Below are 57,671 nucleotides of genomic sequence, written 5' to 3' on the forward strand. Positions count from 1 at the left end.
CCTTTGTTGGCCACATTGCTAACATCGGTTAGCTGGTCCACGTTCACCGCATCCGTGCCGTTAACACCTGGGGCAACATTAGTAATAGTGTTACCAGCCATATCCAAGCCGCCCGTGAGGGTGGTTTGGCCAGTCACGTTTAGTGTGCCGCCGATGGTGGCGTTGTTGGTTACGCCTAGTGAGTTGGTGGTGACGCTGTTGACGTCCAGGTCATCGCTCATCGCAATAACAAGCGTCTCGTCGTCAGTCACTTCGGTGCTGAGATTGGCATTGCTGGTCACGATATTCAGCTCGTCACCTAGCTTACGATCCGTTGTGCCAGCATCACCAGCGAAAGTAATCGGGGTGTTAGCCAGGTCACCAATGCCACCGTCCACATACTCTTTGTTGACGATGTGGGTGTTTTCAGTGATCGCACCGTCGTAGAAGGCTTCGTTGTTGACGACCGAGAAGTTGTCTCCCAGGAAGGTATCGCCCTTCACTGTGGTGTCGCCGTTAATCGTCGTATTGCCGCCGATATTGGTATCGCCTGCCACATCCAGCTGGTTGGTCACGTTCACATTCGAGAAGTCGACATCATCTGCCGTGGCTACTTCAATGCTGTTATCCGTGCGAGTGATAGCGATGTTCTTGCCTTCACTGAAGTCGGCGGTTTCACCAGGCGCAATGTTCTCACCCGTGGCTTCACCGTTCGCCGTCAGATCCCAACCTTTGTTGGCCACATTGCTAACATCGGTTAGCTGGTCCACGTTCACCGCATCCGTGCCGTTAACACCTGGGGCAACATTAGTAATAGTGTTACCAGCCATATCCAAGCCGCCCGTGAGGGTGGTTTGGCCAGTCACGTTTAGTGTGCCGCCGATGGTGGCGTTGTTGGTTACGCCTAGTGAGTTGGTGGTGACGCTGTTGACGTCCAGGTCATCGCTCATCGCAATAACAAGCGTCTTGTCGTCAGTCACTTCGGTGCTGAGATTGGCATTGCTGGTCACGATATTCAGCTCGTCACCTAGCTTACGATCCGTTGTGCCAGTATCACCAGCGAAAGTAATCGGGGTGTTAGCCAGGTCACCAATGCCACCGTCCACATACTCTTTGTTAACGATGTGAGTGTTTTCAGTGATCGCGCCGTCGTAAAAGGCTTCGTTATTGACGACCTTGAAGTTATCACCCAGATAGGTGTCGCCCTTCACTGTGGTGTCGCCGTTAATCGTCGTGTTGCCGCCGATATTAGTATCACCCGCGACATCCAGCTGGTTGGTGACATTGACATTAGAGAACTCAACATCCTCAGCAGTCGCCACGGCAATGCTGTTACCCGTACGGGTAATGGCGATATTCTTGCCTGCGCTAAAGTCTGCGGCTTCGCCAGGCGCGATGTTCTCGCCAGTGGCTTCACCATTGGCGGTGAGCTGCCAGCCCTGGCTGGCCACTTGCTCGACAGCCTTGAGCTGACTGACATTGACGGCATCGGTGTCAGTGGCACCGGCCGCCACATTGGTGATGCGCCGTTCAGCACCGGCACTGCCGACGGATACTTCACTGTCCGCGGTGGGCGCTGCCACGGCAATCGGATTACCGTTAACATCCAGCGGCTGATAAGCCGCCGTGCTCAGCGTGCTACCATCAGCGATAGAGCCTTGTCCCAGCGCTACGCTGTCTTCATGAGTCACCGTAGCATCTGTACCCAGAGCAGTGGCGCCCGACACATCCGCATTGGAATTCTCGCCAAGCGCCGCACCAGCGACGATAGCCGGATCGTTGATACCGCCGTTATAAGTGGCGATAGCGCCGTCACCAAAAGCAGAACCGCCATTGCCTGCACGCGAAGATGCGCCCATCGCAACCGAGCCCGTCGCAATCGCGTCATAGCCGATCGCAATGCTGCGCTCGCCCGATGCTTGCGCAATGGTGCCCATGGCGATAGCATCTTTGGCTGAAACAACGGCTTCGTTACCAATCGCCATGCCCGATACGGCGCCTTCAAGTACCTTGGCGGTACTACCGATGGCCGTTCCATGAATGGCGTTAATCGCTACATTCGCTTCCTCCCCGATAGCCACTGAGCCCGTCGCATTAACCGTGGCACTAGTACCAATTGCCGTGGAAAAAATGGCCTTATTCGCCACTATCGCGTTGGAGCCGATGGCGATTGAGCCGCTTGCATTGTCGCCGACCTTCGCATTGGGGCCGATAGCTGCGGCATAGCTTGACCCCATCCCCGTGCTTGCATGGGAGCCTAAGGCAAGGGCAGCTACCTCGCTAGCCTTTGCCTGACGACCAATAGCGATGACCGAGTTTACACTTGTTGTACTGGTACCTGTCGCCATTGCATCTTCACCAATAGCAATGGAGGTGCCACCAAACGCCTGAGCTCCCGTACCGATGGCCACGTTGTCAGCTTGAGCTGTTGCGCCAGCAATGACCCCCGTCTCGGCCGAGCTACCAATGGCAATGTCCCGCGTTGTCCCTGCAGTGGCCGTATTGCCAACGGCCACGGCGGACTGTCCGGTAGCGCTAGCCTTTACGCCTGCCGCCAGAGAATTATCTGAGTCTGCGGTTGTCTGTGCGCCCAGCGCGATACTATTAACTCCGAAAGCCTGCGCTCCACGCACGTTATTCGAGCCTATGGCAATTGAGTGCTGACCGGAAGCGGTGGTGGAATTCGCTATCGACAGTGGCGTCGTACCATTTCCGCCAGCGCTACCAATCGCAATAGCGTTAAGTGCGGTAGCTTGACCACCAAACCCCAGCGCAATGGCTGAGTTGCCTGTTGCGCGCGACTCAACCCCAAGGGCCGTTGCCCATTTAGCCGCACTCGCGTTATGGCCGAAGGCACTACCACCCGCTCCCGTTACCTGACTAAAGGCTCCATAGACAGTCGCCCCGAGTTGGTTATTGCCGCTAGCCTCACAGCCAGCCACTAAAGAGTAGGTACCAGAACCATCCTGCGCCTGGGCACTCGTAGTTCCTGGGTTGATTCGGCCTACGGTGCTCGCCACACCCGTCGTACAAATTCCGGCGGTATTGATGATATTGGCCTGTACTGGCTGAACTATCAGCGACCCTGTAGCGATAGCAACAGCCAAAGCCACTGGTCGCAGCAACCTAGAAACTCCTGCACCTCCGGCCACTTCAAAAGCAGGCAGTTGGCTTACCATCCCTTGCTGCGCGGCCGCTTTATTACGACTACGTGCCGCTTCAGAGGCCACCACTAACCGACCAAGGGTTCGGTTCCAAATTAATCGAAACACGTTATTCATTGTAGAGAGCTCCACTTATCATTCGGTGAGGAAGCGCTATTGCCTCCCTCAGTTACCTTTACCCTGGTCATCTAGGCGCAATGTTGATGCTCAGAAACAGCCCCCGCCCCGGCACAACACTTTCCCATCTAAGCAACTGCTGAACGCCACTAAACAACCGGTGCACTCACAACGCAGCTACAAACAAACGACCAATTCAAATAACCGCTAGCCGCTGCCCTAAAGCGCAGAAGTAAGCGATTTGATTCAAGGTGGTTTTTTTAGTGGATACATTCTCTTACTTAGGCAAGTACTACCTCAATACAAGTTCAATATTGTTAACACTCAGAAAAGCATATAAATTATTTTAGGTGAGGCGCTGATTCACAAAGTTTAATAGTTTTCTTTTTTTAGCAATTAACATCACTATGAAGATCACTCATCAACGCTATTTAACCCCATTCACCACTAGCCAAGCAATATTCACAAGCCATTGAAAAAAAACAAAAAACCATACCGACACTTAACCAGCCACATTGTTAAATATAAAACAAAACAACAATCCATTCGAATTAATCATGATAGAAAAAATAGCTATAATCAGTTTAACATTAATAAATTGTTAACTAATCTTACCTAGACAACACCGCCAATCTTACAATTGTTCACACTCCCTCCTGTCGAAAGACACTTAATTCAATTGAGTTCAGGCGAGGCACACAGACCTATAGCGCTAAGAAGCAACTTTATACATTCCCTTTGCTCCAATAAAAAAACCACAATGCTCATGCTTTAATAAGCCTGAGTATCGTGGTTTTTGGGGCGAGCTATTATTGACTGACTAGCGTGCCTATTGAAGCGTTATTTCCACTCTACGATTAGGTTTCAAGCACGCCTTCACGCTTGGCGTGGCTACTTGGCCTGGGCAGTTAACGATAGGATCAACCTCTCCTCTTCCTAGCAGCGTTAAGTTACGTCTCTCTATTCCCTGTGAGACTAGATAACTGCCAACGGCCTCCGCACGTGCCTGAGATAAGTTAAGATTATACTGCTCCTTACCAAATCGATCCGTGTAGCCAACAACGAGTACACTTGGTGATGAGTAGGCATCAAGCACCATATCTGACACCCGTTCCAAAGCGCGCCGCCCCTCTAACGAGAGTTGGTCGCTATCAAAATCGAATAACACATCGCCTGATAAAGTTAATTTCTCTTCGCGCGGCTCTACGGTAACCTCTTCTACTTCGATGGGTACCAGTAACGCCGGACACTGTGCATTTTGCCAACGAGTGCTTTCTAATGTCATGTCATCGCCATAGTGCACTTGGTATTGGCAAGTGATGTAGTCATTGCCATTCCCCGTGTATAGGTTAAACACGTAGTTCCACTCCCGCACACCAAAGAACCCTTCCGCGTAATGGGGGTTACCAATGAGCTGGCGGACTTGCTCTTTGTTTTGCCCTTCTGCAATGCGCAGCACACTATCCGGATCGACAAACTGCCCACCGTCGTACCAGTTGTCCGTTAGCGCCGGAAAGCCATCATCCGTTTCACCCAGCTCTGCCCGGTCGCTGTTAGGCGGGCTAGCACAGCCCGTCAACACGAGAACGGCGGCGATACTGGCGGCCCCAAGGGCCGCCTTGTTCATCACATAGTCGCTAAAATAGTGACTAAGAGAGTTACTAGAGTTGTTCACGTCGTTCTCCTTCACCAGTGCCAGCCAGCGCCAATACCTGCGCCGAAGTTGCTTTGCGAGTCGCCCGTCACCTTGCCTTGAATCACCCAGCGACCATTGTCAGAAAGGCGCGAGATACCGACCGATACCGCTGACTCACCGCCATAAGTACCTGCCCCTACACCAATCATGCTCTTACCGGGCATCCAGGCTTGCGGCACCGTGGAAGCGGCAATCGCACTGGCAGAGCCCGCATTCGCGTTGCGTTCGACGCTGTCGATACGACCATGCACGTTGACGAGTTCGTTCTGGAAGCGACGGCCAAGCTCGTTCATCTGCCCTACGTTAACCGCATCGCTCTCATTAACACCCGGCGCTACGTTGGTGATGGTGGTGCCACCCGCATCAATGCCGTTAACCGTCATACTGGGGCCATCTTTAATGCTGACACCGTCGTTGTTAACCGTGGTGTTGCCGGTGGTGACACTATCAACATCCAAATCACGGTTCATCGTTATCTGTACACCGTCATCGGTTGTCTTGGTCGTGATATTGTCATCACCGGTGATCGCAACGGTATCACCCATCTGGCGGTTAACCGTATCACCTTCATCAGCGCCAAAGTTCAACCCTAGCCCTAGCGTTTCGTTGATATCCGTGATGCTGTTTTCATTCGTGGTAATACGCTGACTGTTGTCGGCAATATTCCCTTCGTTGTTGGTAATACGCTGGCTGTTGCCAGCAATATTGGTGGTATTGTTAGCCACATTCTGGTTGGTATCGTGCAACTGGCTGCCGTTAATCGCATCGGAGCTATCATTGCTGATATCGCCATCCGCAACGTTCGTCAGCTTGGTGCCATCTTCACCTGCCAGCGTAACGCTGTCGTAGTTGATATCACCGTTGTCATCGCGGTCATACATGACAGCGCCGTCTGCGCCACCGCCACCCGTGTCACCTTCAACAATCGTCAGACGATCATCCAGGCTGCCCATAAAGTCCATCGCGGCATAGAGCTGGCTACCATTAATGGCATCGGTGCTATCCGCGGTGATACGCCCTGCCGCCACGTTGGTGATGGTGCGCTCGCTGCCCACACTGCCAACGCTGACGGTGGCGACGGGAGAAGCACCTGCAAACTGGTACGTTTGGCCTGCAATGTCAACCGATGCGGTGCCAATCGCTTCTGCAGTGCGAGCACCTTCCCCTAGCGCTACGCTACCTTGATGCGAAGCAATCGCGTCGTAGCCCATCGCCAGTGCGCGATCTGCTAAGGCCACAGCCTCATAGCCCACAGCGGTGGAGCCTTCTCCTTGGGCAAAGGCATCGCTTACTGCCAAGCCACTGTCGTTGGTGCGTACGTAGCGAATACCAAGGCCGTTGTTGGTTATGTACTCATCGCTTCCGTCACCCACCACATTCGTAACGCTATTCTCTAGCGCTTCAATCCACTGATTAGTCGCATAGAGCTGAGAGCCGTTGATCGCATCTTTACTCTCTACTGATATATCGCCTTCGGGCAGGTTAGTGATGCCCTCATCACTAATGACAGGCCCGTCTTGACCAACGGTGAGGCTTTTGCCAATCGCCACATCATCACCCAGGTCAAAGGCCACTTCCTCGCGGCCATTATTACTAGTCTGGCTTATTATGATGTTGCCATCTGTATTGCGCAGATTGACTTCATCATTCGGTGCCACATTACTTGCTGCGCCATTTTCGGTGCTTAGGTTCCAACCAGCGTTAGCCGTAGTTTTCACTTCTTCAATCGCTTGGTTAGAAGCAAACAGTTGGCTGCCATTGATAGCATCCGTGCTGGTCTCACTCACGCGGCCTGCAGCCACATTGGTCAACGTGCGCTCGTTGCCTGCACTGCCAATGCTGACCGTGCTATCGGGTGTGGTGCCAGCGAAGGTGTAGCTATCACCTGCAATTGTAACGCCGCTGGTGCCCACTGCATCCGCTGTGCTGCTGTTACTGCCCAGCGCGACACTTTGATCGTGGCTCACCGTTGCGCCCGCGCCTAGGGCAATGCCCTGCTGGGCTTCAGAGAGGGCATTGGTACCGAACGCAATGCCATCAGAGAGCATGACTTCGGCATTGTTGCCAATCGCAGTGCCGCCAGGGGCCATTTGGCCGACAATCGCGCCATTCCCCATGCCGATGCCGTTATCACCGTTAGTCACGGTGGTCGGGCCAACCGCAATGCTGTCGTTACCTACCGCAGCCGCATCTGGTGCAGTGGAGTTCGCGCGGAAGTATTTGGTGCCGCTATCAATCACAGAGCCAACCGCTCCTTGTAACTGGCGCACCGTCACCGCGTCTTGTGCTTGCGTGCCGTCGGCAACGTTGGTGATCTGACGGTAGGAGTCGCCGTCACCCACCGAGATCGCACCAAGCAGTTCTTTGTCGGTGGTGTTGAACTCAATCGTTGCTGATCCCGCCGGGATAAAACCGGAGTCTGGCGCCAGCGCGCGATCAACCACCGAACCACTGCCCAACGCTAGGCTATCGCTAATCGGCGCATTCGCCCCAAAGCCCAGGGCCACGGCGCCTTCGCCGCTAGCAGTGGCATTAACACCACTCGCAATCGCGTTTAGCCCCGTCGCGCCATCGTTGTTGTAGTTACCACCGATGGTGCCGCCGTCGTTGATGCTGTAGTAGCGGGAGCGGTTGGCATCGAAGTAATCTAGATTGACCGCATCACCTGCATTCACCGGATCGCCAAGGTTGGTGATGGTATCGCCACCCATATCAATGCCGTTGTCATTGAGCGTTGGGCCGTTGTTAATCGTCAGGCTATCCGCCGTCAGATCGGGGCTGGTGGCAATTTCAATCGCGCCATTGTCGTCGCTCAGCTCGATATTATCGCCGCTGATAAAGTTGGCGACGTTATCGTTCTGGTCGAGGGTTTTAACCTCGTTGCCGTCGATCTGGGTGACCACGGTTTGTAGTGCAGAGTCGGCCAACGTCAGGCTGTCTTTGCTGGCTTGGCTGAGATCCACCGCGTAGTCGGTGACGTTGTTGGCGTCGGGAGCAGCGGCAGTCACATCCACCGCGCCGGAACCGGCGCTAACCGATGCGCCGTCGGCATTAACGATGTAGATGTCTTGCCCATCAGCGCCAGAGGTTTGGTCAACACTGGCCACGTTGGTACCTGCAAACACTTCAGTGCGCGACGCGGCGGCGCTGCTTTGCAACTGGCTGAGATTCACTGCGTCTTGAGCATTCACCCCATCGGCGAGATTGCTGATAGAGGTGCTATTCATATCAATGCCGCCGCCGCTCAACGTCGGGCCACCAGTGATGGCCAGGTTATCAAAAGCTACGCTATCGGCTGTGGCGACCGTAATATCTGTGCCGTTGCGGGTGATGGCGATGTTTTTACCATCAATCATCTGAACGGTGTCGCCGGGAGCTACGTTGGTAGCGGCATCATTGTTGGTCTGGATATTCCAGCCCGTATTGGCAATCGCATTGACCTCTTCAATCGCTTGGTTAGAGGCAAACAGTTGGCTGCCATTGATGGCATCGGTGCTGGTCTCACTCACGCGGCCTGCAGCCACATTGGTCAGCGTACGCTCGTTGCCTGCACTGCCAATACTGACCGTGCTATCGGGTGTGGTGCCAGCGAAGGTGTAGCTATCACCGGCAATCGTGACGCCACTGGTGGCGACCGCATCCTCCGTGCTGCTGTTGCTGCCCAGCGCGACACTTTGATCGTGGCTAACCGTTGCGCCTGCGCCCAGGGCTATGCCCTGCTGAGCTTCAGAGAGGGCATTGGTACCGAACGCAATGCCATCAGAGAGCATGACTTCGGCATTGTTACCAATCGCTGTGCCTCCCGGAGCCATTTGACCGACAATCGCGCCGTTACCCATGCCGATGCCGTTATCGCCATTCGTCACGGTGGTCGGGCCAACGGCAATGCTGTCAGTGCCTACGGCTAACGAATCAGGTTCGGTGGAGTTGGCGCGGAAATACTTAGTACCGCTATCAATCACAGAGCCAACCGCCCCTTGCAACTGGCGCACCGTCACCGCGTCTTGTGCTTGCGTGCCGTCGGCAACGTTGGTGATCTGGCGGTAAGAATCATCATCACCCACCGAGATTGCACCGAGCAGTTCTTTGTCGGTGGTGTTGAACTCAATCGTTGCTGACCCTGCCGGGATAAAGCCGGAGTCTGGCGCTAGCGCGCGATCAACCACCGAACCACTGCCCAATGCTAGGCTACCGCTAATCGGCGCAGTCGCCCCAAAGCCCAGTGCCACGGCTCCTTCGCCGCTAGCGGTGGCATTAACACCACTCGCAATCGCGTTTAGCCCCGTTGCACCATCGTTGTTGTAGTTGCCACCGATGATGCCGCCGTCGTTGACGCTGTAGTAGTGCGCGCGGTTGGCATCGAAGTAATCTAGATTGACCGCATCGCCTGCATTCACCGGATCGCCCAGGTTGGTAATCGTGTCACCGCCCATATCAATGCCGTTGTCATTGAGCGTTGGGCCGTTGTTAATCGTCAGGCTATCCGCCGTCAGATCGGGGCTGGTGGCAATTTCAATCGCGCCATTGTCGTCGCTCAGTTCGATATTATCGCCGCTGATAAAGTTGGCGACGTTGTCGTTCTGGTCGAGGGTTTTAACATTGGTGCCGTCGATCTGGGTGACCACGGTTTGTAGTGCAGAGTCGGCCAGCGTCAGACTGTCTTTACTGGCTTGGCTGAGATCCACCGCGTAGTCGGTGACATTGTTGGCGTCGGGGGCAGCGGCAGTTACATCCACTGCGCCAGAGCCAGCACTCACCGATGCACCATTAGCATTAACGGTGTAGATATCTTGGCCGGCAGCGCCGGTGGTTTGGCCAACACTGGCCACGTTGGTACCTGCGGCCACTTCAGTGCGGCTGGCGGCTGCGGAGATGGCCAGTTGCTCTTCGGTGGCAGCACGGCCTAGCGTGGCGAAGCTGGGGTCGGCCAGGTCGATGTTGGATAACCCGACAATATCGTTGGTGGCGGCGTTGGTAACCACACTACCTACGCTGACGCTGTTATTAACGACCACATCGTCACTGAGGTTGAAGGTCACTTCTTCGCGGCCATTGTCAGTGGCCTGGGTAATCACCAGGTTACCGTCACTGCTGCGTAGGTTGACCTCATCGTTCGGGGCAATATTCTGAGCTGCGGCGTCTTGAGCACTGAGATTCCAGCCGGTATTGGCCACATCGCTCACTGCTTTGAGCTGATCTTCACTGGCAGCTTGGCCCGAGGTGAAGTTATCGGGATCAAAGGTGAGGTTGCTTAGCCCATTGATGGTGTCACCTCCAGCAGTGTTAACAGTGACATTGCCGAACTGTGGTGAATCGATAGTGGCGACCGTAATGTCCGTACCGTTGCGAGTGATAGCGATGTTTTGACCATCAATCATCTGAACGGTGTCGCCGGGAGCTACGTTGGTCGCGGCATCATTATTGGTCTGGATATCCCAACCCGTATTGGCAATCGTGCTGACCTCTTCAATCGCTTGGTTTGAGGCAAACAGTTGGCTGCCATTGATGGCATCGGTGCTGGTCTCACTCACGCGGCCTGCAGCCACATTGGTCAATGTACGTTCGTTGCCTACACTGCCAATACTCACCGTGCTATCGGGTGTGGTGCCAGCGAAGGTGTAGCTATCACCGGCAATCGTGACGCCACTGGTGGCGACCGCGTCATCCGTGCTGCTGTTGCTGCCCAGCGCGACACTTTGATCGTGGCTCACCGTTGCGCCTGCGCCCAGGGCTATGCCCTGCTGGGCTTCAGAGAGGGCATTGGTACCAAATGCAATGCCATCAGAGAGCATGACTTCGGCATTGTTACCAATCGCAGTGCCTCCCGGAGCCATTTGACCGACAATCGCGCCGTTACCCATACCGATGCCGTTATCGCCATTCGTCACGGTGGTCGGGCCAACGGCAATGCTGTCAGTGCCGACGGCTAGCGAATCAGGCGCAGTGGAGTTGGCACGGAAGTATTTGGTGCCGCTATCAATCACAGAGCCGACCGCCCCTTGTAACTGGCGCACCGTCACCGCGTCTTGTGCTTGCGTGCCGTCGGCAACGTTGGTGATCTGGCGGTAGGAGTCATCATCACCCACCGAGATCGCACCAAGCAGTTCTTTATCGGTGGTATTGAACTCAATCGTTGCTGACCCTGCGGGGATAAAACCGGAATCTGGCGCCAGTGCGCGATCAACGACCGAACCACTGCCCAGAGCGAGGCTGTCGCTAATCGGCGCATCCGCGCCAAAACCTAAGGCCACTGCACCATCACCGCTGGCGGAGGCATCAACGCCAGAGGCAATAGCATTTAAGCCCGTCGCGCCATCGTTGTTGTAGTTGCCGCCAATGATGCCGCCGTCGTTGACGCTGTAGTAGTGGGTTTGGCCCGCTTTCAGTTGTGCGACGTTAACTGCATCAGTATCTTCTGCACCAGCAGCTACATTGGTGATTTGGCGGGTTTCACCATTTCCACCTACGCTAACCGCGCCCGATGTGCTAAGCCAGGCGCTGTTGGTCTCCGTGGAGGCCGCGTCAGTAGTTGGGTCATAGCCCGCAACGCCTGCAGTTATGTTGGCGACCGAGCCGCTGCCCAGAGCCACTCCATTTGCAACCGTAACGGTAGATCCAGCACCGAATGCCGCGCCGTTTGCCCCAGAAACAGTTGCCAGCGGCCCAACAGCCACGCCACCAAGAAAGCCCGAAACATTGGCCTCTGTGCCTAAGGCAACACCACCGACACTCAACGCGCTGACTTCCGAGCCATCACCAATGGCTGTTGAGAAGTTCGCTAATGCATTCGCATCATCGCCAATGGCAGTCGCGCCATCGGCATTTGCTAACGTCTCTGAACCAATCGCAGTTGCTCCATCGCCATTGGCCGTCGCAATACGGCCAATAGCAATAGCACCACCATCGCTATTGCCGCCAGCGGCTAGAGCATCAGTTCCTATAGCCACGCTGTCATCATCTTGCGCCAAAGCTCCCACACCAGCCGCTAGGGCTCGTGTGCCTATCGCACCATCGTTGTTGTAGTTATCTTGCTGAACACCACCGTCGTTGACACTATAGTAGTGGGTGCGGTTTTCATCGAAATAGTCGAGATTCACCGCATCGCCACCATTTACCGGGTCCCCCAGGTTAGTGATAGTATCGCCGCCCATATCAATGCCATTGTCGTTTAGCGTCGGGCCATTGTTAATCGTCAGGCTATCCGCCGTCAGATCGGGACTGGTGGCAATCTCAATCGCGCCATTGTCGTCGCTCAGTTCGATATTATCGCCGCTGATAAAGTTGGCGACGTTATCGTTCTGGTCGAGGGTTTTAACATTGGTACCGTCGATCTGGGTGACGATGGTTTGTAACGCGGAGTCGGCCAACGTTAGGCTGTCTTTGCTGGCTTGACTGAGATCCACCGCGTAGTCGGTGACGTTGTTGGCGTCAGGGGCAGCGGCAGTTACATCCACCGCGCCAGAGCCAGCGCTAACGCTCGCGCCGCTTGCATTGACGGTGTAGATGTCTTGGCCATCAGCGCCGGTGGCTTGACCAACACTGTCCACGTTAGTACCTGCAACCACTTCAGTCCGCGACGCGGCAGCACTGGTCTGTAGCTGGCTGAGATTCACCGCGTCTTGGGCATTCACCCCATCGGCGAGATTACTAATAGAGGTGTTATTCATATCAATGCCGCCACCCGTCAGCGTCGGCCCCCCGGTAATGGCCAGGCTGTCGCTGTTGACAGTAGTAAAGGTGACATCTTGGGCAGTGGCGATTTCAATCGCTCCGTTATCGTCACTGAGCACGATGTTGTCACCCGTCACAAAGTTGGCGACGTTATCGTTCTGGTCGAGGGTTTTAACATTGGTACCGTCAATCTGGGTGACCACGGTTTGCAGGGCAGAATCAGCCAGCGTCAGGCTGTCTTTGCTGGCTTGACTGAGATCCACCGCGTAGTCGGTGACGTTGTTGGCGTCGGGAGCAGCGGCAGTCACATCCACCGCGCCAGAGCCAGCGCTAACGCTCGCGCCGTTAGCATTGACGGTGTAGGTAGTACCACCGTCGGCATTCTCTGTGACGGCGACATCCGTCACATTGGTGCCTGCCTCGACTTTTGACTGAGCAGCAATTAGCTGACTGACGTTGACCGCATCATCTAGCTGAGTTCCAGCTGCAACACTGGTAATCTGACGACTACCAATATCAACTGCCGCACGAGTCGCTACCGTACCATTGATATTGGCTGCATCTGCTGCCGTTGCACCAAAGGGAATATAACCCGCTACGCCTGCGGCGGTATTCGCCACCGAATCGCTACCTAGCGCAACACCGCCCTCCGTGGTAGCGCTCGAGTCAGCCCCGATAGCCACTACCTCATTAGCAGAAGCGCTAGCACGCGACCCTATCGCCAAGGCATCCACCCCACCCGTAACACCAGCCTGAACCCCTATCGCTGTACCTGCATAAGACCCGTCAACAACATTTGATTTTGCGCCAATCGCTATGCCAGCGCCGTCAATGTCGTTGGTCGACTGATCTACAGTGGCCTGCACGCCCAAAGCGACACCCTGCCCCCAGGCAGTTGAGGAGTCACCAATCGCTATACTATGTGTATCAGATGTATTGGGGTTGGCTCGGGCATTAGCCCCCACCGCAATAGCGTTGCTACCTTGAGCGCTTGCGTTGGTGCCTAAGGCACTGGAATTGTCACCTGAGGCTGTTGCACTTTGGCCATAAGCAGATGCATTGTTACCACTGGCAGTACTGAACTCACCAAAAGCTTGACCACCATTGCTAGCATTAGCATCTGTACCTACCGCCCAGGAACCAGTGGCAATCGCGCCACGGCCGATAGCGCCGGTGTCGACGCCCGATGCTGTACTGTCTTTACCAATTGCAATAGCATTAGTAGCTGATGCTTCGGCACCAGTCCCCATCGCAATGGCATCGACTTCACTAGCCGTTGCTGCTACACCCAGTGCCAGTGTATTGTCTCCCTGCGCTAGGCTTTGATTACCCAATGCCACCGATAGCAAGCCGTTCGCCTGGGCCGCTCCCGTGCCATTGAAACCTTCTGTAGAACCGCCAATCGCGACGGCACCATCGGCATTGGCCTGGGCACTCTGCCCCATGGCAATTGCGCCACTGCCCGAGGCGATCGATTCACGACCATAGGCCATGGACGCCACACCTGAGGCATTCGTCAGATTGCCGATGGCCTGAGCACCATCTTGGGAAGCCACTGACGGAGTACCGCTGTTAGCGCCAATCGAGATGGAATTTTCTCCTTGAGCCTGGGCACCGGCCCCCAATGCAGTACTGGTGGACGTTGACGACACAGCCAGGGCGCCCACAGCCACCCCCCCGACTCCTCCACCACTAACATTCGCCCCTTGACCAATAGCCACACTGGACGCAGTATTGGCCGAGGCTTCGCCACCAATCGCAATCGCGTTCACTGCACTCGCCTGCGCGCCACGTACATTATTACTACCAATGGCAATAGAGTGCTGACCGGAAGCGGTAGTGGAGTTCGCTAGCGACAGCGGCGTCGTGCCGTTCCCGCCAGCGCTACCAATCGCAATAGCGTTAAGTTGAGTGGCTTGACCACCAAACCCCAGCGCAATGGCTGAGTTGCCGGTTGCAAGGCTTTCTACCCCGATCGCTGTCGCCCATTGCGCGGCACTCGTATTAAAGCCTAGGGTGGCCCCACCTTTTCCTGTAACTTGACTAAAAGCACCATAGACAGTAGCTGCCAACTGGTTATTACCACTGGCATCGCAACCAGCAACAAGCGAGTAAGTACCACTTCCATCTATGGGATCTGCGCTGGTATTTGGGGTCGCTATCCTGCCAACAGATGAGCCAGCCGCTCCAGACGTACAGCTACCACCATCTGAAGCAAATTTTCTTGCTTCAGCATCGGGGCTTCCCAATGGAGAAAGCATTGCCGCAAATGCAAAAACGATGCTTAATGTAACTGGCCGAAGAGAATATTTGATAGGTGATTGAATTGTTACGGGTTCGGCCACCTGCCCAACTTGATGACCAGCCCCTGCCTTACGATGACTAAGAGCTGCTTCCGATGCCACCACTAAACGCCCTAGAGACCGATTCCAAACTAAGCGAAATACGTTATTCATTCCCATGCTCCCACAAGTTGTCAGGGGTTATAGCAACTATTTTTTATAGTTTCTTGGGCCACAGGCAATGAGCCCATAAGCGGGCTCACTCTTCCGGCGAGGCTTCTACAGCGTGCCTTAGTTCACATATCCACAAGACTTTTTTGACTATTTTTTATATGTCTTGCTATGAAGCTACACCTGCGGGTGAAACATTGCTTAATAATCAAGCTAGCACAGGAAACCACCCACCTCCACAATATGAATTAATATTAACAGTCTAGTTAGTGAACTTTTTAAGTCCCTTTTAGTGAGCCCTAAGGTAGAGAAAACACATCTTTCACTAGGAGTCTTTGGACACCTTAGCCAAGCAGGAGAGTAAGCACTTACTAATTAATTACAGATAATGGATCAAGCATAGAAAACCCAATACTAATTAAAATTTATCTTACAAATTAACTCATTAATTTACGTTTCAGCGCACATGCGTATTCTGGGAGGCGACTGGCCTGCAACGTAGTTCGAGCACGCTTAGTGCTGATCAAACCGCTGCGACTGCATCTGTAGAGAAGGAGTGGGAGTACTAAGCACTACTTGGAAAGCACTTAACGAGCTTTTCTGCTTGCAAAGCTCATCGTTCAGAGCAAGTATCTAACGATGGCACTTCGACACTATGCTTAGGCCTGGAAACATATTTTCAACCCATACTACTTACTTTCACTGACGAGACCTGACCTGGATATAGCCCATGCGCATTGCAGTAGTAGAAGATGAGAAGGTGGTGTCAGAGCGCATTGAAAAAGCGCTTATGGATGGCTTCGCCGAGCGAGGTATAGAGGCAAACATCTACTCATTCGAGACCAGTAAGGCTTTTATTCATACTGCTAGCCGCAATACGTTCGATCTAGTCGTACTTGATTGGCACTTGCCTGACGGTACCGGTATTGCGCTACTGAATTGGATGAAAACCTATCTACAGATTATTCCTGCTGTCCTTATGGTGACCCTGAGACAGGAAGAAAGCGATATCATTCAGGCCTTGAACGCAGGAGCCGATGACTTTATTAGTAAGCCTTTTAGGCCACGCGAACTGGCCGCAAGAGCCTATGCGTCAACTCGTCGCCACTCGTTGCGCACGCCAAGTGTTGCTCAACAGCAAACATTAGAGTTTGGCCGCATTAAGCTCAATACCAATCGTGAAACAGCCTACGTAGACGGAGAAGAAGTATCGTTAACGAGGCAGGAGTTTCGCTTAGCCTTTCTTCTACTAAACCAGCTTGGCAGTCCGCTTTCACGCTCCTACCTATATGAATATGTATGGGGAAAAAGTGATCCGCCTGGCACCCGTACGCTAGACGTTCATATTCACCGGGTGCGAAAAAAGCTTAGTCTAACGTCGGAATTTGGCTGGAACCTTGTTTCAGTTTATGGCTATGGCTATCGGTTACAGGCGCTTGATGAACTAACTGCCGACTCTTCAGACGACTAAAGCACGCAATCAGAGTTCAAAAGAAAAACCCGCTTCGGAAGCAGTATCCTAAGCGGGTTTTTACTATGCAAACGTATCAGCGCAAACGTTTTATGATAGATAGGCTACGGCGTTAATCAATATGAATACCAATCCGTCGTGCTACTTCTTCATACGCTTCAATAACACCACCCAACCCCTGGCGGAAGCGATCTTTATCGAGTTTTTCTCGCGTATTGGCATCCCACAAACGGCATCCATCCGGGGAGAACTCATCGCCAAGGACTACGTCGCCTTTGAAGACTCCAAACTCAAGTTTGTAATCGACTAGCAACATGTCGCCTTCGGCAAACAGCTGCTTAAGCACATGGTTCACTTTAAAAGTAAGTGACTTCATTTTCACCAATTGCTCAGGGGTTGCCCAGCCAAAGGTTTCTGCTAACGACTCGTTAATCATGGGGTCTCCCTTCTCATCGTTCTTTAAGAACAATTCAAAGGTGGGCGGATTCAAACTGATGCCCTCTTCCACACCCAGGCGCTTAACTAGGCCACCTGCTGCAATGTTGCGTACGACGCACTCAACAGGAATCATCTCCATTTTTTTGACGAGGCTTTCAGTATCAGAAAGCTGCTTCTCAAAATGGGTAGGAATCCCCGCCTCTTCCAGGCGCTGCATAATGAAAGCATTGAAGATGTTGTTCACTTTGCCTTTGCGGGCCAGTGACTCTTTCTTTTTGCCATCAAAAGCACTGGTATCGTCACGAAAGTGCAGTACCAACAAGTCAGGATCGTCGGTGGTATAAACGGATTTCGCTTTACCAGCGTAGAGTTCTTGGCGCTTTTCCATAGGGGCTCCGAAGGGTTTCAAAATTAAAAATTAACGTAGGTAGCCGGAGACTCGCTCAAGCAGCTCGCGCTGATCGTCAGCAGTTAAACTACGCTCACTGGCATTAATCGCACGCAGAATGGTCTTATCACCATCAGGCTGAAGAGCTAGACGAATTTGCTGCGACATACGACGCACATCGGGACTGAAGACAATTTGTAGCGGGTTGCGACCTCGCTCAGTCTCGGTCATGTACTCAACCAGGAATTCATAGTTTTCAGCAGAAGTGGCTAATAGGTCGCGCTGCCCTTCGACACTAAAGTCGAGCTCAAGATAGTGGTCCAGCTCTGCCCAAACACGATCAATGGATTGAGGGATCACAACTTCCCACGCGTCGCCCTGCTGACGCATTTGCAGCGTCTGATCTTGTGCGAGTCGTTGTGCAGTCCAAGAAGATGCGCTAGCAGTGGCACTGCGTGCGCCTAAGTACTGCTCTAGGGCATCAAGACACACAGTCACACTTTGCCCTGCTTGCTCACAGCGCACCTCACTACTGCCCGCCCTGAGCGCGCTTTGTAGCTTCAACGTGGCTTGAGAGGTCACAATGACACCTTGATTCGCATCGCTTTGCTGAACACCTAGCTGGCGACTATTCACGAATGCTTCTAACTGAGGCCAAACGGCTCCCGTATCTGCGGCGACCACCAACCAGGTCTGATCACCTACCTGACGACGCTCTACGAATTCAGGTTCTAGACCGCTACCAATCGTTAACGTCTGGGGGGGGGCAATCTCGGCTGCCTCATCAATACGACTACCCTGCACCGCTACCTGGGGCACCGGCATGGCATCACGGTAACGCTGAGGATTGCGGGTTTCTGGCAGTACTAAGGGGGGCGCTGGGGTAGCTTCAGTATAATCCAAATTGCGGTCGTGATAGTAACCGTCATCGCGCGCGCATCCAGCAAGCGTGACAGCCGTTGCGAGAGCCAGCGGTATCCATTTAAGCGCACGTTTTTCAAGCAAACGTTTTTCAAGAACAGGGCTCATCAAGCCACCTTTACAGTCAACAGGTCGAGTACTCGGCGCATCAACGTACGCCGAGTAGCAAAGGGGTTACGTCGAATTACTCCTCTACGACGCCCGCCAGCTGCAGCGCTTCACTGACAGTGGCGTGGTACTTTTCCGACAGCCAGGTCAACGGCAAACGAATCCCTGCGTCCATATATCCCATGCGATGCAGTGCCCATTTAACCGGAATCGGATTCGCTTCAATGCCTAAATTGGTGTGTAACGGCATCAAACGCGTATTAATTTGGTGAGCCTTATCCGAATCACCAGCTACGGCTGCAGCGCAGAGTTCATGCATCGCTTTAGGCGCTACGTTCGCAGTCACCGAGATATCGCCGTGGCCACCCATCAGCATAAAGTCACAGGCGGTGGCATCGTCGCCGGAGTAGAGCATAAAGTCGCTGCCCTTCAAGCGGGTAATTAGATCCTCTGCGCGCTCAAGGTTCCCGGTAGCATCTTTCAAACCGATAATATTCTTCACCTCGGCTAGGCGTACTACCGTTTCATTATACAGATCAGAGCAGGTACGGCCGGGAACGTTATAAAGAATTACCGGCAGTTTGCTTCCTTCAGCCACCGCTTTGAAATGTTGGTAAAGGCCTTCCTGAGTCGGTTTGTTATAGTAGGGGCAAACCGATAGACAGTAATCTGCGCCAACTTCGCTAGCGTAGCGAGCCAACTCAACCGCCTCTGATGTGGCGTTCGCTCCCGTGCCGGCGATCACCGGAATACGACCATTCACCTCTTCTACCACGCTGCGGATCACATCAAAGTGCTCAGCAAATGTCATGGTGGTAGGTTCGCCCGTGGTGCCCGCTGCGACAATGGCATCAGTGCCATTATCGAGGTGGAAGTTCACCAGGCGACGAAGCGCCTCCCAGTCGATGTCGCCATTGACTTTCATCGGCGTCGCCAGGGCGACAATGCTGCCTGTGATCATCCGTTTTTTCCTCACCTGCCAAATTATAAAATTAAGCTACTGACGATGTTCATTGAAAATCGAGAAGCTTCGACCATAAGGGCTCTATTTATAAGAGCCTGTCCACAAGAGACTGCCCACAAGAGACTGTCCACAAGAGCTTTGACCACTAGAACGAGCACTATCGGGGCGATTTAACCTACTGCCATTTTATGCTTTGAACACTTTGCTGTCGTCCCAAGGGGGGCTACAGACAGCAAATGGTACTCAGGCGGCTCGAACCTGTACAGCGCAAAGCGCTGAGAGTTTTCTCACCTGCTCATTACTGGGCACTTATTCGCTTTGACATAATAGCGTTACTTTCGTGTAATCAACTAAGTAAACCCTCTCATAAAAGGAGCTATTCATGTCTGTAAAACTCAACCACCCGGTACCTGACTTTTCTGCTCCAGCCACCAGTGATACGACGGTGACGCTGTCTGAGCTGCGTGGCAAGCAGGTGGTTATCTATTTTTATCCAAAGGCCAGCACCCCAGGGTGCACTACCGAAGGCGGAGACTTTAGAGACCGCAAGCCACGATTCGATGCTGCCAATACGGTTATTATCGGCGTTTCTAGAGATGGTATCCGTGCTCAAGAGAACTTCAAAGCCAAGCAAGATTTTAACTTCGAGCTTATCTCCGATAAGGACGAAACCGTATGCCAGATTTTTGACGTTATCAAACTTAAAAAGATGTACGGCAAAGAGCATCTTGGCATTGAGCGCAGTACCTTCCTAATCGACAGCGAGGGTAAGCTTGCTCAAGAGTGGCGCGGCGTTAAGGTACCAGGGCATGTTGATGACGTACTAACAGCAGCAGAAGCGCTTCACGCCAACTAACAAAACCAGGAGCGCCGCATCCTGGGCGGGTACAGCGCGAAGCGGTGCCGCGACTGATTCGCAGGCAATTTTTCCGTTCGCGCCTCGTGTACTGCGGTTAGATGGTGCCTTTTAATGTTCAGCCAATGGGAGCTGCTTTTCACCTTCTCTCTCGGCTATTCCTCTTGGCCATGCATAAACCAGTGCTTTTAGCAGGGTGGCCAGGGGAATCGCAAAGAAAACGCCCCAGAACCCCCAGATACCACCAAAAAACAGCACCGCGACAATAATGGAAACCGGGTGAATATTATTCGTTTCTGAAAACAACACCGGTGCAAGCACATTCCCATCAAGCGCTTGAATAACGCCGTAAGCGACAACCACATAAGCAAACTGCTCACTGATCCCAAAATGAAACCCGGCAACGGCTGCCACTGGAATGGTGACCACCGCCGCGCCAATGTATGGCACCAGAACAGAAAAACCCACCAGCACTGCTAACAAGGCGGTGTAAGGTAAGCCAAAGAAAGCGAAGGTAAAAAAAGCGACTGTACCTACGATAATAATCTCTATCGATTTGCCGCGTATGTAATTAGCAATCTGACGATCCATCTCATGCCAAATACGCGTTAACAGCGTACGCTTTTGCGGTAGCAACGATAGCGTAAAGCCTACCAAAGACTGGCGATCCTTCAGCATGAAGAACACCAGTATCGGCACTAACACTAAGTAAATAATCAACGACATAATATTGCCGAGCGATGCCAGTGAAAGTGTTAATGCACGCTGCCCTAGCTGGCTAATTTCCCGGCTGGCAACGCCTATCCAACTCTGCATTTGATCGGGTGTGATTAAATTAGGATAACGGGCCTGAAGTTCATCTAACCAACCCTGGCCGCTAGCAAACATACGCGGCGTTTCCTGAACTAGGCTGACAAGCTGGTTCCATATCAGTGGCATCAAAATAAAGGCCATTGTTAGCAACACGCTAACAAACGCCACAAACACAACAATGACCGCTAATAAATGAGGTACACCGCGCCGCGTCAAGGCACTCACTACGCCCTGCAGTAAAAAAGCGATCACCAGCGCGGTGAAGAACGGCGCCAGCATCCTGCCAAACCAAATAATGGCCGCAAAACCAGCTACCAATACCAAGAGAAGAATTAACGCCTCTTCGTCTGAAAAGTAGCGATCAATCCAACTTTTCAGAATAGTGCGCATTGTCATGAGTGAGACATCCCTGCTTTACGTATCCAAAAATAGTACATATCGCCATGCTGTTCGCGTGCTTCTAACACATGATCACTAAGCTCAGTGAAAGATGCCATATCACGCCACGAACCAGCATCCGTTGCTCTTACTTCAAGCAATTGACCAGGGGCCAGCCCTGCCAATGCCTGTTTAGCTTTTAATAATGGCAGCGGGCAGTGCAACCCGGTAGCATCCAACACCGTATCGGGCTTAATGCTAGCGTTTGACCTGGACTCTGTGTGCTCGGACATACCCTCTCCCCCAAAATACCTACTTGATCAAAATACTTACTTGAATACGGCATTGTTACATAAACTATTTCTTTAAAACGGTCGCTGAGAATTTGATTTAACGGCACTTACCTGCCTGAATCAATGTCACACCGCTGTTTGCTGCGTATATTACTTGAATATCAGGAACACCATGAGGATGCCATGCTGCACCTTCGATTCACACTTTCTCGCCGAGCCTACGCGCTAGCGTTCATTCTGAGCATCGCCAGTGTTAGCCCGCCTAGCCTCGGCTTCGATGATTATCAGCTCCCAAGCCTAGGCGGCGCTTCAACCTCGGTCAGTAACGAGGAGTATCGCCTGGGGCGCGCTTGGCTTCGTCAATTTCGTGCCCAAGCACCACAGTGGCAAGACCCTATTGTAAATGACTACCTAGATAGTCTAGTTGCACGCCTTGCTCCCCACAGCCAGCTTGGCAACCTTCGCACAACGACCGTGATGGTTGATAACGGCTCTCTCAATGCTTTCGCAGTCCCTGGCGGGGTCATAGGTATCAATTCAGGGCTATTCGCCTTTGCTGAAGATGAGGGAGCCTTTGTGTCGGTTATCGCCCACGAGCTGGGCCACCTATCCCAACGACACTACGCCAGGGGCAGTGCACGTGCGGAGCAAACACAGCTGCCTGCAATGGCCGCCATGCTGGCAGGCATGCTCATTGCCGCTAGCGGTGGCGGCGATGCGGGCATGGCCGCTGCTATGGGTTCCCAAGCGGCGCTCATTCAAGACCAATTGTCCTATTCACGACGCTTTGAGCAAGAAGCCGACCGGGTTGGCCTGCAGGCAATGGCAAGTGCTGGATACAACCCAGATGCGATGGTACGTATGTTCAGTGCCATGCAGCGGATGGCACGGCTCCAGGGCGGCACACCACCAGAGTTTTTACTTACCCACCCGGTGAGCGATAGCCGACTAAGTGATGCTCAAGCACGCGCATCACAGCTAAATATTGCCGACGCCTATACCAGCGACACGTTATACGACATGATGCGCGCCCGCGCACTTTTGAGCATTTACCACAACACACCGCAACAAGCTGCGTCACGATTTGCTCAAGAGGATAGCGAAGAACAAGCGCAACGCTACCTATCAGCGCTAATGGCAGCCCGCAATGGCCAAACAGACAACGCACTGCAAACCATTGACCAATTGGCCCGCGAGCTACCTGACTACGGCATGCTACCTGCTTCTGCCGCCAGCGTTGCGCTAGAAGCACACCGCTATGAGGAGGCTATTACGCGTAGCCAGCGCCTGCTGCGCATCATGCCCAACTACTTACCTGCTCAATTGGTGTTAGCCGAAGCCCAGCTCCAGCGCGATCCTCAAGCAGCTTATGAGTTATTACGCGATATTACTGCTCAACACCCCGAAACCCCTCAGGGGTTCAATCTTCTTGCCGAAGCGGCCGGACGAAGCGGTTATGACGGCTGGGGACACTTAGCGCGAGCAGAACACTTACAGCTAACGGGCAGAATTGACCGCGGCATTCGTCAGTTGAGCATCGCCAAAGATGCCGCACAGCAAGAGAATGATCAACAGGCACTGGCGCGTATCGAACAACGTAGGGAAGCGTTCATTGAATATCGCGAGGCACTAGAGAAGTTTTGACGTTTCAAAAAAACAGCCCGAATGCTTATCGCATTCGGGCTGTCGCCTTGCTGCTATGGAGAGTTTATACGCTAGGCATTAAAGTTCAGCATTCGCTCTAATGGTTTTAACGCCTGCAGTCGCAGCGTGTCATCAACAAAAATCTCACCGCTACCGTCACGCAACGCACCAGCCAAGTTATCCAGAGCATTCATCGCCATCCAGGGGCAATGTGCGCAGCTACGACAGGTCGCACCGTTACCTGCAGTGGGCGCCTCAAATAGTGTTTTATCGGGCACCGCCTGCTGCATTTTAAAGAAAATGCCGCGATCAGTAGCAACGATCAGTTTGTCATTGGGCAACGTTTGCGCGGCTTTGATCAACTGAGAGGTTGAACCTGCCACATCGGCCAATTTGACCACGGCATCGGGCGATTCAGGGTGCACCAGTACAGCGGCTTCAGGATAAAGACGCTTAAGATCTTCAATCCCCTTTGCCTTGAACTCTTCGTGAACGATACAGGCACCGTCCCACATCAGCATATCTGCACCGGTTTTTTTCTGGATATAGCCACCTAAGTGCTTATCCGGCGCCCACAGTATTTTTTCACCTTTGGCTTGAAGGTGCTCAATAACGTCGACGGCAATCGAAGAGGTGACGACCCAGTCAGCGCGCGCTTTTACAGCAGCAGAGGTATTGGCGTATACCACAACGGTACGATCCGGATGCGCATCACAAAAAGCGCTAAACTCGTCAGCGGGGCAACCAATATCCAGCGAACAGGTCGCTTCCAGGGTGGGCATTAAAACGCGTTTTTCTGGGGATAGAATTTTCGCTGTTTCCCCCATGAAGCGTACACCTGCAACCACCAGCGTTGTTGCATCGTGCCGCGAACCAAAGCGCGCCATTTCAAGGGAGTCAGCAACACAGCCACCGGTCTCTTCAGCCAGCTGTTGAATGGCATCATCGGTGTAGTAATGGGCGACGAGCACCGCATTGTGTGCTTTTAGCAACTGCTTGATTTCGGCTACCCGCGCCTCATCTTCCGCAGGAATGCGGGTGGGGCAGTACGGGCTGGGGAGCGGAGCGTCAAGCTCAGCTTGAGTAGTCATAATAGTCATCGTGTCTACCACTGTGACGAACAGGGAATCCCCCTGTTAAACACCGGTCACGGCGTGTGCACTCCGCAAACGCCGCACTCGATGCGACGAGTCGCTGCGTCTCTCGCGGTGACTCATCGCTCTGCCCGCCATTAGTGCGGGCAGCGCTACCGAGACATCATTGGTAGCTATAACTAAGACTATTGTGGTGTTAAATCGTTGCCCGCTGCAAGCATAAAGTGTGCGTTAGGACGCTTCATCACCGAATAGCAAAACGCCCCTGGCAGCAAGCTACCAGGGGCGTTAAATTTGGTGGGTCGTGTAGGATTCGAACCTACGACCAATTGATTAAAAGTCAACTGCTCTACCAACTGAGCTAACGACCCAAATTTTGCTACGCACCTAGTTGACCACTTGGCGCTATAAACTGGTTCGAATGGTGGGTCGTGTAGGATTCGAACCTACGACCAATTGATTAAAAGTCAACTGCTCTACCAACTGAGCTAACGACCCCCTCGAACGGATGCATATAATACAGACCACCCCTACGCTTGGCAAGTTCTTTTAAAGCTGATTAGCAAAACTTCTAATTAACCCAGAAAAAGCATGGGTTGCTACTCTCCGGCTCTCCGGCGCTAATGACACGCACTAATTAAAATGTGATATTTAAGCCAAACATAAAGCGTTAACGCACCATACCCATGTGTTTTCGCGACGTTAACAAAGAGAAGCACAGCATGCGCCAGCAACCAACAGTGAAAAAGCCTACCGCCGCACGTAGTGCCCAACCAAAGGCCAAACAGCCTCAGGTACGCAGCCTGATCAAGCAGCACCCCACAAAAAAACTCTCAGCGCTAATTTTGCAGGCAAAAGCGCCACTGGAAGCAGAGCTGTCGAAAGCCCATTTATCAGTAAACAAATCACTTACCCTATTTTTATCATTCACGGATGGCTTGCAACGAGCAACCGTGGTGCAGTTTTCAGGTAAGCATCTAGCCGAGGTGTGGAAAAAGCTCGCCGACTGGCAACAACGAAAATTTAAAGAGTCGCCTAAGGTACGCTGGCTACGTATTGACTGGGTAACCGGAACGCGGGTCATGCCATGGGCCGACTGCCTAAAAGAGATGCAAAGCGTAAAGCGCAACTATTTCCGCTATGGCGTCTCTCTAGATACCAACTTCCGCTACGCCTTTCTTGAGCAAGAGCTCAACGCAAACGCTATGCTGTACCTGGGTGGCAATCAGCCCAAAGCCGCACTGAACAAGAAAAATTTTCTCAGCTATGGTGTGAAGCGCTACGGTAAGCACTTCTCATTACCAGCCCTCCAAGATCAAGCCCTGCTGTTCACCACCCAAGCCATTTTAGTGCAACCCGACAAACCGCATGAACTGCTTCACGGCTATAGCGGCGGTCAAGAAGGTCGCAATACCGGGCGGCGAATTATCGAGCAGCTAGACCCTGCTCAGGTTACCTCATTAATCCAGCAATCCAGCCAATTCCTGGCAGAGCAGGTCGATGCTAAAGGCCGCTTTATTTATGGCATTCACCCCTGCTTCGACAGAGAAATCAACGCCTACAATACGCTTCGCCACACCAGTACCACGTACTCGATGCTTGAAGCATGGGAAGTCACTCAAAGTAGCGAGTTAAAGTCTGCAATAGACCGCTCTATGGAGCACTTAACGAGCCAATTAATTCGCCAATATACCTTACCTTCTGGAGAAACCCTCGCTTACTTACAAGACAGCAACAACGAAATAAAGCTCGGCGGCAACGCGGTGTGTTTGCTTGCCCTTGTTAAGTACACAGAGCTTACTAATGACCAGCAATACTTGCCGCTTATGGAGCAGCTAGCGCTCGGCATACAGCACATGCAGCACCAGGCCACTGGCCAGTTCAATCACGTTTTAAATGCCGACGATCTCAGCATAAAAGAAGAGTTTCGCATCATATACTACGATGGCGAGGCCGCTTTCGGCCTAATGCGCCTATACGGCCTTACTAAAGATGAGCGCTGGTTGAACACGGTTGAAAAGGCGTTTGAGTATTTCATCGAGAAAGAGCACTGGAAAATCCATGACCACTGGCTTAGCTACTGCGTCAATGAGTTAACGCTTTACCGACCAGAAGAGCGTTACTACCAATTTGGTATCAAAAACGTTTCAGGGCATCTTAATTTTGTGATGGGACGTATTACGACATTCCCAACGCTGCTTGAATTGATGATGGCAGCTCACAAAATGATTACACGCCTGGAAACCAGCAAGCAGCATCAACACCTGCTGGAGCAAATTGATCTTAAGAAGTTCTACCGCGCATTAGAAGCACGGGCACACTACCTGCTCAATGGTTTTTTCTGGCCAGAATTTGCTATCTACTTTCAGAACCCGCAGCGCATCATGGGTAGCTTTTTTATTCGCCACCACAGTTTCCGTGTACGTATCGATGATGTGGAGCACTACTTGTCGGGGTATGTTGCGTTCTTGACCCACTATCTAAAAGCGCCCTGCGCCCCCTCTACCGTGGTCAACGACCGCGCCTGGAATGCCCATCACATAGAAGCAGCCACAGGGGGGCGCTGGCTTCGACGGCCTACACACGACTGGTTCGCAAAGGGAGTTAAGTATTTCGCTCCGAGCGTTTGTGGTGGCGACCTTGTGGTTGTGAGAGGCGAGGATGAGAAGGTCGGCGTTCTGCCAAGTCGCGTGAGCACCTTACCAACACCAGCAGGTATCATGGTGAGCTCATCCTCATCATCCACGCTGGCGCTAGAAAGCAACGAACTCCCAATACTTGAGGTCGACAACATCGGGGAGGCAATCTTAGCCCTTGGTCGCTATGCTCGAAATCAGATGAGCGGTGTTGTTGTCGGAGTGACTGGAAGCTCGGGTAAAACGACGGCCGTGGCCATGCTCGCACACGCTCTAGCAACTCGAGGTGACGTTTATGCCAGTGCACACAATGCAAATTTACCGCATGGCGTTGCCTGGAACCTGTCTTCAGCAGGATGGGATTTGCCACACCTAGTGCTAGAGATGGCAGTCGGCAGAATGCCGACCAGTTCCAGAATGGCACGGCCGCATGTTGCTGTTTTCCTAAACGTCCATCCGGCGCATATAGGTAGCTCACACACAGTGGCTGATATTGCTCGCGTCAAAAGCGCCATTTTCGAGGGTATGTCACCGGGTGGGATCGCTGTCATCAACCGAGATATGCTCGAGTTTGAAATGGTCTACTCGGCCGCCATTAAGAACGAGCAACGCGTCATATTGTTTGGCGAACACGAGCAGAGTGACATACGACTGATTAGCTATGACAACGTAACGCAGGTTGCCACATTGTCACGTTACGGTGGCCCACAGGAACGCGTGGAAATTGGAGCAGCAGGCCACCATATGGCCTTGAATAGCCTTGCAGTAATAGCCGTCATTACGGCACTAGACTATCCGCTAGCATCAATACTAGAACGCTTAAAAACATTCCGCCCATTACCCGGCCGTGGAGAGGAGAAACTTATTCGTTTTAAGGGTCGCCAATTCACACTAATCAATGATGCCTACAATGCCAACCCAGGCTCAATGGCCGCAGCATTGGATCGACTGGGACACCTCGCTGTTGAAGGACAACGAGTTGCCATTCTGGGGCATATGGAAGATTTGGGGCCATCAGCCGAGCAGTACCACACGGCACTTTTAGAGGCTGTCGAGCGTACTAAAATCGACACACTGTATGTCGTTGGGCCCCATTACCGAACATTCTGGGAGCGTTTGCCTGCTACGCAGCAAGGTGCCCACGTGGCGTCTATTGATGCGTTAAAAACAGTGCTGGCAGATACCTTCAACGATGGCGACGGTGTGCTCGTAAAAGGCTCAAACAGCACAGGAATGCATAAAATCGTTGCTTGGTTGGAAAGCGAGACTGCCTAATCATGGCCGAATACAGCGCGTAGCGACTCAGCCCATAACGAACTAATGTTGAACATTAGCTTATCGTCTCATGGATGATTTCACTTAACCTCAAAACAACACCGGGCCCGAAGGCCCGGCGCTTTAGCAGTAATACCAATATTAGAATCCCCATCAGACCATAAGAGTCTGATCAAACTCGTCGTCAAGCGGATTCTGCGGCTCGGAGAAGTCGCCCATTGGCACCTCCTCAACGCCATCAGGACCACTCGACACTTGCTCCTCCTCTTCTTTGCTGTCCTCAGACTCAGGGAATACCAGCTCTTCGGTGTCATCACCAAAGTCCATATCGCTAAGGCTGAAGGTACTCATCGCCTCTGGCGACTCGTACTGCTCAACACCAATCGACAAGGTTGCTTCGTCGGTCGTGCCGTTCGGATGGGTCAACTGGTAGGTGAAGACCTCCGTTTCACCGATGTTCGCCATATCGGCATTCGGTATATAGCTATAGTCACCGTTGGACATGATGCTCAACACACCATACTCACCCTCAATGACAATACCGCCATGCCCCGGCATGACGAACTCACCTAGCTCGTTCATCACGCTCAGCGTGGTGTATTCAGAACCCAGGTTGTCATCGACGATGACATTGCCAATGGTTTCGAACACCTCGCCCGCAGTGAACTCAGTCAGGTCGGTTGTCTCGTAGGTCAAGTCGACCGTGACTCCACCTGGGAGACTTACTGCACTACCGTTGGAGACATCCAGACGGTAATTGCCGGCATCAAGCCCTTCGACGGGAATTTCCAGGCTGGTTGGGAAAATACCGATCAGATCGAGCAGGCTCGCTTGATCCATATCCATGACCAGCGTTTCGCTACCATCCCCCTCCAGCTTGTAGAGCTGGAAGTCGACGGAGTCGAGCAGGGACACCAAGCTACCTACATCGATGTTGATAGTGAGATCGGTGAGCGTATCCTCAGCTAGCGAGAACGCCGTGCTGCCTTCTGTTGGGCCAAGCACAATACCGCCGATTCCAAGGAGCCAGCTGTAGTCGATGGCCTCCTCTTGCGAAGTGGTAGTCACCACGTTAACGACATCGACCTGCCCTGCATCGATGTTGTCGTTCGCCATCATTACTGTCGCTGGAGCTGACGGGCTGTTATCGTCCCAGATCAGGTCGGCATCCTCACTATCGATACGGATATACAGATTCGCCGTATCGGTAGAACTGTCAGGATGTACCAACTGGTAGGCGAAGGTTTCAACCAAGCCAATGCTCTCGACAGCCACATTGGGTACGTAGGAGTAGTTGCCATCAGCATCAATGGTCAACGTACCATACTCACCTTCGACCACCGTTCCAGCACCTGCCTCGACGAACGCACCACCCACCTGGATATGTACTGCCGCAAGGTCATCGACACCCAATTGGTCCTGCTCGCCTTCGACGAAGCTCGGGTCAGTGATCACGTTACCAGTGATTGGATCACCAGCAACGCCTTCGAAGTCCGTCAGGCTATGGTCAGTGAACTCCGCAGACCAATCCACACTGGTCGAAACACCTAACAAACTACCGCCACCGTAGATCACCCGATAGTCACCAGCCTCCAGACCAGACGCCTCAACCTGTGCGTCCTCGCCGAAGATTCCAACTAGATCAAGCAGGCCGCTGCTGGACGAATCCTCCAGTGATACCCAATCACCGTCCTCGAAGACCTCCAGGTCAACGAAGGTGTTATCCAGCACTGCCAACAGCCCGCCCACATCGGCGGTGAAGCTAACATCGGTCAGTGATCCTTCAAGGACTTCGAACTCGTAGGTATTTGTCACCTGACCGATGTTCACCAACACGGTGTCGGTACCAGAATCCGAACGGCTCGCAGAGACAGGGACGATTCCAACGCCGGCAGCAGCCAAATCATCGAAGGCTACAACGTCGGCGTCTGCATCTGCATCTGCATCGGCATCTGCGTCGGCATCTGCGTCTGCATCAGCGTCTGCGTCTGCGTCTGCGTCTGCGTCTGCGTCTGCATCAGCGTCTGCGTCGGCATCTGCATCAGCATCAGCATCTGCGTCAGCATCTGCGTCAGCGTCAGCATCTGCGTCAGCGTCAGCATCGGCATCGGCGTCCCCTTCGTCAGGCACATCAACTACAGTCACTTCAGCGTTGATATTCGCGGACTTCACTTCGTTAGTCACAGTATCCACGACGTTCACTGTGAAGCTGTCCACACCTGCGCTGCCCGCCTCTGCATCCGGTGTGTATGTGTATGAACCGTCGGTATTTATGACCAAAGTGCCATATTCACCAACGACTTCTATCTCACCACTCACAGGCGTGAACTCAGTACCATTGAAGGCGATGGACTGAACTTCCAGGTTGCCGGTATCTCCGCTGGCGGCCTCATCAATAAAGTTGCCTTCCGCAACCCCACCAACAGTGATGTTCTCAATCTCCAGCAAGTCGGTAGCGGTAACGTCAAGCTCACGAGTGATGGCCACACCAACATTGATCAAGCTTGGGTCGGGAACCAGGGTGGCGCGATAGTCGCCCGCATCCAGATTTTCCAGAGTCACCTGCCCAGAAGTACCCCCCAAGCCAAGCAGACTCAGTGAAAGCAGACCTTCGTCGAGATTATTCTCACCATCCTCGACACGTCCCCACTCCCCGTTCTCAAAGCTTTCAACGATCAGAACATAGTCGTCCAGTACACCGACCTCCAGAGCTCCAGAGATATCGACGTTGAACGTGGTCTCGTTGGTATTTTCATCTAGACCGAACTCGATCAGCGGATGGTCACCAGAGCCAATATCCAGGCTGGCGAGCCCACCTAGAAGGCCGATACCAAGCAAGTCGAACTGGCTATCGCTGTCAGTAGCCGGTGTTTCTTCCGGCTCATAGCTGATTTCACGCTCCAGATTCGCAGCAACATCGATATTAACTAGTTCGAAGTCGGCGTCAGCATCGGCATCGGCATCGGCATCGGCATCCGCGTCGGCGTCGGCGTCGGCGTCGGCGTCGGCATCCGTGTCAGCATCTGCATCGGCGTCAGCATCTGCATCCGCATCCGCATCAGCGTCAGCGTCAGCGTCAGCGTCAGCGTCAGCGTCAGCATCGGCGTCTGCGTCTGCGTCGGCATCCGTGTCAGCATCTGCATCGGCGTCCGCATCCGCGTCGGCATCCGTGTCAGCATCTGCATCTGCATCTGCATCGGCGTCCGCATCCGCATCCGCATCGGCGTCAGCATCTGCATCCGCGTCAGCGTCAGCGTCAGCGTCAGCGTCAGCGTCGGCGTCAGCGTCGGCATCGGCATCGGCATCGGCATCGGCATCGGCATCGGCATCGGCATCGGCGTCTGCGTCTGCGTCTGCATCTGCGTCAGCATCTGCGTCAGCATCTGCATCTGCATCTGCGTCGGCGTCAGCATCCGCATCGGCATCCGTGTCAGCATCTGCGTCCGCATCGGCATCGGCATCGGCATCGGCGTCTGCATCTGCGTCTGCATCTGCGTCTGCATCTGCGTCCGTGTCAGCATCAGCATCTGCATCTGCATCTGCATCGGCATCCGTGTCAGCATCTGCATCGGCGTCAGCATCTGCATCCGCATCCGCATCAGCATCGGCGTCAGCATCTGCATCTGCATCTGCATCTGCATCCGCGTCAGCATCGGCGTCCGCATCCGCATCCGCATCGGCGTCAGCATCTGCATCGGTGTCAGCATCTGCATCTGCATCCGCGTCAGCGTCAGCGTCAGCGTCAGCGTCAGCGTCAGCATCGGCGTCTGCATCTGCATCGGCATCCGTGTCAGCATCGGCATCGGCATCGGCATCGGCATCGGCATCGGCGTCGGCATCGGCATCGGCGTCGGCATCCGCATCCGCATCGGCGTCAGCGTCCGCATCGGCATCGGCATCGGCATCGGCATCCGTGTCAGCATCTGCGTCTGCATCACCATCGTCACCAAAGTCACCGATTACCGTGGTCGGCTCAGAGACATTACCCATATCGTCAATGGCGACTACGTCGTACTCTTCACCATCGGCCAGTGGCTCATCTGTGGTGATGGCGTAGTTACCGTCTTCGCCAGCTTCACCTGACCCAACAACGTTGCCGTCGGCATCACGGATTTCAACCGTACTGCCTGGCTCTGCCGTACCGCTAACCGTGGTGCCATCTGGATCGCCGTTCTCATCAAAAGTGTTGGTAACGCTATCAACGGTCGGTGCGTCTGGTGCCGTGGTATCCCCCGTCACTTTGGCCGGCTCAGAGACATTATCCATGTCGTCAATGGCGACTACGTCATACTCTTCACCGTCGGCCAGCGGCTCATCTGTGGTGATGGCGTAGCTACCGTCTTCGCCAGCTTCACCCGCCCCAACAACGTTGCCGTCGGCATCACGGATTTCAACCGTACTGCCTGGCTCTGCCGTACCGCTAACCGTGGTGCCATCTGGATCGCCGTTCTCATCAAAAGTGTTGGCAATGCTATCAACAGTCGGTGCGTCTGGTGCCGTGGTATCCCCCGTCACCATGGCCGGCTCAGAGACATTACCCATGTCGTCAATGGCGACTACGTCATACTCTTCACCGTCGGCCAGCGGCTCATCTGTGGTGATGGCGTAGCTACCGTCTTCGCCAGCTTCACCCGCCCCAACAACGTTGCCGTCGGCATCACGGATTTCAACCGTACTGCCTGGCTCTGCCGTACCGCTAACCATGGTGCCGTCTGGCTCGCCGTTCTCATCAAAAGTGTTGGCAATGCTATCAATGGTCGGTGCGTCTGGTGCCGTGGTATCCCCCGTCACCATGGCCGGCTCAGAGACATTACCCATGTCGTCAATGGCAACTACGTCGTACTCTTCACCATCGGCCAGCGGCTCATCCGTGGTGATGGCGTAGCTGCCGTCTTCGCCAGCTTCACCTGACCCAACAACGTTGCCGTCGGCATCACGGATTTCAACCGTACTGCCTGGCTCTGCCGTACCGCTAACCGTGGTGCCGTCTGGATCGCCGTTCTCATCAAAAGTGTTGGTAACGCTATCAACGGTCGGTGCGTCTGGTGCATCGGCGTCGGAGTCCGCATCTGAATCTGAGTCAGAGTCCGTATCTGAATCTGCGTCTGCATCGGTGTCAGCGTCAGCATCTGCATCTGCATCTGCATCTGCATCTGCGTCTGCGTCTGCGTCTGCGTCTGCATCTGCATCTGCATCTGCATCTGCATCTGCATCTGCGTCTGCGTCTGCGTCTGCGTCTGCATCTGCATCTGCATCTGCATCTGCATCTGCATCTGCGTCTGCGTCTGCATCAGCATCAGCATCAGCGTCAGCGTCAGCGTCAGCATCAGAGTCGCTGTCAGCGTCAGAGTCGCTGTCTGAAGAAGACGAAGAGGAAGCAGCCGCAGCAATACCAACCAAGCCAAGCATTCCTAAGGCAGCTGCCCAGGAAGGGTTGCTACTATCTTGCGCTAGTCCACCTGCTGCCACTAGGGTTTCAGAGAACGCAAACCCAGACCAAGGTATCTCGTACTGCCCCCACCAGATAACTTCATCGGCGTCTTCGAGAAGCAGCTCACTCCGCTCCCCCTCCGGGACATCAAAAAAGCCAGCAATGACAATCTGTTCCCCCGACTTCAGGGTGATAATAAGATCCATTCCCGACCGATCAAAAGAGGCGGTTTCTTCAGGTCCTACAGAAATCGTAACGACGCTCGGTTCCTGCAAATCAACAACACTTCCTCTTGGTATTTCAACCGCATCGCCACCCGACTTAGGGGTAGCAACAATGAGTGCATTGTCCATGCTTCACCTATTCTCGTATCACTTCCAAAGGGTTACCTTGACGAATTCGCTTTCCCCAACATCCTGTAGAACACCGATGCATCCTGGCCTGAAGATTCCCAAGGCTGAAAAGAACTATCAAAGTCAAAAACCGATTATTGTTGGATTTGGCTCTCCTTTAATTAGAAGCATTTAGCAAACTTGCGAAAGCAAGCCCATCTCAGTTTCAACTATTTTCTTGTAATAAAATTTCGACGCGGCGGTTAGGCGCCAGGCACTCTTTTAATGCAGCACCTGCAATGTTTTGACAGCTCACCAAAGGCTCACTCTGCCCTAGGCCTGTATAGCGAATATTCTGAGGATTGGTTCCTCCTGCCACTAAAGCATCAGCGACCGCTTTTGCCCGCTGTTCGGAAAGGCGCAAGTTGTATTCTGCCGAACCAATTCGGTCGGTATGGCCAGTCACTAAGACCGTGGGAGTTTGAAACTTCGTCTGGGCGTTTTGAATGGCTCGCTGAAGTTCTGATCGGCCTTGCGGAGAAATGGCATAGCTATCAAACCCAAATAAAAAATCAGCTGAGAAGCTGACTTCTTGAGGTTGAGCTGGCGTTGAAAGTTCTGCGAATAAGCGATCACACTGTGGCCGCCGCCATTCTGAAGACACAAGTACTTGCTGAGAAAATGAAACCCGATATTGGCATACAAGGTAGCTTTCACCGTGTAGGGGCAAGTTAACGTTGTATACCCAGCTATCTTCCTGGCCAACGACTGTCGGGTCATTAGGTGAGCCAAGCAGACTTGTTACATTTTGCTGGGTTAGTCTGCCTTCACCAGCATTTACTTGCCGTAAGTTATCGAGAGGTATAAAAGTACCGTTTCGTAGAAACGACTTACCTAACTCTGCGGGAGATGCTTCAACATCTGGAAACCCCTCTGCATGAACAGAACAGATGATACTGCTTGCCGCGAAAACAACTCCAACCACCGATAGCACAGCTCTTTTTTTAATGTATTTGTCCATAGCTTTTCCCTTATACGTCATAGCTACCGAAACGATTGGAAGAGCACACCCCATCAATGCTCAAACCAGTAACAGTGGCCTGTTTGCGAAGCGTCTCACGTGCGTCGAGCATCCCAGCAACTCGAACCCGGCGATGTAACCTTCGTTATCATTCATCACTAAACTCATTAAAATTAGATCACATTAGTAATACGCGCCATTTATGCCCCTACACTTTTTGAGTAGTGCTAAATTGACGTATTGAAGTAGTAGTGCTACTTGAGCGATCTACTGTGCCAGCCCTAGTGATCTGTTCCGGTAGGCAAGGAGAAAAGTAAGCAGTTAATGAGGGAAGGGAGGAAGATCGACACCAATAACTCTCAGCCAAAGAAGCTTATCGTTGAATTATTACTAAAGATAATGTGTGAAACATTGAAAAAAATGGCGGCAACCGTCCAAAAGTTGCCACCACTTATTGAGTTATTTACTACTCGCGACACGCACTACCCGTTACCTTTCTCGCATTGCATCTTGTGCGCGATTCAGTGGTTTTACCAAGTAATCAAAGACGGTTTTACTGCCCGTGCGTATATCCACCGTCGCCACCATACCGGGCACAATGGCAAACTTCGTGCCTATATCATTTTCTAACGAATCCTTTTCCGTACGTACAAATACACGGTAGTAAAAAATATTCGGGTCGGCTTCATCCTGTACCGTATCCGGTGAAATCGTCACAACTTCACCTTCCATGCCACCATAAGTGCTATGGTCATAAGCCGTTATTTTAATGTTAGCCGTCTGCCCAGGATGAATAAACGCGATATCTCGTGGCGAGATACGTGCTTCGATCAGCAACTGATCATCCAAAGGCACAATGGTCATTAACCGGCCGTTGGGTGGAATCACCCCGCCCGTGGTTGTCACCTCCACATCTTTTACCACCCCCCTTACTGGAGAAAGCATGGTAAGCCGAGAAAGCGTATCCGAGCGCCCCATAATCACAGAAGAAAAAGCTTCAACGTCAGCATGAGCCTCAGCAAGCTCTTCCCTAGCCAACACAAAGTACTCTGACCGGACATCAGCGGCTTGGAGTTCCAGCTCTGATTCCTGGCGACGTAGCCTGAGCACTTCCACATTACTTGCTGCTCCTACCTGAACTAGCGACCTTGTTAACCCTAACTCCTCACGCACTATCGCTAACGTATCTCGAATACCTGCAAGCGAACTCTCTAATGCTCTTGTTCTGGTTGCATACAACAACCGTTCACTGGCTAATAAAGCTGGGTAAGCACCGAGTTCGTCAGGAAAACTCAGCGGCTCTTCATTTACCTCTGCCTCCAGTCTGCTTGCCCGTGCTAAGGCCGCCCGGTATCTGGCCGCTGTTTCATCGACGCTAGATTGAGACTGGGTTGGGTCTAACTGAGCAAGCACTTGCCCAGCTTCAACAATATCCCCTTCTCGCACGTTTAGCTGGGTCACTATCCCCCCCTCAAGCGACTGCACAATTTGTTCGCGTGAAGAGGGAATCACCTTGCCCTCGCCGGAAGACACTTCGACCAGCTCTGCGAAGTAGGCCCAGACAGCAAAGCTCAAGAAGCAAGCCAATATCCACCAAATAATACGTACCGAACGGATCGTTTTAGCATCATCGGCATGTTGATTTTGGCGCTGTTTATCTTGTTCAAAATCAAGAAAAAGCAAGTTTTTTGAATCTGTTTTACGATTGTGTGACTGACTCATGATGCTCCCTCCTCACCTTTCCCGTGCAGGGTTTGTGACGAATTTACACCACGTTTAACAGCCGCTGGTTGACGCTTAAGTTTAGCGAGTACGTCAGCTTTCTTACCGTCCATCACAATACGGCCGTTATCAACCACGATAATTCGCTCCACTAAGCTCAATAACGCCATGCGATGCGTGGAGACCACTAACGTTTTATTAGTCGCGAATGTACCAAGTGATTGAATGATATGTTTCTCTGAACTGTCATCTAGTGACGCGGTAGGCTCATCAAGCAGCAAAACAGTGGGCTGGCGAAGAAAGCAACGTGCTAACAATAGTGCCTGTTTCTGCCCGCCGGAAAGGCCACTGCCACCTTCTAAAATAACGTGGTCGAGCCCATCGGCAAGCTTGCGAATGAAACCTTGAGCACCTGACATTTTCAAGACCTCGATCAAGTCCTGGTCGGATGCCAAGGGTTTAGCCATCAATAGATTTTCACGGATGGTGCCGTGAAATAACCTTGCGTTCTGGCTAAGGAAAGCCACGTCGCGCCGAACATCAGCAGGGTCGATGTGTGAAAGACGAATGCCATCCAGCGTTACTTCTCCGTCCGAAGACTCCAACATACCCGAACACGCCTGGAGCAGCGTCGACTTGCCCGCACCATTGCGTCCTAAAACAGCCACTTTCTCACCCGGTTTTATTTGTAGCTGCTCAATCTTAAGTGATGGCGTTTTAGCGGCGGCACTGTATTTAAACGTCGTATCACTAAATAGATAATCACCGTTGATAACTGGGCGATGAACACTTTTTTCTGTTTCAGGATAATCCGTCGAACGCTGCATTAATTTATCAAGACCTTCAGCAGCCACCTTGGCTTGTTGCCATTTGCTAAGCACTTGCGTCAAACCTGTCATTGGCGACAACATCCTGGAGGATAGAATAGAAGCCGCTATCAACGTACCGCTTGTTAGGTCACCAGACATCACCATTGGAGCCCCGACCAGGACAACCGTTGCAAACACCCCTGTGATAATGGTTTGGCTCCAGACACTTAATGTGTTGGTAATGTATCTTAGCCTAAGACTTGAGTCTGCAACTTCGGAGGTATAATGATTCCACTGGCCTTGAAACCTAGGTTCAGCCTGCAGCGATTTAATATCATCCATACCTTGTATAGACTCAACTAACATTGCATTACGCAGCGACGACTCTCGCATTGACTCAGTGGCTAATTTCTTTAGCTTCCCCTGTATCAAAATAGCGGGCAACAACATGAGCATAACCGCCACCACTGGCACTAACACTAAAGAGCCGGCGATATACCAAAAAACAAAACAGAAAAGGATAAAAAAGGGCATATCTGAGAACGCAGTGACCGTCGTTGACGTCATTAGCTCTCTAACGCGTTCCAACTCGCGAATTTGCGATATAAAAGTGCCCGTTGACGTTGGTCTTTCTGAGTTTCTAACTCTTAGCGCATGGCCATACACTTTATCAGACATGCGTAAATCAGCACGTTTACCCAGTAAGTCTGTTACCCGAACCCGCACCCTTCTCAAAATAAAGTCAAAGATCAGTGCAACTACAACGCCACTAAATAGCACATAAAGTGTTGAGTAGGATTCGGCGGGTATCACACGATCATAAACTTGCCGCGTAAATACAATTCCAGCGAGTGCAAGAATATTAGAAAGCAAAGCGGCCAACATAATATGTCCATACGGTTTCCAATCCCGAAGAACAATTTTTCTTAACCAGTGTTTATCATAAGGCTTTATATATTCATCGACGCGTGAATCAGGCACCGAACGTGCTGGCCGAGCCATGTAAAGCCCCACAGCGTGCTGCTCAAGAACACTAAGATCAAGCCTGCTTTTTACTCCTTCATCACCACAGTAAACTAACCCAACTTCCTTCTGACTGCTTATCGTTTCAATAACAGCGAACTGGCCATTATCAAACTGCACAACAATGGGCAACCGCCAGGGCGTCATTAATTTTTTATTGTAAGACTCAATCGTCAACGTCATGCCCAATTGATGAGCAATACCACGAAACGCATCTGAAAGTGCCACCCCATGACTCCAAGCTGAACGAATTTTAGCGTTTTCAGCAGAGTAATCTAACCGATAGTGGCGGGCGACCATTGCCATCGCTTCTATCCAATGATCGAAGTCGACGTTTTGCGTCTCATCAGCCTCTCCTCGACTTTCATCTGACATATCTATGCACCTTATACTTTATAATTAAATCGCAATAAGCAATTACGCACACAAGTACAAATAAGCGCGCCTCTTGAGCGCGCAAAATTCACACTGAGGATACTCAAAAAACTATAGAAAAATTCAATCACTATGGCGAAAGGCTTATCCCTTGAACAGTTTCATCACTTATTTCAAACATATCACGAAACCCTGAAGATGCATAAAGGCAGTCAAATTGAACAGCATACATATCGTAACGCGCACTCTCCATACTAATCCTTGCCTGCTGTATCTCTTCTTCTGCATTCAACAAGTCAAGCAATGAACGCGTCCCCAGTGATAAATACTGTTGGCGGTATAGTTCTTGAGTGACTGCCATGCCCTCTATTCTTTTTTTCAGAATATCAATTTGGCTCATCGCACTACGTGCTTGTTCCTGCGCATCTTGCACGCGTCTTTGTAACTCAATTAATACATTATCTTTTGATGCTTCTAGCGCTTGCAGTACGTAATCAGCGGATCGCCGTTGAGCACGGGTGGCCCCGCCTTGATACAGGCTACTGGAGATATTCAACCCCAGCGATACATCGGTATCATCATTGTTGCCGACCTGGTTAATAAATTGATTAAAGCCTGCCTCTGCCGAGATAGTTGGGTAAAAATCTGCCTCACGCCGAGCAATTTGTGCGCGTGCTTCTTCACGCTGGGCATCGGCCACCATAATTTCCGGTACATTATGAAACTGATCAGAAACCGTCTTACATACTTGTAACAAGCCATCGGGAAGAGTATCCGTAACGCTAACCGGCCTTTGCGCCCCAATGAGCCTGCTTAAGTTATTACGACTGGTTGACAGCCGTGACTGATACTGCTCACGTGTTGCTCTAGCCGCTTCCACCCTTGACTGCGCCTGCATCTCATCAGACCGTGTGCTGGCGCCAAGCTCTGAGCGTCTTTCCGCTAACACCTGTATATCGGTGACATTGTTAATTTGATCATCTGCAATCGCCAACAAGGTTTTAAAGCGCTGAATATCAATTACTGCTTGAGCGACCTCGAGCGCTAGTTGATCAATTGCCAACAGAACTCTTGCCTGATCGCGCTCTACTCCAAATAATTCTGCTTTTACCTCATTTTCAACTTTGCCAAAATCATAGAGCATCTGGGAGGCGGTAATATTGAACGCCTCTTCCGTTTGGCTACTGGATGTTCTGTACTCTGATGATAACCCCGCATTAACCTGAGGTAGCGCCCCTGAACGCGCCACCGCCACCTGCTCATTTTGCTGATATAAGCGCCCCAATGTTTCAGCAATAGAAGGGTACCAGTTAACCGCTTGTTGAACCGCCGCTTGCATGGTTAGCTGTCGAGCCTCTTGCGCTGGCTGATCAGTGGCACCCTCCAATATCGACGAGGCACTCATCTGCGCCCACGTCGTGTTAATCCCGCCCCATGACAAAAAGCTGACTGCCAATACCCATGCTGCGTAGGGAGTCTTATTTTTTAGTTTGTCAGCACTGAGGTTACTCATAGTTAGCTTCACTCCATTTTGCGATGATCACTTGGGCTGACATAACAGCGTTCCTTACAGCTTCTATTCCAGCATTTTGCCATCAATACCACTGAGGGTTGCTGCATTGATGGCAAAAAACTGCGTGCCAATATTGGGTCATCTTTACCTTAACCAAAAAACGCACCGGGCCCTTGGGCCCGGTGCTTTGGCAGTAATGCCAACGTTAAAGCCTTAATCAAGCCACATAGGTGTTCTGATCAAGCTCGTCGTTAAGCGGATTCTGCAGCTCGGAGAAGTCTCCCATAGGCACTTCTCCAGAGGTTTCAGAGCCACTTGCCACTTGCTCCTCTTCCACATTGTTGCTATCAAATTCAGGCAACACTAGCTCTCCATCGCCAGTTCCATCATCCATATCGCTTAGGCTAAACATCATCGAACTGGCTTCGGCTGACTCAGCCTCAACGGGCGGTGCGCCACCGCTCAAATCGCCCACCACAGCCGGATCAACATCACCTTCAACCTGGACTGACTTGTTGCCGGCGATGTCTTCCGCCACCGCGACAATGTCGTACCCTGGGGTCATCAGGTTGGTCAATGCAGAGGTGCCATCGCCGTCATGATCAGCCCCCATCCAGCCAACGACAAAGTTATCCCCTCTGTCGGCGTCACGTAGATGGAGTCCCAGTTGACATTATTGTTATTGGATAGTCCGGCTCCAACACCTCCCGTAACAACCGTTTACTGATCCGTTAGGACATTACCTTGCTAATCGTAGATACGGTAATAAAGCGCCGCGTCGTCGGAGTTATAACCCGCACGAAAAATGTTTGCATTAGCCGTACTGTAAACTATAGCGAGGCTCTTCCCCCTCCCCCCTGCATGCCAAGAACTAATAATCGGCTTAGCGTATTTAGTATTTTCCTCATACTCATCGAAATTAGACCACTTAAAAAAAATCGCAACAAAAGAACGCCATCCAATAGCTCTTAGCTAATAACCCTTCACCCCATCAATCAAACGATTTCTTCAACAACAGGCTCACCGAAAGGAATCACAGCCAAAAAATGGCTACACGAAAAAGGTATATAAAACAAAACCAATTGCTTATGGAGATAACCTGAATTCAATTAACATAAGGCAAATCTAATGCATTCAAAACACTTGATCATTCACCCGGAACAGTCTGTACTACTATCCGAACCTCCAAACGTTAGTTCGGCTAAGTGTTTAGCTTAGATACTGATGCTGTGTAACTCGGTATCAAAATGTTACAAACTTTATTCCCTTAAAGAAAGATATCTCCCCTTCAGAAAAGCTTTCTCATTCGATGAAGTTCAAAGGTTTAGAGAATCAACATTGATCAAAGAGAGGAAATGCACGCCCGCCGGTTGGGCTTAATCGCAACTCGGTAACGTAGATGGCAAAAAAGCAGCACAGGGATGGGGCCGCACCACAGAGCATTGCTGAAAACACAAAAGGGCCTCGAAGACATTGATGTCTAAAGAGACCCTAATCGAATTACCAGAGAGGCACTATTCGTCATAGTGCCGACAGTGATGATCGTTATTCGCGACGCTTAGGCTTACGCATAGCTTGAACCGGGCGGCGTTTGTGCTTATCACGGCTCCAGCGGTTTTTCTCGTCGGGTGTTAGTGCTGGCACCTTGCGAGTTTCCAAGTTTGCTAATGTGGCTAGGTCGTCGACCTCATCCTGGGAGAGCTCAACCCATTCGCCTGCTTTAGCGCGCTTATCAAGGAAGATGTTGCCGTAGCGCACCCGCTTCAGACGGCTAACCGTTAGCCCCTGAGATTCCCACAGGCGGCGTACTTCACGGTTACGACCTTCTAAAATCACCACGTGGAACCAGGTATTAATGCCTTCGCCACCAAACTCTTGTACGTCAGTAAAGCGCGCAGGACCATCTTCTAACATGACGCCATCAACCATGGCGACAATATGCTCGCGCTTGACTTCACCCATCACTCGAACCGCGTACTCACGCTCTACCTGGGTCGAAGGGTGCATTAGCCGGTTTGCAAGCTCGCCGTCTGTGGTGAATAGCAACAAGCCGCTAGTGTTAATATCCAAACGGCCAATGGCAACCCAGCGCTCGCCTTTCAGACGCGGGAGACGCTCAAACACCGTGCGACGCCCTTCTGGGTCTTTGCGCGTGCACAACTCTCCTTCCGGCTTGTTGTACATAATCACACGGCGGGGCACTTCCTCTTCGGGGCGCAGCGACACAGGGCGATCATCAAAACTGACCTTGTCGCGGGCTTCTACTCGGTCGCCTAACTTGGCTACCTGGCTATTAACCTTTACCCGGCCGTCGGAAATGGCAGTTTCCATTTCACGGCGTGACCCCAGCCCTGCCCGGGCCAGTACTTTTTGCAGCTTTTCACTGGCGGGGGGCGTGGTGTTATTACTCTGACTCATGGTCGTCTGACCTCACATCGTTAGTCTGCGTGCGCGCATCATCATCGTTACGCTGCGCACGTGCCGCTAGGCGTGCCTCTAAATCGGCAAAACTCAGCGGCTGGGTTAACGCCGTCTCGGCGTGTTTATCAGCTATCTCTGCTGCAACAATCTCAGCTGAAGCTATCTCTTCACTCTGGGGTGGCGCATCCTGCACGGTTTCTGGCGTTTCGTCCAGTGCTGGTTGCGCTTCATCTTGCTCAATAATCGTATCGCTATCATCGGCATTGACCAGTTCATGCATCGGCGGCAATGCATCCAAGGTTTTCAAGCCAAAATCATCTAAAAAGCTGCGGGTGGTGGCATAAACGGCTGGTCGCCCAGGCACATCTCGATGGCCTACCACGCGAATCCATCCCCGCTCCATTAGCGTACGGATAATAGAGCTGCTAACACTCACACCGCGCACGTCTTCGATATCACCCCGCGTCACCGGCTGTCGATAAGCAATCAGCGCCAATGTTTCCAACAATGCCCGGGAGTATCGCTGTGGCCGCTCATCCCATAGGCGCGACACCCAATGAGAGAGCCGTGGGCGAATACGCAGCTGAAACCCTGATGCGGTCTCTACTAGCTCCAGCGCCCCGTCTTCATGGCGCAGGACAAGGCGGGACAACGTATCGCGCAGTGCTTTTTTAGACGGACACTCGTCTGCTAAAAACAGCGTTTCAAGCCGCTCTAAAGAAAGCGGCTCGCCAGCGGCAAGTAATGCCGCTTCAATAATATCGTCTAACGTGGTGTCTCTCACGGCGACTCCTCGTCAGGCTCAAATGCTGACTCCTCAAATGCAGACTCTGAGGCGCCATCGTCTGAGTCAGCCTCTTCAAATGCGCTCTCTTCTCCATCCGTGAGGGCCGCACGCCGCGCACGCACATGAATGGGCGACAATGGCGCGTTCTGTACAATTTCGATCATGGCTTCTTTGGCTAATTCTAAAATGGCCATAAACGTAACAACGACTCCAGCACGCCCCTCTTCCAGCGTAAACAACGCTTCAAACGGGGTATAGCGCTGATGGTCCCCGTCGTGACTTAACTGCTCCATAATTTTCAGCATGCGTTCGCGGGTAGAGAGTACCTCGCGGCTGATTTGGTGGGCTTGCGCCAACTCAGCGCGTTTCAGAATATCTGACAGCGCCCCCAGCAGTTCATCTAACCCTACATCGGGATGAATTACCCGCGCCTCTAACGGGGGCAGACCCGCCTGCACACTAAACCAGTCACGCCCTACCCGAGGCAGCGTGTCCAACGTTTCGGCGGCTTCCTTTAAGCGCTCATACTCTTGCAGACGGCGAATCAGCTCAGCCCTGGGATCTTCTTCCTCTTCGCCTTCTGCCTTCGGTGGGCGCGGCAGTAGTGTGCGGGATTTAATTTCCGCCAGCATAGCCGCCATTAATAAGTACTCTCCGGCCAACTCAATTTCCATGGCTTTCATCAGTTCCACATACTCAATGTATTGATGAGTAATGGTCGCCACATTGATCGTCAAGATATCCAGGTTCTGACGGCGAATAAGATAGAGCAGCAGATCAAGCGGCCCTTCGAAGGCCTCTAGAAACACGCGTAGCGCCTCTGGCGGTATATAGAGATCCTCCGGCAACTGCATGATGGGCTCATCAAACAGACGCCCAAGCGCTTCCGCTACCGGTTCGGCAGTTGGCTCAATAAGTTCATGATCAACGGGGGCGTTTGGCGTCTCGCTCACGCGGGGCGTGTTCCTTTTTAGTTAAACATCCATGGTTAGTTGAGCGCCCATGGTTAGTTAAATGGCTATGCTCGCCAGTGTAACAGCGTGTCACCTATCGAGGCATTATCGCTAGCCTGCCTCAGCCGCCTTGCGATAACGCCCTTGGTAGTCAAACAGCTTATCGCGAAGCTTCCAGTGCCGCCCGACTTTACGCCCCACAACAAAATCAGGATGGCGCAGGCGGCGCTGCTCTTCGACCACTTCGGTCGGCGAAGCAGGCTGCCACTTAGCGCCTGGGGCACGCAGGTGGTTACGTAAAAAAACAGCATAAAATGCCCGCCGCTGAGCAGGCGTTTCCAGCGCAAACCACTCTGCCAAGCTCGCGCCATCTTCATCGTGATAGGTCACTTTTAGGCGTGGTAGCCCCCGCCCATTGGTCGTGGCCTCTAACTGCATACCGCTGACTCGCAGCACTTTGGCATCTTTTAATTTGAGTGCGTCTTTGAGCTTATCGTCGGCATCCACCAGCAGTTGCTCGCAACCATGACATCGGCGGGCGGCAATATCATTCTCAGCGCCACACTGCTCACAAACTTTAAAGCGAAAGCGAAAATCACACTGTTTTTGATCGGTGCCCTGCCTGCCCTTGCCCGGCTTAGCGGGCGGATTGGGATTGTCTACCAGCCCCTGGCAGCGGCGGCCAAAATGCTCAATCACCAGTTCTCCATCACGCTTACCCCAGAATAGATTGGCATGGCCACACGCCGGGCACTCAACCTGGACCGGTTCGCTGTCACTGTCTGGTTTTGGCTCGCCGACTTCTGGCGCATACAGGTCCCAGGGATTACCAGCGAAATCCAACACTAGGCAGTTGGTTTTGCCCGGTGATAAACGCAGCCCTCGACCAACAATCTGCTGGTAAAGGCTCACCGATTCCGTGGGCCGCAGAATAGCGATTAAATCCACATGGGGCGCATCGAATCCTGTGGTTAGCACGGCCACATTAACTAGAAACTTAAGCTTACGCGCCTTGAACGCCTCAATCAGAGAGGCGCGCTCTTGGGAGGCCGTCGCGCCGGTAATCAACGCCGCTTGGTCCGCAGGTAAGTAGCTGATGATTTCTTCAGCATGAGCGACCGTTGCGGCAAAAATCATCACCCCTTGACGTTCTTCAGCGTACTCAACCACCTGCTGAATAATCCTTGGCGTAGCACGGCTACCGGCAACAACGCGATTGAGCTCTTCCTCACGAAACAACCCACTGGGCGCAGGGGCCAAGGCAGAAAAATCGTAGCCTTCAATGGCCATATCCAGCCGTTTAGGCGCTGCCAAAAAACCTTGCTTCACCATCAATCGCAGCGGCTGTTCAAAGACGCAGTCGGCAAAGAAACACGCTTCATCACCGCGCACCATGCCGTGGTGATGTCGGTGGTAGATAAACCCCTGCCCTAACCGAAACGGCGTGGCGGTTAAGCCGAGAATTTTTAGCTGTGGGTTCTGACGCTGCAGATGCTCAATCACTTGACGATAGCTGGCATCTTTTTCCAGCGATACTCGGTGGCATTCATCAATCACCAGTAACGTAAAACTGGCGTCACTGAAGCGCTCCAGATTACGCACCACCGACTGCACCGAACCAAATACCACTTGTCGGCTGGCTTCTTTACGCTTAAGACCTGCGCTGAAAATATCTGCCTGAAGCCCGTAGGCTTGGTACTTGGCATGATTTTGCTCAACCAGCTCACGCACGTGGGCCAGCACCAGCACACGGCCACGGGCTAGCCTAGCCAGCTCAGCAATCACCAACGACTTACCGCTCCCAGTGGGTAATACCACCACTGCAGGCGCGCTGCTGGCACGGAAGTGGCCCACCACGCGCTTTACCGCCTCCGTTTGGTAGGGGCGTAAACGGGGTGGTGAACCAGAAATGGGATCGCTGGAAGGGCTGAATTGAGGCATGTCAGTCGAAACGCGGCGCGCGACGCTCCATTCGTGCACTCACCGCCTCACGCTGCTCGGCACCGGCTAAAAGCTGCTGCTGCAAATGCGCTTCGAGGGCTAGTCGATCACGAGGGGCTAAATCCGGGCTGCGTGCAAACAGCTCACGAGCCGCAGCGACGGCACGAGGTGAGCGCGAGGCAATAAGCGCAGCGGTTTCCCGGGCAGCTTCCAGGGGCGTATCGCTCAGGCGGCTGCCCAAGCCCAGCTGATAGGCCTCCTCCCCGGACACCTTGCGCCCACTGATCGCCAGCTCCTGAAGTACATCCTGGCGCAGCCCCACGCCCGTCACGCTAATGGCCATATCGGGAATGATGCCCCAATCAATCTCCAACAGCGCCAGACGTGCGCGGGGGTGGAGAATACGAATATCGGCGCCCAAGGCTATCTGCAAGCCGCCGCCGTAAACATGCCCGTGCAGAGCAGCTACCACGGGAACGCCCGCCTCGCGCCAGCCTAGAGCCAAGCGCTGAACCGGGTTGATACCCGCTTCGTCGGGCGCCAGCAGGGTGGGCAGCCGTTCCGCCTCGCTCATGATCGACGCCATATCGAGCCCCGCGCAAAAGCTGTCACCATCGCCACTCAAGACCACCGCACGCAGCCCTGCGAGCTGGGTTAGGCACTGTTGGGCTGCCAGCAGCCCATCAATCATGGCCCAATCCAGGCCATTGTGGTGGTCAGGTCGCGACAACATGACCTCAGCCACGTGGTCAGAGAAGGTCAGAGTCACACGTTCATTGAGGATTTGATGCATTCGAGCTCCCAGAAGATTCCTTTGGCTCGCCATCGATGGGCGATAGCTGAGCTTGTGAAGTAGTGCGCTTATGGTGTGATAAACGCGCTTGTGAACTGAGTGTGGCGCGAAGACGAAGTATTTTCAAACGAACGTTTCATTCTATCGCAACTACCACCAAGATCACTTCTCCACCACAGGAAAAAAGCGGCCCGCAGGCCGCTTTTCTTTAGCATGGCAGGGCGTATCAGCCCAGCCATACACGGGCGTTACGGAATAAACGCAGCCAAGCGCCATCCTCAGTCCATTCGGCCGGACGCCAGGAGTTGGTGACCGCGCGAGTCACCCGCTCTGGGTGAGGCATCATAATGGTCACACGGCCATCCGGTGTGGTTAGGCCGGTGATTCCTGACGGCGAGCCGTTAGGGTTAGCTGGGTAGCGGGTTGTTACTTGACCGTAGTTGTCGATATAACGCAGCGCTATCTGGCTGCTGGACTGCATACTGCGCAGATGCGCGGTATCACGGAACTCAGCACGTCCTTCGCCGTGGGCCACAGCAATCGGTAACTTAGAGCCTTCCATACCCGCCAGCAGAATCGACGGGCTTTTCTCTACCCGCACCATCGCTACACGTGCTTCGAACTGCTCAGATTCGTTACGCTCAAACGCAGGCCAGCTTTCAGCCCCCGGAATCAGTGTCTTGAGCTGCGAGAGCATCTGACAACCATTGCACACGCCCAGCGAGAAGCTGTCATCACGGGTGAAGAAGTTGGCAAACTGCTCACGGGCACGCTCATTGAACAGTACCGATTTCGCCCAACCGCCGCCTGCACCCAGCACGTCGCCGTAAGAGAAACCACCGCAGGCGACTAGCCCTTTGAACTCATCAAGCGAAACACGCCCTTCCAGGATGTCACTCATGTGCACATCCACTGCGTCGAAGCCCGCTTTATGGAACGCCCAGGCCATCTCGACCTGACCATTAACGCCTTGCTCGCGCAGTACAGCAACAGCGGGCTTGGCCGTGTTGATAAACGGCGCGCTGATATCATCGTTGATATCAAAGCTAGGCGCGGCACTTAGGCCAGGATCACGAACATCCAGCAAGCTATCGAATTCGTTCTTGGCGCATTCGGGGTTATCACGCAGCGCCTGCATGCGGTAGCTGGTTTCCGCCCAGGTGCGCTGGGTCAGTTGGCGTGTGGTTTCCAGCAGCGGCTCTTCAAACAGCGTTACCCGCACCTGGTCGTCATAACGGGGGCGCGCAATAACACCGCATGTTTCGATACCTGCCACGGCAAACTGGGTGAGCACTTCTTCAGTGTGCTCACGGCTCACCTGAATCACCGCACCCAGCTCTTCAGAGAACAGCGCATTGAACGCTTCCACCGGCTCATCAATCAGCCAGTCCAGCTTGATCTCAAGGCCTGCATGGGCAGCAAAGGCCATTTCCAACAGCGTGACCAGCAGGCCACCATCACTACGGTCGTGGTAGGCCAGCAGTTTGCCATCGCGGTTGAGCCCCTGAATGACCTCAAAAAACGCTTTCAGGTCTTCTGGGTCATCAACATCAGGACAGTCATTACCGACTTGACCATAAACTTGCGCCAGCGCAGAACCACCTAAGCGGTTTTGGCCATTACCCAAGTCGATCAGAATCAGGTCAGATTCATCCTGCTCTAGATTGATTTGCGGTGTCAGCGTCGCCAACGCATCGGTCACTGGCGCAAACCCCGTCACCACCAGCGAAAGCGGCGATGTGATGCTCTTTTCGTCAGCCTCATTGCCTTCCTGCCAAGCAGTGCGCATTGACATGGAATCCTTACCCACCGGAATGGCAATGCCGAGTGCCGGACACAGCTCCATACCTACGGCATGTACCGCATCATAGAGCGCCTGGTTTTCACCGGGATGGTCGGCAGCGCTCATCCAGTTCGCTGAAAGCTTAATATCCGACAGTTTGGCAATGGGCGCCGCGGCTAAGTTAGTAATCGCTTCGGCAACCGCTAAGCGAGCACTAGCAGCAGGATTAATCAGTGCCACTGGCGGACGCTCGCCCATCGCCATGGCTTCACCAGCGTGGGTGTCGAAGCTAGCAGTAGTCACGGCCACATCGGCCACCGGTACCTGCCAAGGGCCAACCATCTGATCGCGGGCGACTTGGCCGGTAATTGAGCGGTCGCCAATGGTAATCAAAAAGCTCTTCGATGCCACGGTTGGCAGGCGCAACACCCGATCCATCGCTTCGCGCAGATCCAGGTTGTCGAGCATAACGCCAGATAGCTCTGGGGTTTGACGTTCAAACGAGCGCGTCATCTTCGGCGGCTTGCCAAACAACACGCTCATCGGGAGATCGACCGGCTTGGTATCAAAATGGCCGTCACGAACTTCCAGGTGATGATGCTCCATAGCCTCGCCGACCACCGCATAGGGGCAGCGTTCGCGCTTGCACAGTGCGTCAAAGGTATCCAGGTCTTCGGGGGCAACGGCCAGCACATAACGCTCTTGGGCTTCGTTACACCAAATTTCCAGCGGGCTCATACCTGGCTCAGCGTTAGGCACTGCACGCAGGTCAAACAGACCACCACGATTACCGTCTTTAACCAGCTCCGGCAAGGCGTTGGAAAGCCCGCCTGCACCTACATCGTGAATAAAGCGAATCGGGTTTTTATCGCCCAGCGCCCAACAGCGGTCGATGACCTCCTGGGCACGACGCTCAATTTCCGGGTTTTCCCGCTGCACCGAGGCAAAATCCAAGTCCGCACTAGACTCGCCTGATGCCATGCTAGACGCGGCACCACCACCCAGGCCGATCAGCATGGCTGGGCCGCCCATCACGATGAGCTTGCCACCAACGGGAATTTCGCCTTTCTGCACATGGTGAGCACGAATATTGCCATAACCACCGGCCAGCATAATCGGCTTGTGGAAGCCGCGACGCTCGATACCATCGTCGCTCAGCGTATCCTGCTCGTAGGTACGGAAGTAGCCCGTCAGATTAGGCCGACCAAACTCATTGTTAAACGCCGCACCACCGATGGGGCCGTCCAGCATAATTTGCAGCGCCGACTGCATGCGCTCTGGTTTGCCGTAGTCAAACGCTTCCCAGGGCTGTACGAACTCAGGGATACGCAGGTTGGATACGGTAAAGCCCGACAGGCCGGCCTTCGGCTTGCCGCCGATACCGGTCGCTCCCTCATCACGAATTTCACCGCCAGAACCGGTCGCCGCGCCAGGGAATGGGGCAATCGCTGTAGGGTGGTTGTGGGTTTCCACCTTCATCAGAATGTGGATAGGCTCTTGGTGGGCGTTGTAGCTAGCCCGCTCTTCCTCAGCGCCGATCAGCGGTGTGGGGAAGAAGCGCCCCCCCTGGCTACCTTTGATCACCGCTGCGTTGTCGCTATAGGCCGAGAGTACGTTATCCGGCGAGGTCGCAAAGGTGTTCTTAATCATCTTAAACAGCGAATGGCTCTGGGCTTCACCATCAATAACCCAGTCCGCGTTGAAGATTTTGTGGCGGCAGTGCTCCGAGTTCGCCTGGGCAAACATCATCAGCTCGACATCGCTAGGGTTGCGACCAAGCTCAATAAACGCAGCCACTAGATAGTCGATTTCATCGTCGGCAAGCGCCAGCCCTAATTCTCGGTTGGCCGTCGCCAATGCTTCGCGGCCGCCTTCCAAGATATCGACACTGCCCAGTGGCGCAGGAGCGTGATGAGCAAACAGCTTAACCGCATCAGCAACGTCAGCCAGCACGTTCTCCGTCATACGGTCGTGCAGTAACGCGCTGATCGCGTCTAACTGTTCAGCGCTAGGCTCACTGCGCAGCGCTACCCGATAATCGACACCACGTTCGATGCGATCAATCTGGTGCAGCCCACAGTTATGAGCAATATCAGTTGCTTTAGAAGACCATGGCGACTGGGTGCCTAAACGCGGCACAACCAGGAAGCGCTGGGCGTTTTCAGGAATGTCTTGGCTCGCGTGGCTGCCATAATCAAGCAGCTTGGCCAAACACTCCTGGGCAGCATCATCCAGTGTCTCGCGGTGGTCTATGAAGTGGACGTAATGGGCGGACAACGCCTCCACCTCGGGAACACGTTCACGCAACACCGTTAACAGCCGTTCATGGCGGAAGGCAGAAAGGGCAGGTGCGCCTCGCAGTTCGAGCATATCTGGGAGCCTCTAAAGCAGGAAGAGTTCGTGCGGGAAATCAGTGGGCCGCAGCGCGGCAATCTCACTATGATACTGGAAAGCGGCGGCCACACGAAATCAACAAGGTGACAGCATCTCTCAGGCTGGGTATCGTGGCAGCTTGTTTCATGCCGACAAGACGCCATGCTGACGTTGATTTGCCGACATTTTATAACGCGTTATCGCGCTTATTTTGCAGTCATTGTTACGCTTTTCTTAGCGTTAATTCCGCGCGCCACCACGCCGGTACCGCAAGGTGAGCACCTCGCTCAGATCATCGCGAAAGAATTTATTACTATTCATACCCGTAACACACCAACCACTTACTATGAAGGCCGCCAAGGCCCCACTGGCTTTGAATATGAGCTGATGCATCGGTTTGCTGACTATTTGGGGGTTAGCTTAAATCTCAATGCAAGCCACCATCCTGAAAGCGTGCTGCCAGCCGTACGAGAACAAGGAGACCTAGGTGCTGCGGCGCTCCCCTTGCTGCCAAATTCACCCGGCATTCATTACACCCGCTCAATTATCCAGATGCAGCCACTGGTGGTTTATCGTCGCGGCTTGAACGGCATAAACGAGCCAAAAAATTTAGTTGGTTTGGAATTAGGCACGCTTAGCGAAGCAGGCACCAGCCAATCACTCCTCGCCCTTCAGCGCGACTACCCAAGCTTAAGCTGGAAAGAGTCTCACGAGCTTGAAGTAGCAGAACTGCTGGCGCGGGTGGAAAACGGCACGCTGGATGCCGCGATTATTTTTGATCATCAGTTTCGTCTCAATCGGCTTTTTTTTCCTAACGTCGAGCGCGGCTTCTTGCTAGGAGAGCCGCTATCATTAGCCTGGGCGGTGCCCAGCGGGCGCGGACTGGGGCTATTGGAAACTGCCAATCAGTTCCTTCAAGAACTGCAGGAAAATGGCACGCTGGAGCAGCTCGTCAGCCGCTATTTTGGCCATGATGATTATTTGGAGTACGTGGGAACACGCACGTTTTTAGCCCATCTTGATGAACGCCTGCCAACCTATAGCGAGCTTTTCAAAAAGGCTGCTCGAGACACGGGATTTGATTGGAAACTGCTGGCTGCCGTGGGCTATCAGGAATCTCACTGGGACCCTAACGCAGTGTCTCCCACCGGGGTGCGCGGCCTAATGATGCTCACCAACCCAACCGCCAGCGAGATGGGCGTCGCTGACCGCACTAATCCTGCCCAGAGTATTGATGGTGGCGCCCGCTATTTACGTAGCATTAAAGATCGTCTGCCAGAGAGCATTGTCGGCAATGACCGGCTCTACATGGCGATGGCGGCCTATAACGTGGGACTTGGACACCTATACGATGCCCGCAAGATCGCCGAAATGCGCGGCGGCAACCCAGACAGCTGGCAAGATGTCCGTGCAGCGCTGCCCTTACTTCAGCAACGGGAATGGCATAGCCAAACTCGCCATGGCTATGCACGCGGCGGTGAGCCGGTGATCTATGTACGCAACATTCGCCGCTACTACGAGATGATTGAGTACGTCGAACGCAGTCGCCAGCAGTTTTTCCAGTTGGGACAAACGCTGGTTAGCGATGAGCCTCTGTTACTCTTTGATATTATTCCACCCGTGGAGCAATGATTGACTGCTACCCACAATACCGCCACTCGTTGACGATAGTCGCGGGCTAACGTTTCGTAGCAAAAAACTGTTTTAGCAATTTTTTTGCCGGCGTTGCCAGCACGCCACTAGTGACGGCTACTTGATGATTGAACCACGGCTGAGCAAGCAGGTTAGCTTTTGATTCGACCATCCCCGTGCGCGGCTCTGCCGCACCATAAACCAAGCGTGCTAAGCGGGCATGGACCATGGCACCCGCACACATCATGCATGGCTCAAGCGTCACAAAGAGTGTGCAGCCCTCTAAGCGGTAGTTACCTACCTGCTGCCCCGCCGCTCTCAGCGCGCCAATTTCCGCGTGACCGCTAGGGTCGCAACTCGCTACCGGTGAGTTTCGCCCTGCTCCTATAATGGTACCCAAAGCATCCACCACTACGGCCCCCACCGGCACCTCACCCTCTTTAAAGGCAAGGTGTGCTTGGTCAAGCGCTCGGTGCATGTAAAATTCGTCGCTGCGTATCAAGACAAACTCCGCTAAGGTAGCAAAACGATCGTTTTAATTGTGCCATAGCCGCAAAGATACCCTGGCAAACATTAGCGGCCAAACGGACAGCACTAAGGATACCGAGAATGAACGATGCGCTGAAGTTACTGGTAAGCTTACTAGAGCTGGAAACACTTGAAGAGACGCTATTTCGTGGCCAAAGCCAAGACCTCGGCTTCCCACAGCTCTACGGCGGCCAGGTATTAGGCCAAGCATTAGCAGCGGCGGCCCGCACCGTGCCCGATGATCGCCGCCCACACTCACAGCATGGCTATTTTCTGCGTCCCGGCGACCCTCACCGCCCCGTCGTCTACCAAGTAGACACGATTCGCGATGGTGGTAGCTTTACTACTCGGCGCGTTACCGCTATTCAAAAAGGGCGCCCGATTTTCTTCTGTAGCGCTTCGTTTCAAAGCGCCGAAGAGAGCATTAGCCACCAGCGCACCATGCCCCACGTGCCTACGCCAGAAGCGTTAATCGAAAGTGGAGATGTAAAGCATGCGCGCTTCCCAGGTCATCCTATCGAGTTTTTGCATTTAAAAGGCAATCCAGACAATGCATCGCCTGCAGGTCAGTGCCTATGGTTTCGCCTAGCGGGCGGAACGCTGCCCGATGATCCAGCCCTGCATCGCCACCTGCTTTCCTACGCATCAGACTTCAACCTACTAACGACCGGACTGGTTCCCCACGGTATCAAGTTCACCGATCCCAAACTGCGCATCGCCAGCCTGGACCATGCCCTGTGGCTACACGAAGATCCCCGTCTGGATGACTGGTTACTCTACGTGATTGACTCTCCCTGGGCTGGCGGTGCCCGCGGTTTAGCGCGCGGTCATATTTACCGACGCGATGGTCGCTTAGTGGCCTCTACCGCTCAAGAAGGACTGGTGCGTTACCCGCAACAGCACTAAAGCGCGCCGGTTCGCAAAAACACCGACGCCCGCTATCAGCGGGCGTCGGAGGATACATCAACGTGCGCTATAAAGTTTACGCACCGTAAACGTCATTAATTGTTTTGAGCGGATAGTGCGCGGGATAAGGCTTACGCGCCACACCTGAGTCTACGGCTGCCTGAGCCACCGCCGAAGAAACTCGCTCAAGCAGGCGAATGTCGACCGGCGTCGGGATAATGTACTCACGCCCAAAGCTCATCTCAGTGCGCTCGTAGGCGTCTAACACTTCTTGGGGTACCGGCTCTCGAGCTAGATCCTTCAGGGCGTGGACAGCAGCCAGCTTCATGGCTTCATTAATGCGTGTCGCCCGAACATCCAAAGCACCTCGGAAAATAAACGGGAAACCCAATACGTTATTTACCTGATTCGGGAAATCCGAACGACCGGTGGCCATGATCACATCAGGACGTGCCTCGCGGGCCACAGCCGGGTGAATTTCCGGATCTGGGTTAGTACAGGCGAAAATAACCGGGTCTGCGGCCATTTTTTTCACTTGCTCGGCAGAAAGCAGCCCTGGGCCTGAAAGACCAATAAACACATCAGCACCGTCGATGGCATCGTCTAGCGTGCGCATATTGGTATGGCGGGCGAATTCAGCTTTATACTCGTTAATGCCATCGCGATCAGCGTGAATAACACCGCGACGATCAAGCATCACCAAATTCTTTTTACTCGCGCCACAAGACACTAGCAAACGCATGCAGGCAATCGCTGCTGCCCCCGCGCCCATGCAGACAATCTTCACATCTTCAATGCGCTTATTGGCAATATCCAGCGCATTAAGCATACCGGCTGCGGTCACAATGGCCGTACCATGCTGATCATCGTGAAATACTGGAATACTGCAGCGATCAATCAAGGCTTTTTCGATTTCAAAGCATTCGGGTGCTTTGATATCTTCCAGGTTAATACCACCCCAGGTATCCGCAATGCGCGCCACCGTATCGATAAACGCCTGAGGGCTTTCAGCATCCACTTCAATATCGACTGAGTTAATGCCTGCAAAGCACTTAAACAGTACGCCCTTACCTTCCATAACCGGCTTACTGGCCAGCGGACCAAGGTTACCAAGACCTAGAATGGCAGTTCCGTCAGAAATGACAGCGACCAGATTCCCTTTACCAGTGTAGCGATACGCGTTTTCCGCCTCACGGGCGATTTCGCGAACCGGCTCAGCAACGCCAGGGCTATACGCCAGCGCCAGATCACGCGCGGTAGCTGTGGGTTTGGTTAACTCCACAGACAGCTTACCGGGGATCGGTTTAGCGTGATAATCCAAAGCCGCTTGCTTATTTGCATCCATCATGGTCAAGGTCCAATCAGCCTAAAGTAGAAAAGTCACTCCAGAATATAGAAAAAACCCATGCGCCTCAAGCACGTAGTAAACTTTGCAGAAAAACAGTTGTTTCAACCCCGTTTCCAACATGTTCGTAACTTTTCAACACCATTTGCTGCAACTTATAAATGAACGCGATAGCCATAAAGGTTTGCTTATTGATGCAATGCGGCATTTATGAAAATAAATTCCACTAAAAATTATAAAAAGCCAATTTTTCCACAGGCCTGTCTGTGCAGAAGCGGCTGTGGACAAGTATCTATTTTAAGCATCTGCTAGAAGCATCCATGGATGCATCATTACTAGGTAGAATAAGCCTTCAAAAGGCCTATCAGGTAAGGAAGGGAAAGGAAAATGGAAAAAGCGTGCCTCTGAGAATAAAAAGCCCACGCCGTAGCGTGGGCTTATATTGCAAACACATTGTGTGTTTGCAGCAGCGCAAATCCGTTAGGATTAGCCTCGCTTAACGGCAGCGCCGAAACGCTTGTTAAAGCGTTCTACACGGCCACCAGTGGTCGCTTGCTTCTGCTTACCAGTGTAGAACGGGTGGCAGTTGGAGCACACGTCCAGAGAGAAGTCCTGACCAGAGGTAGAACCAACCTGGAAGCTTGCACCGCAAGAACAGCTAGCGGTGACCGTGTTGTAATTCGGGTGGATACCTTGTTTCATCTTGAGCCTCATGAGCTGTATGCCGCCACCTGATCCGTTGCCAAGCACCGCATACGGGTTTGAAAAAACTGCTAACCGGTTAACCGCTCCATCCTATAGATTCAGAGCGGCCGCGTATTCTAGCAAACTAAACGCCGGAGGCCAATTGTCCGACTCTGTTTCTAACCAGGCACGCCCTCAAGGCGGGTCCACAGCACCTTTTCAAGTGCTAAAAGTCGCTCTACCATCACCGCTGCGGCGTTTATTTGACTATTTACCAACACGCCAACCACCCGCTTGTGGCTGGCAGATAGGCCTTAGAGTGCGCGTCCCCTTTGGCCGCAGAGAAGTGGTCGGCGTGGTGGCAGAACTTGCCAATGGCAGCGAACTGCCTCACGGGAAGCTACGCGCTATTAGCGAGGTGCTCGATGACGCCCCCCTGCCCAACGACTGGCAGTGGCTATGCCATTTCGCGGCGCGTTATTATCAGCACAGTTTAGGCGACACAATGCAGCTGGCCATGCCCGCTCGGCTGCGCCAGGGCCACCCAATGGGAGGGCGAACGCAGACCCTGTGGCTGCCGCTATCACCTGGGGACGACCTACCGCTTCAGCGAGCACCGAAACAAGCCGAGCTGTATGCCCTGCTGCGTCAGCATCCACATGGGCTGGCTGGTCGAGCCATCACTGCTCATGGTTTCACCCGTGAACAGCTGCTGGCCTTGCAAAAAAAGGGCTTCGCCCGTGCCCAGGAAACCACGCTAACCGCAACACCGTCCGCTGGCGGCAACCTGCTGGCCTCACCATCACTGCCGCTGAACAGAGAGCAGGCCTCGGCACTTGCCGTATTGCATGAAAAGCTCGAAAGCTACCATCCCTGCTTACTTGAAGGCGTGACCGGAAGCGGTAAAACCGAAATCTACCTTCAGCTAATTGAAGCCCTC

31 protein-coding genes and 2 tRNA genes (1 of these 33 cut by a window edge) are annotated in these 57,671 nt (G+C 53.1%); 7 read left to right on the top strand and 26 right to left on the bottom strand.

Translation table 11 applies throughout. The features are described 5' to 3' along the window. The 3 genes from CEK60_RS15325 to CEK60_RS15335 all read right to left on the bottom strand — a co-directional run. Positions 1-3,260: ESPR-type extended signal peptide-containing protein (locus CEK60_RS15325; protein ID WP_157698044.1), on the bottom strand; the 3,260-nt coding region annotated here is incomplete at its 3' end. An 829-nt stretch (positions 3,261-4,089) separates the two neighbouring features. Beyond that, positions 4,090-4,935, bottom strand: a complete 846-nt coding sequence (locus tag CEK60_RS15330; protein ID WP_089039763.1) for an OmpA family protein — start codon at positions 4,933-4,935, stop codon at positions 4,090-4,092. Between the two features lie 11 nt (positions 4,936-4,946). After that, a complete protein-coding gene (locus tag CEK60_RS15335) occupies positions 4,947-15,083 on the bottom strand; it encodes a YadA-like family protein (protein ID WP_198361374.1) in 10,137 nt (3,378 codons plus the stop codon). Between the two features lie 727 nt (positions 15,084-15,810). On the opposite strand from CEK60_RS15335, the gene CEK60_RS15340 reads away from it, so the two are divergent. After that, positions 15,811-16,551, top strand: a complete 741-nt coding sequence (locus CEK60_RS15340) for a response regulator transcription factor (protein ID WP_089039765.1) — start codon at positions 15,811-15,813, stop codon at positions 16,549-16,551. 112 nt (positions 16,552-16,663) lie between these two features. Here CEK60_RS15340 and purC read toward each other — a convergent pair whose 3' ends face one another. The 3 genes from purC to dapA form a co-directional block, all read right to left on the bottom strand. Next, positions 16,664-17,377, bottom strand: a complete 714-nt coding sequence (gene purC / locus CEK60_RS15345) for a phosphoribosylaminoimidazolesuccinocarboxamide synthase (protein ID WP_089039766.1) — start codon at positions 17,375-17,377, stop codon at positions 16,664-16,666. 30 nt (positions 17,378-17,407) lie between these two features. Further along, on the bottom strand, positions 17,408-18,406 hold the full coding sequence (gene bamC, locus CEK60_RS15350) for an outer membrane protein assembly factor BamC (protein WP_089039767.1): 999 nt from the start codon (positions 18,404-18,406) through the stop codon (positions 17,408-17,410). Positions 18,407-18,482: 76 nt separating this feature from the next. After that, positions 18,483-19,367: a 4-hydroxy-tetrahydrodipicolinate synthase gene (gene dapA, locus CEK60_RS15355; RefSeq protein ID WP_089039768.1), complete on the bottom strand. Its 885-nt coding sequence runs from the start codon at positions 19,365-19,367 to the stop codon at positions 18,483-18,485. Between the two features lie 385 nt (positions 19,368-19,752). Between dapA and CEK60_RS15360 the strand changes: the two genes are divergently transcribed. Then, positions 19,753-20,226: a peroxiredoxin gene (locus tag CEK60_RS15360; RefSeq protein ID WP_089039769.1), complete on the top strand. Its 474-nt coding sequence runs from the start codon at positions 19,753-19,755 to the stop codon at positions 20,224-20,226. Positions 20,227-20,337: 111 nt separating this feature from the next. Here CEK60_RS15360 and CEK60_RS15365 read toward each other — a convergent pair whose 3' ends face one another. Together CEK60_RS15365 and CEK60_RS15370 are read right to left on the bottom strand one after the other, a co-directional pair. Further along, the gene (locus CEK60_RS15365) at positions 20,338-21,435 is read right to left on the bottom strand and encodes an AI-2E family transporter (protein ID WP_089039770.1); all 1,098 of its coding nucleotides are present in this window, start codon (positions 21,433-21,435) and stop codon (positions 20,338-20,340) included. Continuing rightward, positions 21,432-21,710 (bottom strand): sulfurtransferase TusA family protein, encoded by a 279-nt coding sequence (locus CEK60_RS15370; RefSeq protein WP_089039771.1) that lies wholly within the window; start codon positions 21,708-21,710, stop codon positions 21,432-21,434. The genes CEK60_RS15365 and CEK60_RS15370 overlap by 4 nt, the downstream gene beginning before the upstream one ends. Before the next feature lie 183 nt (positions 21,711-21,893). Here CEK60_RS15370 and CEK60_RS15375 point away from each other — a divergent pair, with 183 nt between their 5' ends. After that, positions 21,894-23,354: a M48 family metalloprotease gene (locus CEK60_RS15375; protein WP_089039772.1), complete on the top strand. Its 1,461-nt coding sequence runs from the start codon at positions 21,894-21,896 to the stop codon at positions 23,352-23,354. A gap of 71 nt (positions 23,355-23,425) precedes the next feature. On the opposite strand, the gene nadA is transcribed toward CEK60_RS15375, so the two are convergent. From nadA to CEK60_RS15390, 3 genes are all read right to left on the bottom strand, one after another. Then, positions 23,426-24,454 carry a quinolinate synthase NadA gene (nadA, locus tag CEK60_RS15380; RefSeq protein ID WP_089039773.1) on the bottom strand — a complete coding sequence of 343 codons (1,029 nt, stop codon included), beginning with the start codon at positions 24,452-24,454 and terminating at the stop codon, positions 23,426-23,428. 289 nt (positions 24,455-24,743) lie between these two features. Then, positions 24,744-24,819, bottom strand: a tRNA-Lys gene (locus CEK60_RS15385). 51 nt (positions 24,820-24,870) lie between these two features. Beyond that, positions 24,871-24,946: transfer RNA gene (locus CEK60_RS15390), tRNA-Lys, on the bottom strand. A 224-nt stretch (positions 24,947-25,170) separates the two neighbouring features. On the opposite strand from CEK60_RS15390, the gene CEK60_RS15395 reads away from it, so the two are divergent. Then, complete coding sequence (locus CEK60_RS15395) at positions 25,171-28,359, top strand: UDP-N-acetylmuramoyl-tripeptide--D-alanyl-D-alanine ligase (protein WP_089039774.1); 3,189 nt, start codon at positions 25,171-25,173, stop codon at positions 28,357-28,359. Between the two features lie 153 nt (positions 28,360-28,512). Here CEK60_RS15395 and CEK60_RS22160 read toward each other — a convergent pair whose 3' ends face one another. The 12 genes from CEK60_RS22160 to purL form a co-directional block, all read right to left on the bottom strand. Further along, on the bottom strand, positions 28,513-34,143 hold the full coding sequence (locus CEK60_RS22160) for a BapA/Bap/LapF family large adhesin (RefSeq protein WP_157698045.1): 5,631 nt from the start codon (positions 34,141-34,143) through the stop codon (positions 28,513-28,515). A 205-nt stretch (positions 34,144-34,348) separates the two neighbouring features. After that, positions 34,349-35,143 carry an OmpA family protein gene (locus CEK60_RS15415; RefSeq protein ID WP_157698046.1) on the bottom strand — a complete coding sequence of 265 codons (795 nt, stop codon included), beginning with the start codon at positions 35,141-35,143 and terminating at the stop codon, positions 34,349-34,351. A 489-nt stretch (positions 35,144-35,632) separates the two neighbouring features. Beyond that, positions 35,633-36,865 carry an HlyD family efflux transporter periplasmic adaptor subunit gene (locus CEK60_RS15420; RefSeq protein ID WP_089039776.1) on the bottom strand — a complete coding sequence of 411 codons (1,233 nt, stop codon included), beginning with the start codon at positions 36,863-36,865 and terminating at the stop codon, positions 35,633-35,635. After that, on the bottom strand, positions 36,862-39,072 hold the full coding sequence (locus CEK60_RS15425) for a type I secretion system permease/ATPase (protein WP_089039777.1): 2,211 nt from the start codon (positions 39,070-39,072) through the stop codon (positions 36,862-36,864). The genes CEK60_RS15420 and CEK60_RS15425 overlap by 4 nt, the downstream gene beginning before the upstream one ends. A 130-nt stretch (positions 39,073-39,202) precedes the next feature. Continuing rightward, complete coding sequence (locus CEK60_RS15430; protein WP_232471392.1) at positions 39,203-40,585, bottom strand: TolC family outer membrane protein; 1,383 nt, start codon at positions 40,583-40,585, stop codon at positions 39,203-39,205. Between the two features lie 217 nt (positions 40,586-40,802). Then, entirely contained in the window at positions 40,803-41,198 is a 396-nt protein-coding gene (locus CEK60_RS15435) for a hypothetical protein (RefSeq protein ID WP_089039778.1), read from the bottom strand. A gap of 932 nt (positions 41,199-42,130) precedes the next feature. Continuing rightward, entirely contained in the window at positions 42,131-43,003 is an 873-nt protein-coding gene (gene rluB / locus CEK60_RS15440) for a 23S rRNA pseudouridine(2605) synthase RluB (protein ID WP_089039779.1), read from the bottom strand. Further along, on the bottom strand, positions 42,990-43,790 hold the full coding sequence (gene scpB / locus CEK60_RS15445; RefSeq protein WP_089039780.1) for an SMC-Scp complex subunit ScpB: 801 nt from the start codon (positions 43,788-43,790) through the stop codon (positions 42,990-42,992). The genes rluB and scpB overlap by 14 nt, the downstream gene beginning before the upstream one ends. Beyond that, a complete protein-coding gene (locus CEK60_RS15450; RefSeq protein WP_089039781.1) occupies positions 43,787-44,746 on the bottom strand; it encodes a segregation and condensation protein A in 960 nt (319 codons plus the stop codon). Before CEK60_RS15450 ends, scpB begins: the two co-directional genes overlap by 4 nt. A gap of 111 nt (positions 44,747-44,857) precedes the next feature. Then, entirely contained in the window at positions 44,858-46,687 is a 1,830-nt protein-coding gene (locus CEK60_RS15455; RefSeq protein WP_089039782.1) for a DEAD/DEAH box helicase, read from the bottom strand. Position 46,688: 1 nt separating this feature from the next. Then, entirely contained in the window at positions 46,689-47,480 is a 792-nt protein-coding gene (locus tag CEK60_RS15460; RefSeq protein WP_089039783.1) for a crotonase/enoyl-CoA hydratase family protein, read from the bottom strand. Positions 47,481-47,706: 226 nt separating this feature from the next. Beyond that, entirely contained in the window at positions 47,707-51,633 is a 3,927-nt protein-coding gene (gene purL, locus CEK60_RS15465; RefSeq protein ID WP_089039784.1) for a phosphoribosylformylglycinamidine synthase, read from the bottom strand. A gap of 165 nt (positions 51,634-51,798) precedes the next feature. Here purL and mltF point away from each other — a divergent pair, with 165 nt between their 5' ends. Beyond that, on the top strand, positions 51,799-53,268 hold the full coding sequence (gene mltF / locus CEK60_RS15470; protein ID WP_089039785.1) for a membrane-bound lytic murein transglycosylase MltF: 1,470 nt from the start codon (positions 51,799-51,801) through the stop codon (positions 53,266-53,268). Positions 53,269-53,314: 46 nt separating this feature from the next. Here mltF and tadA read toward each other — a convergent pair whose 3' ends face one another. Continuing rightward, positions 53,315-53,767 (bottom strand): tRNA adenosine(34) deaminase TadA, encoded by a 453-nt coding sequence (tadA, locus tag CEK60_RS15475; RefSeq protein WP_269768710.1) that lies wholly within the window; start codon positions 53,765-53,767, stop codon positions 53,315-53,317. Positions 53,768-53,877: 110 nt separating this feature from the next. On the opposite strand from tadA, the gene CEK60_RS15480 reads away from it, so the two are divergent. Next, positions 53,878-54,702, top strand: coding sequence for an acyl-CoA thioesterase (locus CEK60_RS15480; protein ID WP_089039787.1), 825 nt, complete (start codon positions 53,878-53,880; stop codon positions 54,700-54,702). Between the two features lie 76 nt (positions 54,703-54,778). Here CEK60_RS15480 and CEK60_RS15485 read toward each other — a convergent pair whose 3' ends face one another. Both CEK60_RS15485 and rpmE read right to left on the bottom strand, forming a co-directional pair. Further along, complete coding sequence (locus CEK60_RS15485) at positions 54,779-56,050, bottom strand: malic enzyme-like NAD(P)-binding protein (protein ID WP_089039788.1); 1,272 nt, start codon at positions 56,048-56,050, stop codon at positions 54,779-54,781. A 483-nt stretch (positions 56,051-56,533) separates the two neighbouring features. Next, positions 56,534-56,749 (bottom strand): 50S ribosomal protein L31, encoded by a 216-nt coding sequence (gene rpmE / locus CEK60_RS15490; RefSeq protein ID WP_009724828.1) that lies wholly within the window; start codon positions 56,747-56,749, stop codon positions 56,534-56,536. A gap of 19 nt (positions 56,750-56,768) precedes the next feature. Between rpmE and CEK60_RS15495 the strand changes: the two genes are divergently transcribed. After that, on the top strand, positions 56,769-57,671 hold the 5' portion of the coding sequence (locus tag CEK60_RS15495; protein WP_089039789.1) for a primosomal protein N'. Its footprint extends 1,482 nt past the window's final position; 903 of the gene's 2,385 nt are visible here — the first part of the coding sequence; it begins with the start codon at positions 56,769-56,771; the stop codon falls past the right edge of the window.

Source organism: Halomonas sp. N3-2A (assembly GCF_002216165.1).
Taxonomy (GTDB): domain Bacteria; phylum Pseudomonadota; class Gammaproteobacteria; order Pseudomonadales; family Halomonadaceae; genus Vreelandella.

What these genes read in the sequence shown, in the direction of transcription:
- dapA (WP_089039768.1), bottom strand. Translation starts at nt 19,367, where the DNA reads ATGATCACAGGCAGCATTGTCGCCCTGGCGACGCCGATGAAAGTCAAT.
- CEK60_RS15460 (WP_089039783.1), bottom strand. Translation starts at nt 47,480, where the DNA reads ATGCATCAAATCCTCAATGAACGTGTGACTCTGACCTTCTCTGACCAC.
- CEK60_RS15375 (WP_089039772.1), top strand. Translation starts at nt 21,894, where the DNA reads ATGCTGCACCTTCGATTCACACTTTCTCGCCGAGCCTACGCGCTAGCG.
- bamC (WP_089039767.1), bottom strand. Translation starts at nt 18,406, where the DNA reads ATGAGCCCTGTTCTTGAAAAACGTTTGCTTGAAAAACGTGCGCTTAAA.
- purC (WP_089039766.1), bottom strand. Translation starts at nt 17,377, where the DNA reads ATGGAAAAGCGCCAAGAACTCTACGCTGGTAAAGCGAAATCCGTTTAT.
- CEK60_RS15395 (WP_089039774.1), top strand. Translation starts at nt 25,171, where the DNA reads ATGCGCCAGCAACCAACAGTGAAAAAGCCTACCGCCGCACGTAGTGCC.
- CEK60_RS15430 (WP_232471392.1), bottom strand. Translation starts at nt 40,585, where the DNA reads ATGAGTAACCTCAGTGCTGACAAACTAAAAAATAAGACTCCCTACGCA.
- nadA (WP_089039773.1), bottom strand. Translation starts at nt 24,454, where the DNA reads ATGACTATTATGACTACTCAAGCTGAGCTTGACGCTCCGCTCCCCAGC.
- mltF (WP_089039785.1), top strand. Translation starts at nt 51,799, where the DNA reads ATGCTGACGTTGATTTGCCGACATTTTATAACGCGTTATCGCGCTTAT.
- purL (WP_089039784.1), bottom strand. Translation starts at nt 51,633, where the DNA reads ATGCTCGAACTGCGAGGCGCACCTGCCCTTTCTGCCTTCCGCCATGAA.
- CEK60_RS15480 (WP_089039787.1), top strand. Translation starts at nt 53,878, where the DNA reads ATGAACGATGCGCTGAAGTTACTGGTAAGCTTACTAGAGCTGGAAACA.
- CEK60_RS15425 (WP_089039777.1), bottom strand. Translation starts at nt 39,072, where the DNA reads ATGTCAGATGAAAGTCGAGGAGAGGCTGATGAGACGCAAAACGTCGAC.
- rpmE (WP_009724828.1), bottom strand. Translation starts at nt 56,749, where the DNA reads ATGAAACAAGGTATCCACCCGAATTACAACACGGTCACCGCTAGCTGT.
- CEK60_RS15340 (WP_089039765.1), top strand. Translation starts at nt 15,811, where the DNA reads ATGCGCATTGCAGTAGTAGAAGATGAGAAGGTGGTGTCAGAGCGCATT.
- CEK60_RS15435 (WP_089039778.1), bottom strand. Translation starts at nt 41,198, where the DNA reads ATGGGGGCTGATCATGACGGCGATGGCACCTCTGCATTGACCAACCTG.
- CEK60_RS15455 (WP_089039782.1), bottom strand. Translation starts at nt 46,687, where the DNA reads ATGCCTCAATTCAGCCCTTCCAGCGATCCCATTTCTGGTTCACCACCC.
- CEK60_RS15415 (WP_157698046.1), bottom strand. Translation starts at nt 35,143, where the DNA reads ATGGACAAATACATTAAAAAAAGAGCTGTGCTATCGGTGGTTGGAGTT.
- CEK60_RS15420 (WP_089039776.1), bottom strand. Translation starts at nt 36,865, where the DNA reads ATGAGTCAGTCACACAATCGTAAAACAGATTCAAAAAACTTGCTTTTT.
- CEK60_RS15365 (WP_089039770.1), bottom strand. Translation starts at nt 21,435, where the DNA reads ATGACAATGCGCACTATTCTGAAAAGTTGGATTGATCGCTACTTTTCA.
- CEK60_RS15360 (WP_089039769.1), top strand. Translation starts at nt 19,753, where the DNA reads ATGTCTGTAAAACTCAACCACCCGGTACCTGACTTTTCTGCTCCAGCC.
- CEK60_RS15485 (WP_089039788.1), bottom strand. Translation starts at nt 56,050, where the DNA reads ATGATGGATGCAAATAAGCAAGCGGCTTTGGATTATCACGCTAAACCG.
- rluB (WP_089039779.1), bottom strand. Translation starts at nt 43,003, where the DNA reads ATGAGTCAGAGTAATAACACCACGCCCCCCGCCAGTGAAAAGCTGCAA.
- CEK60_RS15335 (WP_198361374.1), bottom strand. Translation starts at nt 15,083, where the DNA reads ATGAATAACGTATTTCGCTTAGTTTGGAATCGGTCTCTAGGGCGTTTA.
- CEK60_RS15370 (WP_089039771.1), bottom strand. Translation starts at nt 21,710, where the DNA reads ATGTCCGAGCACACAGAGTCCAGGTCAAACGCTAGCATTAAGCCCGAT.
- CEK60_RS22160 (WP_157698045.1), bottom strand. Translation starts at nt 34,143, where the DNA reads ATGGACAATGCACTCATTGTTGCTACCCCTAAGTCGGGTGGCGATGCG.